At 60.5% G+C, this 56736-nt stretch carries 52 protein-coding genes (2 of these 52 only partly in view); 26 read left to right on the forward strand and 26 right to left on the reverse strand.

Going from position 1 to position 56736, the window contains the following annotated elements:
• From FHT85_RS10515 to FHT85_RS10525, 3 genes are all read left to right on the forward strand, one after another.
• Window positions 1–284: the end of a sensor histidine kinase gene (locus FHT85_RS10515; protein WP_112412344.1), read on the forward strand. The gene continues 1270 nt to the left of window position 1, outside the view; 284 of the gene's 1554 nt are visible here — the last part of the coding sequence; the start codon falls outside the window, past its left edge; it ends in the stop codon at window positions 282–284.
• Entirely contained in the window at window positions 256–1281 is a 1026-nt protein-coding gene (locus FHT85_RS10520) for a peptidoglycan-binding protein (RefSeq protein ID WP_112412343.1), read from the forward strand. Before FHT85_RS10515 ends, FHT85_RS10520 begins: the two co-directional genes overlap by 29 nt.
• 94 nt (window positions 1282–1375) lie before the next feature.
• Window positions 1376–1735, forward strand: coding sequence for a DUF1491 family protein (locus tag FHT85_RS10525; RefSeq protein WP_112335631.1), 360 nt, complete (start codon window positions 1376–1378; stop codon window positions 1733–1735).
• Between the two features lie 7 nt (window positions 1736–1742).
• On the opposite strand, the gene FHT85_RS10530 is transcribed toward FHT85_RS10525, so the two are convergent.
• A complete protein-coding gene (locus FHT85_RS10530; protein WP_312861335.1) occupies window positions 1743–2750 on the reverse strand; it encodes a DUF2336 domain-containing protein in 1008 nt (335 codons plus the stop codon).
• 439 nt (window positions 2751–3189) lie between these two features.
• Complete coding sequence (locus FHT85_RS10535) at window positions 3190–3396, reverse strand: hypothetical protein (RefSeq protein WP_015339216.1); 207 nt, start codon at window positions 3394–3396, stop codon at window positions 3190–3192.
• 522 nt (window positions 3397–3918) lie between these two features.
• On the opposite strand from FHT85_RS10535, the gene FHT85_RS10540 reads away from it, so the two are divergent.
• A complete protein-coding gene (locus FHT85_RS10540) occupies window positions 3919–4086 on the forward strand; it encodes a hypothetical protein (RefSeq protein WP_015339217.1) in 168 nt (55 codons plus the stop codon).
• A gap of 146 nt (window positions 4087–4232) precedes the next feature.
• Here the strand turns inward: FHT85_RS10540 and FHT85_RS10545 are convergent, their stop codons facing one another.
• The 3 genes from FHT85_RS10545 to FHT85_RS10555 form a co-directional block, all read right to left on the reverse strand.
• Window positions 4233–4781: a DUF1254 domain-containing protein gene (locus tag FHT85_RS10545; RefSeq protein WP_112335632.1), complete on the reverse strand. Its 549-nt coding sequence runs from the start codon at window positions 4779–4781 to the stop codon at window positions 4233–4235.
• Entirely contained in the window at window positions 4774–5361 is a 588-nt protein-coding gene (locus FHT85_RS10550; RefSeq protein ID WP_112335633.1) for a DUF1214 domain-containing protein, read from the reverse strand. Before FHT85_RS10550 ends, FHT85_RS10545 begins: the two co-directional genes overlap by 8 nt.
• Before the next feature lie 214 nt (window positions 5362–5575).
• Window positions 5576–7795, reverse strand: coding sequence for a transglycosylase domain-containing protein (locus FHT85_RS10555; RefSeq protein WP_112412342.1), 2220 nt, complete (start codon window positions 7793–7795; stop codon window positions 5576–5578).
• 164 nt (window positions 7796–7959) lie between these two features.
• On the opposite strand from FHT85_RS10555, the gene FHT85_RS10560 reads away from it, so the two are divergent.
• Window positions 7960–8448 (forward strand): YcgN family cysteine cluster protein, encoded by a 489-nt coding sequence (locus FHT85_RS10560; RefSeq protein ID WP_112412474.1) that lies wholly within the window; start codon window positions 7960–7962, stop codon window positions 8446–8448.
• Here FHT85_RS10560 and FHT85_RS10565 read toward each other — a convergent pair.
• On the reverse strand, window positions 8426–8755 hold the full coding sequence (locus FHT85_RS10565) for an MmcQ/YjbR family DNA-binding protein (RefSeq protein ID WP_112412475.1): 330 nt from the start codon (window positions 8753–8755) through the stop codon (window positions 8426–8428). The genes FHT85_RS10560 and FHT85_RS10565 overlap by 23 nt on opposite strands.
• Before the next feature lie 148 nt (window positions 8756–8903).
• Between FHT85_RS10565 and FHT85_RS10570 the strand changes: the two genes are divergently transcribed.
• The 13 genes from FHT85_RS10570 (at window position 8904) to FHT85_RS10630 (ending at window position 24111) form a co-directional block, all read left to right on the forward strand.
• On the forward strand, window positions 8904–9212 hold the full coding sequence (locus tag FHT85_RS10570; protein WP_112412341.1) for a Dabb family protein: 309 nt from the start codon (window positions 8904–8906) through the stop codon (window positions 9210–9212).
• Window positions 9213–9777: 565 nt separating this feature from the next.
• Window positions 9778–10032: a hypothetical protein gene (locus FHT85_RS10575; protein WP_015339224.1), complete on the forward strand. Its 255-nt coding sequence runs from the start codon at window positions 9778–9780 to the stop codon at window positions 10030–10032.
• 122 nt (window positions 10033–10154) lie between these two features.
• Window positions 10155–10826, forward strand: coding sequence for a response regulator transcription factor (locus FHT85_RS10580; protein ID WP_015339225.1), 672 nt, complete (start codon window positions 10155–10157; stop codon window positions 10824–10826).
• Complete coding sequence (locus FHT85_RS10585; RefSeq protein ID WP_112412340.1) at window positions 10816–12213, forward strand: sensor histidine kinase; 1398 nt, start codon at window positions 10816–10818, stop codon at window positions 12211–12213. Before FHT85_RS10580 ends, FHT85_RS10585 begins: the two co-directional genes overlap by 11 nt.
• A 91-nt stretch (window positions 12214–12304) precedes the next feature.
• Window positions 12305–12736, forward strand: coding sequence for a hypothetical protein (locus FHT85_RS10590; protein ID WP_112412339.1), 432 nt, complete (start codon window positions 12305–12307; stop codon window positions 12734–12736).
• Between the two features lie 95 nt (window positions 12737–12831).
• Window positions 12832–13974, forward strand: a complete 1143-nt coding sequence (ccmI, locus tag FHT85_RS10595; RefSeq protein ID WP_112335638.1) for a c-type cytochrome biogenesis protein CcmI — start codon at window positions 12832–12834, stop codon at window positions 13972–13974.
• Window positions 13971–14420, forward strand: a complete 450-nt coding sequence (ccmE, locus tag FHT85_RS10600; RefSeq protein ID WP_112412338.1) for a cytochrome c maturation protein CcmE — start codon at window positions 13971–13973, stop codon at window positions 14418–14420. The genes ccmI and ccmE overlap by 4 nt, the downstream gene beginning before the upstream one ends.
• Entirely contained in the window at window positions 14417–16405 is a 1989-nt protein-coding gene (locus FHT85_RS10605; RefSeq protein WP_112412337.1) for a heme lyase CcmF/NrfE family subunit, read from the forward strand. Before ccmE ends, FHT85_RS10605 begins: the two co-directional genes overlap by 4 nt.
• A gap of 269 nt (window positions 16406–16674) precedes the next feature.
• Entirely contained in the window at window positions 16675–17112 is a 438-nt protein-coding gene (locus FHT85_RS10610) for a cytochrome c-type biogenesis protein CcmH (protein ID WP_112412336.1), read from the forward strand.
• 168 nt (window positions 17113–17280) lie between these two features.
• On the forward strand, window positions 17281–18834 hold the full coding sequence (locus FHT85_RS10615; RefSeq protein ID WP_112412335.1) for a Do family serine endopeptidase: 1554 nt from the start codon (window positions 17281–17283) through the stop codon (window positions 18832–18834).
• A gap of 104 nt (window positions 18835–18938) precedes the next feature.
• Window positions 18939–19697, forward strand: a complete 759-nt coding sequence (locus FHT85_RS10620) for a response regulator transcription factor (RefSeq protein ID WP_041677311.1) — start codon at window positions 18939–18941, stop codon at window positions 19695–19697.
• The gene (locus FHT85_RS10625; RefSeq protein WP_112335643.1) at window positions 19694–21109 is read left to right on the forward strand and encodes a sensor histidine kinase; all 1416 of its coding nucleotides are present in this window, start codon (window positions 19694–19696) and stop codon (window positions 21107–21109) included. The genes FHT85_RS10620 and FHT85_RS10625 overlap by 4 nt, the downstream gene beginning before the upstream one ends.
• Window positions 21110–21150: 41 nt before the next feature.
• Window positions 21151–24111 carry a bifunctional [glutamine synthetase] adenylyltransferase/[glutamine synthetase]-adenylyl-L-tyrosine phosphorylase gene (locus tag FHT85_RS10630; protein ID WP_112412334.1) on the forward strand — a complete coding sequence of 987 codons (2961 nt, stop codon included), beginning with the start codon at window positions 21151–21153 and terminating at the stop codon, window positions 24109–24111.
• Here the strand turns inward: FHT85_RS10630 and FHT85_RS10635 are convergent, their stop codons facing one another.
• Both FHT85_RS10635 and pepN read right to left on the reverse strand, forming a co-directional pair.
• Complete coding sequence (locus FHT85_RS10635; RefSeq protein WP_112412333.1) at window positions 24112–26427, reverse strand: PAS domain-containing sensor histidine kinase; 2316 nt, start codon at window positions 26425–26427, stop codon at window positions 24112–24114.
• Between the two features lie 229 nt (window positions 26428–26656).
• The gene (gene pepN, locus FHT85_RS10640) at window positions 26657–29305 is read right to left on the reverse strand and encodes an aminopeptidase N (RefSeq protein WP_112412332.1); all 2649 of its coding nucleotides are present in this window, start codon (window positions 29303–29305) and stop codon (window positions 26657–26659) included.
• Between the two features lie 470 nt (window positions 29306–29775).
• Here pepN and FHT85_RS10645 point away from each other — a divergent pair, with 470 nt between their 5' ends.
• Entirely contained in the window at window positions 29776–30633 is an 858-nt protein-coding gene (locus FHT85_RS10645; RefSeq protein WP_112412331.1) for a hypothetical protein, read from the forward strand.
• Between the two features lie 9 nt (window positions 30634–30642).
• On the opposite strand, the gene FHT85_RS10650 is transcribed toward FHT85_RS10645, so the two are convergent.
• The 7 genes from FHT85_RS10650 to FHT85_RS10680 all read right to left on the reverse strand — a co-directional run bounded on the left by FHT85_RS10650 (window position 30643) and on the right by FHT85_RS10680 (window position 39204).
• Complete coding sequence (locus tag FHT85_RS10650) at window positions 30643–30798, reverse strand: hypothetical protein (protein WP_183710616.1); 156 nt, start codon at window positions 30796–30798, stop codon at window positions 30643–30645.
• Between the two features lie 60 nt (window positions 30799–30858).
• On the reverse strand, window positions 30859–31050 hold the full coding sequence (locus FHT85_RS10655; protein ID WP_041677312.1) for a hypothetical protein: 192 nt from the start codon (window positions 31048–31050) through the stop codon (window positions 30859–30861).
• A gap of 140 nt (window positions 31051–31190) precedes the next feature.
• Window positions 31191–32078 (reverse strand): uracil-DNA glycosylase family protein, encoded by an 888-nt coding sequence (locus FHT85_RS10660; RefSeq protein ID WP_112412330.1) that lies wholly within the window; start codon window positions 32076–32078, stop codon window positions 31191–31193.
• 54 nt (window positions 32079–32132) lie between these two features.
• Window positions 32133–33422: an Hsp70 family protein gene (locus FHT85_RS10665; RefSeq protein WP_112412329.1), complete on the reverse strand. Its 1290-nt coding sequence runs from the start codon at window positions 33420–33422 to the stop codon at window positions 32133–32135.
• Between the two features lie 217 nt (window positions 33423–33639).
• Window positions 33640–36759 (reverse strand): efflux RND transporter permease subunit, encoded by a 3120-nt coding sequence (locus tag FHT85_RS10670; protein ID WP_112412328.1) that lies wholly within the window; start codon window positions 36757–36759, stop codon window positions 33640–33642.
• Window positions 36756–37991 carry an efflux RND transporter periplasmic adaptor subunit gene (locus FHT85_RS10675; RefSeq protein ID WP_112412327.1) on the reverse strand — a complete coding sequence of 412 codons (1236 nt, stop codon included), beginning with the start codon at window positions 37989–37991 and terminating at the stop codon, window positions 36756–36758. The genes FHT85_RS10670 and FHT85_RS10675 overlap by 4 nt, the downstream gene beginning before the upstream one ends.
• A 424-nt stretch (window positions 37992–38415) precedes the next feature.
• Complete coding sequence (locus FHT85_RS10680; RefSeq protein WP_112412326.1) at window positions 38416–39204, reverse strand: SDR family oxidoreductase; 789 nt, start codon at window positions 39202–39204, stop codon at window positions 38416–38418.
• A gap of 291 nt (window positions 39205–39495) precedes the next feature.
• Here FHT85_RS10680 and FHT85_RS10685 point away from each other — a divergent pair, with 291 nt between their 5' ends.
• Both FHT85_RS10685 and FHT85_RS10690 read left to right on the forward strand, forming a co-directional pair.
• Window positions 39496–41160, forward strand: a complete 1665-nt coding sequence (locus tag FHT85_RS10685; protein ID WP_112412325.1) for an electron transfer flavoprotein-ubiquinone oxidoreductase — start codon at window positions 39496–39498, stop codon at window positions 41158–41160.
• A 6-nt stretch (window positions 41161–41166) separates the two neighbouring features.
• Entirely contained in the window at window positions 41167–41694 is a 528-nt protein-coding gene (locus FHT85_RS10690) for a GNAT family N-acetyltransferase (protein ID WP_112412324.1), read from the forward strand.
• 84 nt (window positions 41695–41778) lie between these two features.
• On the opposite strand, the gene FHT85_RS10695 is transcribed toward FHT85_RS10690, so the two are convergent.
• Window positions 41779–42693: a DMT family transporter gene (locus tag FHT85_RS10695; protein WP_112335726.1), complete on the reverse strand. Its 915-nt coding sequence runs from the start codon at window positions 42691–42693 to the stop codon at window positions 41779–41781.
• 144 nt (window positions 42694–42837) lie between these two features.
• On the opposite strand from FHT85_RS10695, the gene FHT85_RS10700 reads away from it, so the two are divergent.
• A complete protein-coding gene (locus FHT85_RS10700; RefSeq protein ID WP_112335727.1) occupies window positions 42838–43311 on the forward strand; it encodes an Lrp/AsnC family transcriptional regulator in 474 nt (157 codons plus the stop codon).
• Window positions 43312–43377: 66 nt separating this feature from the next.
• Here the strand turns inward: FHT85_RS10700 and mgtE are convergent, their stop codons facing one another.
• Window positions 43378–44751 carry a magnesium transporter gene (mgtE, locus tag FHT85_RS10705; protein ID WP_112412323.1) on the reverse strand — a complete coding sequence of 458 codons (1374 nt, stop codon included), beginning with the start codon at window positions 44749–44751 and terminating at the stop codon, window positions 43378–43380.
• Between the two features lie 353 nt (window positions 44752–45104).
• On the reverse strand, window positions 45105–46118 hold the full coding sequence (locus FHT85_RS10710; RefSeq protein WP_112412322.1) for a zinc-binding alcohol dehydrogenase family protein: 1014 nt from the start codon (window positions 46116–46118) through the stop codon (window positions 45105–45107).
• A gap of 104 nt (window positions 46119–46222) precedes the next feature.
• On the opposite strand from FHT85_RS10710, the gene FHT85_RS10715 reads away from it, so the two are divergent.
• Window positions 46223–46627 (forward strand): winged helix-turn-helix transcriptional regulator, encoded by a 405-nt coding sequence (locus FHT85_RS10715; protein WP_112335657.1) that lies wholly within the window; start codon window positions 46223–46225, stop codon window positions 46625–46627.
• Here the strand turns inward: FHT85_RS10715 and FHT85_RS10720 are convergent.
• Entirely contained in the window at window positions 46592–47809 is a 1218-nt protein-coding gene (locus FHT85_RS10720; protein ID WP_112412321.1) for an MFS transporter, read from the reverse strand. The genes FHT85_RS10715 and FHT85_RS10720 overlap by 36 nt on opposite strands.
• A gap of 318 nt (window positions 47810–48127) precedes the next feature.
• On the opposite strand from FHT85_RS10720, the gene FHT85_RS10725 reads away from it, so the two are divergent.
• Window positions 48128–49075 (forward strand): diacylglycerol/lipid kinase family protein, encoded by a 948-nt coding sequence (locus FHT85_RS10725; protein ID WP_112335659.1) that lies wholly within the window; start codon window positions 48128–48130, stop codon window positions 49073–49075.
• A 5-nt stretch (window positions 49076–49080) separates the two neighbouring features.
• Here the strand turns inward: FHT85_RS10725 and FHT85_RS10730 are convergent, their stop codons facing one another.
• A complete protein-coding gene (locus tag FHT85_RS10730; protein WP_112412320.1) occupies window positions 49081–50421 on the reverse strand; it encodes a glutamine synthetase family protein in 1341 nt (446 codons plus the stop codon).
• Window positions 50422–50549: 128 nt separating this feature from the next.
• Between FHT85_RS10730 and FHT85_RS10735 the strand changes: the two genes are divergently transcribed.
• On the forward strand, window positions 50550–51917 hold the full coding sequence (locus tag FHT85_RS10735; protein ID WP_112412319.1) for an aspartate aminotransferase family protein: 1368 nt from the start codon (window positions 50550–50552) through the stop codon (window positions 51915–51917).
• Here the strand turns inward: FHT85_RS10735 and FHT85_RS10740 are convergent, their stop codons facing one another.
• Together FHT85_RS10740 and FHT85_RS10745 are read right to left on the reverse strand one after the other, a co-directional pair.
• On the reverse strand, window positions 51918–52532 hold the full coding sequence (locus tag FHT85_RS10740) for an NUDIX hydrolase (RefSeq protein ID WP_112335662.1): 615 nt from the start codon (window positions 52530–52532) through the stop codon (window positions 51918–51920).
• Window positions 52533–52582: 50 nt separating this feature from the next.
• Entirely contained in the window at window positions 52583–53602 is a 1020-nt protein-coding gene (locus tag FHT85_RS10745; RefSeq protein WP_183774094.1) for a glycosyltransferase family 2 protein, read from the reverse strand.
• A 96-nt stretch (window positions 53603–53698) separates the two neighbouring features.
• On the opposite strand from FHT85_RS10745, the gene FHT85_RS10750 reads away from it, so the two are divergent.
• Window positions 53699–54667, forward strand: a complete 969-nt coding sequence (locus tag FHT85_RS10750) for a lysylphosphatidylglycerol synthase domain-containing protein (protein ID WP_112412473.1) — start codon at window positions 53699–53701, stop codon at window positions 54665–54667.
• Between the two features lie 14 nt (window positions 54668–54681).
• Here FHT85_RS10750 and FHT85_RS10755 read toward each other — a convergent pair whose 3' ends face one another.
• The 4 genes in view from FHT85_RS10755 to FHT85_RS10770 are tightly spaced (at most 17 nt apart) and all read right to left on the reverse strand, a layout consistent with a single transcriptional unit that may run on beyond the window.
• Window positions 54682–55923, reverse strand: coding sequence for an RNA polymerase sigma factor (locus FHT85_RS10755; RefSeq protein WP_162709770.1), 1242 nt, complete (start codon window positions 55921–55923; stop codon window positions 54682–54684).
• Between the two features lie 10 nt (window positions 55924–55933).
• Window positions 55934–56314: a YciI family protein gene (locus FHT85_RS10760; RefSeq protein WP_112412316.1), complete on the reverse strand. Its 381-nt coding sequence runs from the start codon at window positions 56312–56314 to the stop codon at window positions 55934–55936.
• 17 nt (window positions 56315–56331) lie between these two features.
• On the reverse strand, window positions 56332–56694 hold the full coding sequence (locus FHT85_RS10765) for a YciI family protein (RefSeq protein WP_112335667.1): 363 nt from the start codon (window positions 56692–56694) through the stop codon (window positions 56332–56334).
• A gap of 10 nt (window positions 56695–56704) precedes the next feature.
• Window positions 56705–56736 carry the 3' portion of a YciI family protein gene (locus FHT85_RS10770; RefSeq protein WP_112335668.1) on the reverse strand. The gene runs 328 nt beyond the window's last position, so 32 of the gene's 360 nt are visible here — the last part of the coding sequence; its start codon lies off the right edge, out of view; it ends in the stop codon at window positions 56705–56707.

Below are 56736 nucleotides of genomic sequence, written 5' to 3' on the forward strand. Positions count from 1 at the left end.
ACGATTACACCCGTCGTTACGCCGGCACCGGCCTCGGTCTGTCGCTGGTCAAGGGCCTCGTCGGCCTGCACGGCGGAAACTTCTCGATCGCCAGCGCGCCGGGCGAGGGCACAGTCATTACCATCCTCATTCCGTTCGACGGCTCTGGTGCCGTGACGATGCAGCAGCCTGTGGATGTCAATCGCCCTGTCGATTTTCCGCCGCGCCTGAAACATATTGTGGAGATAGATGAAGGGCGAAATAAGGAACTGATGAATGGCCCCGCAAAAGCGAAAATCGCCTAAGGGAAGGGGGAAGGGCAGGCGCAAGCAGCCCGGCCTGGCTTCCCGTGGTGCGGTTGCCCTTGGCAGCCTGAGCCTGCGCGGCAGCACCGCGCTGGGCGGCCTTGGCCTTCGCGGTGCGGGTGCGCTCGCCGCTCTGATCGGCAGTGCAGTCGGCCGTCATCCCGCCATTGCTGGCGGCGTCGCGCTCTTCTTCGGGGTTTTCGGTTTCGTCACCGCCAACGCGCTCTGGTATCAGACGGGCGCGCATCCATCGCCCATATTGCGGACCCGTGATCCGGCGTCGCCCTATCAGATCCCCGGCCGCAAATCCTTTTTGCATGCACAGCAGGCCGACGCAGGCAATGTCACCACCTTCCGGATCGAGCGGCAGGATTCGGCGTCCGATCTCGCCCCGCCGTCGTCAACCGGCCAGGTCGCAGCACAATCGTCCAGCGCGCCGTCGAAACTCATTGCCGATATCCAGGGCGAACTTATCCGACACGGCCTTTATGACGGCGCCGTCGATGGAAAGCCGGGATCGCGCACGACATCGGCCATCCTTTTCTTCCAGGAGGCGTCGGGCCTCTCACAGACCGGCACGCCGACGCCGGAACTTCTCGCCGCCCTTAAGGCCAGCAATGCCGCCAACGCCCAGGCTGCAAGCTACAAAATGAATACGACAGCTGTTGTTCCCGCCGCACGCCCCGTCAATATTTCCGCTACGGCGGATGCGATCGACCCGGTCGCCGCCGCCATCCAGAATGCCGAGAAGAACATTAAGACCGGCGCCGTCGCGGCCAAGGCGACGCCCAGCGATGCGGTTAACACGGTCAACATGGTCATGCAGATACAGAAGGGCCTGAGCAACATCGCCTACAGCAACGTCAGCATCGACGGTGTTGCCGGAGAGCAGACGAAGGCAGCTATCCGGCGTTTCCAGAAGCACTATCGCTTGCCGGAGACCGGGGAGCCGAACATGGCGGTCCTTAAGAAGCTGCAGGATATCGGCGCGCTTTGAGCGTGTCGTCCGAACGCTTATCCCTCGAGTTGGCACAATCGGGTAGCGGATGGCTTCGATTGCCTTGGCGGCCCCTCGTCGTTATAGCTCCCCTATGAGATTGCGCAGCGACATCTTTGTTTCCGCTCTTGTCCGCCGCCTGTTCGCCAGGGGCGATTTTGCTGCCGTGGAACGCAAGGGCGAGGAGCAGGCAGGCGCGATCTTCATCCGCCAGCGTTTCCGCGACGGATTAGAGACCCTCTACGCGCCGGCACCGCAGAGCCTCTTCGATGAGGAGGAGAGCGGCACGCGGCTTTTCGAAATCCGCGTCGACCGCAGGGAGCCGCAGGAAATCCGCGAAACCCTTGATCGCGAGCTGAAGTTCGATCCCGATTTGTGGATCGTCGAGCTTGAGACGGACGATATCGGCGATATCGTCCCCTTGGCCGGTTTCCGCGCCAATCCGTTGGATTGAGCCGTCCTTATCGACGGTTCGCCACGCGAAACGCGCGTGTGGACGCCGAATTCGGCCCGAACAGCGGTGTTGCAGGACGCTGGGAAGGTTTTTCCTGTGGCAGGTAGGTGTAGCTGTCGGCGCGGCGCCAAGCCTCGACGCGCGCCTGACTTTCTTCCGCATCGATATCATCGAGCACCAGCCATGCCCGGCTGACGCTGCCGTGCCGTTCGGCCAGGTGCGGATAGAAGCGCTCGAGCGAATAGACGGCATCGGCAATGCCCATGCCGAGGCTGACGAGCGTGACGGCGAGTTGTTGCCCCGAAGTGTCGAGCAGGATGCGTTCGGCGAGCCAATAGCTGGAGGAAAGGGCATCGGCGAGCGTCGTTGCGAACTGCACCGCATCGCGCTCGCGCGCAAAGCGGACGAGGAGTGCCTCCTGCGTCTCGCTGAGGCTGCGCAGACCGAGCCGGTCGCTGTCGTCGCGGGTCAGATGGCGCGCAGCCTGTTTGATCTGCTGGCGCAGGATTTCCTCACGCGATTGCCGTTCGGTTTCCGACGTCTGGGCCTGCGATGAAACCATATCAACTGGTCGCTCCGCCACTGTCATACCACGTTCCGGCTCGGCCTGATGCAGACCGACGAGCGCGTCTATGACTTTCGGGGACAGGGACGAGCGGCGGACGATCGCGCGCGCATGGGCGGCCCCTTGCGTGCGGGCAATGGTGATGAGCGTTTCGTCATCGATCGCTTGCGAGCTTGTCAGGAAGGGAGCGGCGATCGCGATCGGCTGACAGCCGATGAACAGGGCAACGGCCTGCGGCACCGTTTCGCATTGGGAAAGGGCGGCAACTGCCTGTCGCTTCGCTTCGTCGGAGGATGCCTGGAAAACGGGGGTGAAAAGCTCCGCGAACTGTCGAAGCTCCGATTTGGACGGATGGCCCATGCCCTCGAAGCTGGTGATCGTCGCCATCAGAACCACGTCCTTCTTGCGGACAGTCGCAGGCTCTTCAAGGTCTCGAAACCGATCACGCACGCCAACACCCATACTGATACGCCGAACAAAAAAGCAGGGAGCCCCAAGATCGACCATGGCTTCCGCTTCAGTTCACTCCAGTCGAACCGGACGACTCTTTCGATAAAGAGGGCGTTCTCGGCGATGACTGTCGAAACGGGTATGGACACGGTCGTCCTTATCTGGCTTTCGCGAAAGATTAAGGCCGGCAGGGTTAATGGTTCGTGAAAACTTTATTAAAATCCGAATAAAAATTGCGCGTTAAGCTTGCGCGAGGAGTGCAGCGGCATTTTGTCCGCATGGACGGCAGTTTGGGCGCAAGCGGGCCTGTGGAAAACCTTTCTCAGTATAGGCGCCCATAGCGAAATTCAACCTATGAGTGCTTCCGTTGCCGAGATAGTCAAAAGCATGTCACTCGCTGCAAAAGCGGAGATCCGGCCTCTTGATGCTGATGGATTCTTTAGATGCCCTTATGCTCGCGCAAGGCCGCGAGCAGCTTTTCCGAGGTGTTGTAGCCGGATTGAAAAAGGCCGATTGCCGCCGTGGCCGCGAACTGGGCTTCCGTACTTTTAATATCGATCCGCTTTTCCAGGCACCACCCGTCCAGCGCATTACGCAGGACCGTGACATCCTCCGGTGAAAAGACGGAACTGCCCGTCGCAAACATTGATTGCCCTCGAATTTCAATTCTTACATTACGTTAATTTTTCGTGAGCGCAAATAATATTTGTGTGACGCTTTTCTGCAACGCGATGCCTCTCGTTCTATTGCGTGGAAGCGCAGCGTCACAGTTAAGTATGTAATATTATTAAACTTTATTGGGAAGTTGGCTGTTGGAATTTTTCCGCTGGTGATGAAACCAAAACTGTCGCCGGAGCGTTAATAGGGCATGACGAACGATACCGGAAATGACACGCGACGAGAATTAGCATTCTGTTAACTGCGATATGTATGAATTCCGATTGACAGCAGCCATTGGCAGAATGTGATCGAGTGTAAGACAGCATGGGAGCCAAAAATCGGTGCTCATGCCACGGTGTAAGGGAAATGCCGTGAGAAGGCGTAGATGCCTCCATCGAAGCCCTAGCAGAGAGGCTGGATGGGAGGGTAGCGCTAGCCCGCTTCAGCAGCGGGCAGGGTGAAATCCAGTCGCAGGTTCATCCGTCTCGAGACGTTAATGGAGACGAGAATGGCAAAGATCATATCTCTTTCGGATTGGCGTTTGCGTCTGCCGCCGCGCGCCCAGAAGGAACCGGTGGAGGCGAGAATACTCTTGTTCACCGGCGTGCGTTACGAACATCTTGATACGCCAACGCATCGGCCCGGCGCGGGACCGAAGCGGGCAAAAGGGAAATAATCACTTCAAACGAGTAAGTGCGCAGTGCATTCGCGCGCACTTGCCGGCTGCGGCCGCAATCAGCTGTTCCGCGCTCATACCGGCAGTTATCCCGGATCAACCTAGCTCCAGCCGCTTAATTGATGGCCTTCGGTTCCAGGAATATCTCAGCCATTATCGAATTCATCGCACCCGGCTTGGGAGAGAAATTCTCTGGCCGCATCGTCGAAGCTTGCCTGCGGCGCCATCGTGCGTAGGACCGCATAGCCTTGAGACCGCGGCACTTCCACTAGGATCGATTGGGCAAGGGCGGGCGGTAGTGCCTTGCGTATGCCCGTCAGCTGAACGGGGGATGCAAGCAGCAGGTCGAGCGCTCCGCCGACCGAGGTGCGGTCGCTCATGCTGAACACTTCATTGGATGCCGCGTCATAGATGGCAAGCGACCAGAACGGCACTTTGCCCTTCGCGGTCAGGTGAACGGGCGTATCCTCGATGTCGAAGGCGCAGACGGCCGTGCGGATGTAGGGATCAGTGTTGGAAAGTCCCGCGTCATCGTCCTTGTTGTCGAGCATATAGAAATGGTTCTCGTCACCTTCGTCCGACACACGTGTATAGGCGTCACGATCGGAGAAGTGCGGCAGCGACAGAATGATGATGATATGCAGCAGTACCGCACCGAATAGGCCGGTCAGAATCGCAAAGACGAATCTAAACATTGCCGCATCCGATCTTCTCGAGTTTCGGCATACCGAGATCGATCAGGCCGGAATTGCTGGCCGCCGGCGAATCCAGGAGTGTCCATACCAGACGGAAATTCCCGGCCGTCGGCAAGGCAAGCCAGTTGCCCGCCTGCGCAGAGGATGAAACGGTGATGTTAAAAGTTGAATCCGGCTTGCGCAGCACCACCCAGGAATTGATTGTGGAGGGACGGCCGGCAGCATCCTCGATCGGCCGGCCGTCATTGCCGGCGATGAAGAGGGTCCATAGTCTCGCCGGCGGCGTCTGGCCGCTGATGCGGTAGGTGCAATTTGCGGTCAGCCGCGCTTTGCCGTCATCGTCGGAGGCAGTAAACACCAGCCCCTCGGCAGTACCGTAAAGCAGCCTTCCCGCACGTGCTCGATGCGATTTCGCATAAGGGTCCGCATCCGCCGTCTGCATTTCGGGGAAAGCCTGCCAGGCGCCAAGCTTAATCGCGCCAAAGCCGGAGGTGGCATCCAGCGCCAGAAGCGTGAACACGATCCCGCCGCCAAAGGCGATGACAAGCGAAAGCGCAACAAGAAGGGGAACTCGGAACACCTGGGATCGTCCTCGTGACAAATCAGTGCCGATTTATTCCTGATTCTGGCGGTAGGGGGAAGGGCAAGCCACTATTTACGGCTGTCTTGAGAACAATGGCGAAGATCGGGAATAGCAGCGGACATGCAAAACACCGGCCTCCATCCTTCAGTTCGACCGCGGGTTTGCCACTGTCATCTGCGTCGCGCCGCGGCGCATTTTCTGGGGGAACTGGTCATTCAGGCGCTGTCGTGTTGCGATGCTCCGCCGTCGCCACCTTCTGCGCCCCGAGTGGTGTTGCGGCCTTCAGCCTTTCGCCGATATCGCGCAGGATGCTCGTGGAGTCGACCGAAAGCGAGCGCGGACGCACCAATGGCGGCAGGCCGCCACTGGCGGGGTCGGCGGGCTTCTTGGCGGCAACGGTTTGCGGCTTCTGTACCGGGAACGGCGTGGCGATGCCCGGGATGGGCTTCAGCACGATGCCCTGATTGGCGTAATCCATGATCTTCTTGAAGGTCATGGCCGGCAGGGTGCCGCCCGTCATGTTGTTGGTGGAGGTATAGTCGTCGTTGCCGAACCAGACCGCGCAGGTGTAATTGCCCGTAAAGCCGATGAACCAGGCGTCGCGATAGGCCTGAGTGGTGCCGGTCTTGCCGCCGACCACGATGCCGTTGTCGAGGGCTGCCTTGCGGCCGGTGCCGATCACCGGAACCTGCGTCAGCATCTGGTTCATGTAGGACGTGGCTTTTTCGCTGAGAACCCGTTTTGCAGGGAACTCGTCGTGACTGAAATCGTAGAGCACCCTGCCGTCATAGCCGGTGATCTGCTCGATGCCGTGACGCCGCGACTGCATGCCGTTGGCCGGGAAGACGGCATAGGCGGTCGCCTGGTCGAGAACGGTCACTTCCGATGTGCCGATCGGAATGGTCTTGTCGTTGCGGATCGGCGTCTCGACGCCCATGGCCTTGGCCATGTTGCGGATCGGCTGAATGCCGAATTTCTCCTTGGCGAGCCGTACGGGGATGGTGTTGATCGACTGCGTCAGCGCCTGGGTGAGCGTCACCTTGCCTTCGTAGCGGTTCTCGTAATTGTGCGGGCTCCAGTTGCCCCAGCTGATCGGCGCATCGACGATGGTGGATGTCGGCGTCATGCCGTTCTCCATCGCAACCGAATAGGTATAGATCTTGAAGGATGAACCGGGCTGGCGCAGCGCCTTGGTCGCGCGGTTAAACTGGCTTTCGCCGTAATCGCTGCCGCCGACCATGGCGCGCACGGCGCCGCCGTTTTCGATGACGACGGAGGCACCCTGTTTGGCCTTATAGCGCTCGCCGAATTCCATCAGACTGGATTGGACCGAATCCTCCGCCGCCTTCTGCAGCCCCATATCGATGGTGGTGCGCACGATCAGCGAGCGCTCGGGGAACCGGTTTGAAAGCCGCTGTACCTCGTCAAAGGCCCAGTCGAGGAAATAATCCGGGGATTCGATCTGGGCGCGGTCGACCACTGAAGCCGGGTTGCGCCGCGCGGCGACGACCTGTCCCTCGGTCATAAGCCCGCTCTGCACGAGATTGGACAGCACGTCGTTGGCGCGGGCACGCGCTGCCGGCAGGTTGACATGCGGCGCATATTTCGCCGGCGCCTTGAAGAGGCCGGCGAGCATTGCAGCTTCGGCCAGATTGACGTCGGTGATGCTCTTGCCGAAATAGAATTGCGCCGCCGCCGCTGCGCCGAAGGTGCCGCCGCCCATATAGGTGCGGTCGAGATAGAGGCTCAGGATCTCCTTCTTGGAGAGATTGGCCTCGAGCCAGATCGCCAGGAAGGCTTCCTTGACCTTGCGTTCGATGGAGCGCTCGTTGCTGAGGAAGATGTTCTTGGCAAGCTGCTGCGTCAGCGTCGAACCGCCTTGGACGACACCGCCGGCTTGCGCATTGACGGTCACCGCGCGGAACAGGCCGATCACATCGATGCCGAAATGGTCGAAGAAGCGCCGGTCCTCGGTCGCAAGCACCGCCTTGATGAAATAATCCGGCAGCTGGTCGACCGGCACGGAATTCTCGTGAATAATACCGCGATGGCCGATGACATTGCCGTAGCGGTCGAGGAAGGTGACGGCGAAATTGCCGCGGTTGCGCCAGTCGCCCTGTGTGGCCTCGAAGGCCGGCATGGCGAGCATCAGCATGACGACGGAACCGGCTGTTCCCAGCGTCAGGCCTTCACCGAGCAATTCGAAAAAGATACGTTTCCAGCCGCGAACGCGGAAGCGGCGGAAGAAGATGGTGATCTCTTCCCACGCCTCGGCGAGACCGAAGCCGGCATTCCATAAAGTGGAATCGATCCATGAATCGAGGCGCAAAAAGAAATAGCGCTTCCGACGCCGTGGCTTTTCGGCCCCGTTATCCCTTGGCGTCTCGGGCGCCATCTTCGGCCCGTTTTCTGGATTGGATGGGTCTTCCACGCTCTACTTCCCGACCACATTACTGCCGCGTGTCTCCTTGTGGCACACGCAAAGCCCATTATCTCATAGAACGGCTAATTGAATAATTGGTTGATTTAGAGAAAAGAACAAGAGACATGCATGCCGCAGCCCGAATTCCCCTTGGCCGGGCGAGGACGATGATGATGACAGACGAGATACCCTTCTGGAAAAGCAAGACCCTGACGGAGATGAGCCCGTCGGAATGGGAGAGCCTTTGCGACGGCTGTGGCCTCTGTTGTCTCAACAAGCTCGAGGAGTGGGATAGCGGCGACGTCTATTTCACCTCGATCCGCTGCAAGCTGATGGATGACGAGAGCTGTCGTTGCACCAGCTATCCAAATCGTTGGGATTTCGTGCCGGATTGCGTGCAACTGACGCCCGAGAAAGTGCCGGAGCTGGAATGGCTGCCGCCCACATGCGCCTACCGCCTCGTCAACGAGGGCCGCGATCTCTATTGGTGGCATCCGTTGATCTCGGGCGATCCGGAAACGGTGCATATAGCGGGTGTCTCCGCCCAAGGGCGCACCATCAGCGAAAACGATGTCGCTCTCGATGACTTCGAGGATTATGTCGTCGACTGGCCGCTGACCGTCGAGGACGACATGATGCCTAATCCTCCGGCAAAGCCATAGATTTCGGCGCTGTATTCCGCCAGGCCTGACGCACCAGCATTCTGACCTCCTCGTTTCCGGCATCGCGATGGAAAAGTCGCGTCCACCCTCTTCGGCCCCAGCTGCCGGGCACGGCGGCGACATGTTCAGGCATGATGGTCGAAGCCATCTGCTGCTGGTCCGGCGTCAACTTGACGACGCAGAAATCCGGTCCCCGAAGTGTCATGAAGATCTTGCCCCGCACGCGAAAGTCACGGGTTCCGAAGTGTGAGCTCTCTGCTGCCTCCGGCAGGCCAAGGGCAAGGGATATAAGGTCCTCGTCGGTCATGCCGCGATGATAACACGCCGCGCCGCCACGCCGTAAATGGGCGTCTGCGTCGACGAAACGCTTCGGGAAGTGAAGGGCCCCGTTTATTGAATTGCACCCATACGCATGGTATCGCGCGATGCCCCGCATATGCACAAGGAGCCGCCGCGTGATCCGTCATATCGTCTTCTTCACCGTTCCCGATCGCGCCAGGCTTGAGGAGGTCCGTTCCGGCCTCTCGATCCTCACGGCCATTCCGCATGCGCGGCTTTTGGAGATCGGCACGAACGTCAAGACAGATCAGCTCGGAACAGAAGTCGATCTGGTGGTCTACGGCGAATTCGACGACGAGGCGGCATTGGCGGCTTACAAGGCCCATCCGAATTACCAGCGCTCCATCAAGCGCGTTCGTCCGCTGCGCGAAATGCGCATTGCGGCTGACTATGAGACGGTGACGGCCGTCCGTGAACCTTTCTGAACGTCTGGCCCCGCAGAACCATTTCCCGCCAGCCCTTTCAACGGATTGAGCACGCGAGCGGAATCGGATTGTCGGCAACCGGATTCTCGGCTTGAGGTTCTTGAATCAACTTTTGAAGCTCCGGATTCAACTTGAGAAGAGATCGCGGCAAGCGATTCAAAGGACTCAAGGAAATCGCCACGCCTTATGTCGATAAGACGCTTGCAGGCCGGTTGCATTGGCCACGAAAGGCGACGTTTCATCCCGCCTCTATGAACCGATGATAAGCAAGAATGATTAAAAATGGCTAAGCCTGCGGCTCCGGGCGTGTGGTGCCCGCGAACGCGGATACGCATCGATTCACGCATATCGCCGATAGATTGTATGGATGCGGCGCTCCGGAACGACAGCCGGTTGCCGTTGTCACGCTATGGCAGATTCGCATTCAATAATTTCAAATGGTTAGATCATCAGTCAGATGACCCCGACGCATAGTCGGCCGAAAATTACAGCCCATTCATTTGCCATTCAGACGTGTTTGGGTAAATAATCGGCCAAGTTCATATCCCTGTGGGAAGCCCGAAGCATGGCCTCATTTTCAAGCATAGCAGCAGCGGCTCTCGTTCTGGCCGGCTCGTCTGTTCTGCCGGCGCCAGCGCCGACGTCGACCCTGGTCGCGCGTGCCAACAGCGATTGTAGTGAGGCCGCTGACGAGGTGGTCGCCAAGACCGGCGGTCAGCTTCTCTCGGTACAACCATCCGGCGACAGCTGCATCATCACTGTCCTTGTGCAGGGCAACGGCCAGCGTCCGCGCAAGGTGACGATGAAGGTGCCGATGTGATTCCCGCGCATTTTGATGCCACCTAAAGCCTTGAATCTTACACGAAATCTTATTGTTTCCGTGATTCCACTGCGCCACGATTTGCGGTACTGTTTATCGAACCGGGGAAATTGGATTTAGAGATGCGCATTCTCATAGTCGAAGACGATATCAACTTGAACCGTCAGCTTGCCGAGGCCTTGAAGGAGGCAGGCTATGTGGTCGATACGGCCTTTGATGGCGAGGAAGGGCATTTCCTCGGCGATACCGAGCCTTACGATGCGATCATCCTCGATATCGGCTTGCCTGAAATGGATGGCATCACAGTGCTTGAGAAATGGCGCGGCGCCGGACGCACAGTGCCGGTGCTGCTTCTGACGGCGCGTGACCGCTGGAGCGACAAGGTGGCAGGCATCGACGCCGGCGCCGACGACTACGTCGCCAAGCCCTTCCATGTCGAGGAAGTGCTCGCTCGCATCCGCGCTCTCATCCGCCGCGCCGCCGGCCATGCCTCTTCGGAAATCGTCTGCGGCCCGGTGCGGCTCGACACCAAGAGCTCGAAGGCAACTGTCGACGGCAAGCCGCTAAAGCTCACCTCGCACGAATATCGCCTGCTTGCCTATCTCATGCATCACAAGGGGGAGGTCGTCTCACGCACCGAGCTGGTCGAGCATATGTACGATCAGGATTTCGATCGGGATTCCAATACGATCGAGGTATTTGTCGGTCGTCTGCGCAAGAAGATGGGTGTCGACCTGATCGAAACGGTTCGCGGCCTTGGTTACAGAATCCAAGCTCCGACCAATGCGAATTAAGTCGCTCACCGCTCGCGTCCTGCTGCTGACCACGCTTTGGTCCGCCGTGGCGCTGGTGGTGATCGGCCTCGTCATCTCGAATATCTATCGCAAGAGCGCCGAGCGCGGTTTCCAGGACCTGTTGCGCGCGCAGCTCTATAACGTCATCAACTCGGTGACGATCGGCGACCAGGGCACATTGTCAGGCAGCCCGCAGCTCGGTGATTTGCGTTTTGCCCAGCCGAAGACCGGCTGGTACTGGATGGTCGAGCCGCTTGGTACCTATACGGCGACGCCGCTGGTCTCGCCGTCGCTCGGCGCATCGAACCTGCCTGTTCTCTCCGTGCTGGAAGCGCCCTTCGACAAGAATTACGAACGCTATTACATCGTCACCGATGCCTTCGGAAACCGCGTCCAGGTAGCCGAAACGGAAGTCGTGCTCGACACGGACGGCCGCGCCGCACGCTTTCGCGTAACAGGCAATGTCGCCGTGGTCGAGGACGACGTCCGCAATTTCTCCCACAGCCTCTACTTCGCACTCGTCGGCTTCGGCGTCGGAAGCTTGATCGTCAATGCGCTCGCCATTCTCTACGGCCTGAAACCGCTCGACAAGGCGCGCGCCGCGCTGGAGCGCATCCGCGCCGGTGAAAGCGAACGCTTGCAGGGCGATTTCCCGCGTGAGATCCTGCCGCTTGCCAATGAGATCAACGCGCTCATCGAGAGCAACCGGCGTATCGTCGAGCGTGCCCGCATGCAGGTCGGCAATCTCGCGCACTCGCTGAAAACGCCGATTGCGGTGCTGCTCAACGAATCCCGCGTCTTGGAGCGCTCACATGGCGATCTGGTGAAGAACCAGGCCGAGGCGATGCAGGGGCAGGTGCAATCCTATCTCAATCGTGCCCGTATCGCCGCTCAGCGCGAATCCGTGCTGGCACGCACCGAGGCCGAGCCGGCGCTGGAGCGACTGGTCCGTGTCATGCGGCGGCTGAACGCCGACAAGGAATTCGAACTCTCCGTCTCGCCCAATCTGGCGCTCGCCATGGAGCAACAGGATCTCGAGGAGACGGTCGGCAATCTCCTCGAAAATGCCGCCCGCTTTGCCGAACACAAGGTGCGTCTGGTTGCAAACGAGGCGCCGGCCGAGGTCAAGGGCATCGATCCGGCGCGGCGCCACTGGGTGGAACTGGTGGTTGAGGACGACGGTCCCGGGCTGGAGCCGGATCAGATCCGCGAAGCCCTGAAGCGCGGGCGCAGACTGGACGAGAGCAAGCCCGGCACGGGGCTTGGGCTTTCGATCGTCAGCGAGATCACCAACGAATATCAAGGCCGTTTCGAGCTCTCCCGGGGTAGCTGGGGCGGGCTTCGGGCAAGCCTAATTTTGCCGGGCCTTATGAAGGATGTTGCGTGAGGAACGGCATGATGCCAAAAGACGTTGTGGGTCATGATGATGCCGCAGCGCAGTACCTATTGGTTTTGCTTTTTGATACTGGTTCGGTTGTATGAAGCTTCGTACCTTTTTCCTGGTCGTCCCCTCTCTTTTCGCCGCCCTTGCGCTTTCTGGTTGCTCGACCACGAGCAGCTTGGGAGGCGGCAAGAGCCTGTTTTCGTCTGCGAAGCCTCCGGCCTCCGCGACCTTCATCAATGCTCTTGATGGTGGCATCGTCGAGCGCACCGGCATCAAGCTCAGCGACAGCGACAAGCAGCGCGCGCTGGAGGCAGAATATAGGGCGCTTGAGACCTCGCCGCTTGGCCAACCCGTGGCATGGAAGGGCAGGAATGCAAGCGGCGAGGTTGTCCCCGCTGCGCCATATCAGGTCGGCTCGCAGAATTGCCGGCAATATACGCATACCCTCACGGTCGACGGCAAGCCGACGACGGCAAGGGGCGCGGCCTGCCGCAATGACGACGGCACCTGGACGCCGCTTGAATAGGCGTCTGCAATGAAAGGCGCGGCCAAACGCCTCAAATCTTCGTCAGATGGCATTTCCCGGTTGGAATAAGCGCCCCGTTAAAGTATTGGGCGTCTATGCTGTTCTGGATTCTCGTGGCCGTTCTTACGGCGGTTGTCGGCGCTGTGCTGCTCTACCCTCTTCTGCGTGGTGCGAAGGAGGCGGAGGGTGGTCGTTCCGGCGAGGCTGAGGTCTATCGCGATCAGCTTCGTGAACTGGAGCGCGATCTTGCCGGCGGCCTCATCTCCGCGCAGGAGGCAGGCTATGCCCGCGCCGAAATAGGACGGCGCCTCATTGCTGCCGCCAAAGACGAGAAGACGGCGGCAAAATCGCCGGCACGTGGCAGCTATCGTCTTGCTCAGGCCTTCATCATCGTCCTTCTTCCGGCCGTTGGTCTCTGTCTTTATCTTGTCAACGGCGATCCCGGCCTGCCGGCGCAGCCGCTGGAAGCGCGGCTGGAGAAGCCAGGAAACGATCTCGCCATCTCGATCGTCAAGATCGAGCAGCATCTGGCCAAGAACCCGGATGACGCCAAGGGCTGGGAAGTCCTGGCACCCATTTATTTCAAGACCAACCGTGTCGGCGATGCGGAGCTTGCCTATCGCAATGTCATCCGTCTGTTGGGGCCGAATGCGGCCCGGCTTGGCGATCTGGGCGAGGTGCTGGTCGTCAAGGCCAATGGCATAGTAACGGCGGAGGCGCGGGACGTGCTGCAGCAATCGCTTGCGCTCGATGCCGCCAATCCGCGCACGCTTTTCTATCTGGCGCTCGCGCTGGAGCAGGAGGGCAAGGCTGCCGATGCGAAGACCGCCTTCGAGGCTCTCGCCAAGCAATCGCCGCCTGACGCGCCCTGGCTTGCTGTCGTCGATCAACACATCGTCAAGAATGGCGGCCAGCCGATGGCGTCGGCAAATGACAAGGCGCCCGGCAATCCGACCGCGGAGGACGTCGCTGCGGCCAATGCGCTGAGCAGCGGCGACCGCCAGCAGATGATCCGCGGCATGGTCGACAGCCTCGATGCCAAGCTCAAGGAAGATCCCAAGAATTTCGAGGGCTGGATGCGGCTAATCCGCTCCTATGCGGTGTTGAATGATCGGGAGCGCGCAGCGGATGCATTGAAGCGCGGTCTCGCGGCCTTTCCGGCCGATGGAGGGGAGGGCCAGCAGCTTCTGGCGCTGGCGAAAGAATTGGGATTGCCGACGGAGGTGACGCAGCAATGACCCGCAAGCAGAAACGTCTGGCTGTGATCGCCGGCGGTATGGGTTTCATCGCCGTTGCCGTGCTGCTCGTGCTGTTCGCCTTCAGCCAGTCGGTCGCCTACTTCTATATGCCGGCGGATCTCGCCAAGACGCCGGTCAATGCCGGGACGCTGATCCGCCTCGGCGGGCTTGTCGGCGAGGGATCGATCGTGCGCGGTCAGGGTACGCAAGTGCAGTTCTCCGTCACGGACGGCACCGACACGATCAAGGTCAAGTATGACGGCATTCTGCCAGACCTGTTCCGCGAAGGGCAGGGTGTGGTGACCGAAGGCAGGTTCGAGCCGGGCAGCGACGTTTTTGTTGCCGACAGCGTGCTCGCCAAGCATGATGAGCGCTATATGCCGAAGCAGGTCGCCGATAAGCTGAAGGCCGATGGCGTCTGGAAGGGCGAGGAGGCCACCCGATGATCATCGAGCTCGGACACTATGCGCTGGTGCTGGCGCTCGCCACCGCACTCATCGTCTCCATCCTTCCGGTGATCGGCGCCAGGCGCGGCGACGCGTCGATGATGGATATCGCCCCCGTCGGCGCGATCGTCATGTTCCTGCTGGTCGCCTTCTCTTTCGGAGTGCTGACCTATGCCTATGTCGCCTCCGATTTCTCCGTCCTCAATGTCTGGGCCAATTCCCATTCGCTGATGCCGCTGGTCTTCAAGATCTCCGGCGTCTGGGGCAATCACGAGGGATCGATGATGCTCTGGCTGTTGATCCTGGCGCTCTTCAGCGCGCTCGTCGCGCTCTTCGGGCGCAATCTGCCCGATGTGCTGCGTGCCAACGTTCTGGCCGTGCAGTCGTGGATCTCCTCGGCCTTCCTGGTCTTCATTCTGCTCACCTCCAATCCGTTCATTCGGCTCAACCCGGCGCCGGCGGAGGGCAAGGATCTCAATCCCGTCCTCCAGGATATCGGTCTGGCGATCCATCCACCCTTGCTCTATCTCGGCTATGTCGGCTTCTCCGTCTGCTTCTCCTTTGCTGTCGCCGCACTTTTGGAAGGTCGCATCGATGCCGCCTGGGCACGTTGGGTCCGCCCCTGGACGCTGGCCGCCTGGAGCTTCCTGACGCTTGGCATCGCCATGGGTTCCTATTGGGCCTATTACGAGCTCGGCTGGGGCGGCTGGTGGTTCTGGGATCCGGTGGAAAATGCCTCCTTCATGCCCTGGCTCGCCGGCACGGCCCTGCTGCATTCGGCGGTTGTCATGGAAAAGCGCGATGCCCTGAAGATCTGGACGGTGTTGCTGGCAATCCTGACGTTTTCGCTGTCGCTGCTCGGTACCTTCCTCGTCCGCTCGGGCGTGCTGACCTCCGTCCATTCCTTCGCCAGCGATCCGACGCGCGGTATCTTCATCCTCTGCATTCTCCTGATCTTCATCGGCGGGGCTTTGTCGCTGTTTGCCCTGCGCGCACCGAAGCTTGCCGCCGGCGGATTGTTCGCGCCGATCTCGCGTGAGGGCGCGCTGGTGTTGAACAACCTGATCCTCACGGTCGCCTGCGGAACGGTGTTGACCGGTACGCTCTATCCGTTGGCCCTCGAAACACTGACCGGTGACAAGATTTCCGTCGGGCCGCCCTTCTTCAACATGACCTTCGGATTGCTGATGACCCCGATCCTCATTGCTGTGCCGTTCGGCCCGCTGCTCGCCTGGAAGCGCGGCGATCTGCTCGGTGCGCTGCAGAGGCTTTATGTCATTGCGGGCCTGGCCTTCCTGGCCGGCCTTGTCCTGTTCTATGTCGAGCATGGTGGGCCGGTGCTTGCCGCTCTCGGCCTCGCCGCCGGCTTCTTCCTGGTCTTCGGCGCCTTGGCCGACCTCTGGTATCGCGCCGGCGTCGGCAAGGTGGCGGCTGGTGTCGCGTGGCGCCGCCTGAGCGGGCTGCCGCGCTCTGCCTTTGGCACGGCGCTTGCCCATGCCGGCCTCGGCATCACTGTCCTCGGCATCGTCGCGGTGACGACCTTCGAGGCGGAACACATCACCAGCATGAAGCCGGGCGAGACAGCCGAGCTCGGCGGCTACAGCCTGCGCTTTGACGGCGTGCAGCCCGGCGTCGGCCCCAATTTCACCGAGGATCGCGCCCACTTCACGGTCAGCCGTGGCGGGGTTGTCTTTGCAGAAATGTCGTCCGCCAAGCGCGTCTTCACTGCAAGCCGCACGGCGACGACAGAATCCGGCATTCTCACCCCAGGTCTCAACCAACTCTATGTATCGGTCGGCGACGTCAGTAAGGACGGCGGCATGGTCGTGCGAATCTGGTGGAAGCCGTTCATTCTCTGCATCTGGCTGGGTGCGCTCATCATGGCGATCGGCGGTTTCGTATCACTTAGCGATCGTCGCCTGCGCGTCGGCGCCCCGAGCCGGAAGGCAAAACCAGCTCGTCCGGCGATGGAGCCGGCCGAATGATGCGTTTGACCGTCTCCCCCTCATCCGCCCCTCCGGGGCACCTTCTCCCCGAGGGGAGAAGGGGAGATTGTCGCTGTCGTACCGGTATCAAAGCAAAACCGGTCAATGAAGGCCGCAGCGGTTTTCCCTTCTCCCCTCGGGGAGAAGGTGCCCAAAGGGCGGTTAAGGGGGTATTTCACCGCAGTAAGGGCAGTGCTCCTTCTTCCTCGGCTGCTGCTGCCGGCGACTTCCTCCCTAAAGGGGGGAAAGTATGGGTGATCCGCTTACTTATGCTGCTGGCATTGCTCTTTGCCGCGGCACCCGCCTTCGCGGTCAACCCGGACGAAGTTTTGCCCGATCCGGCCTTGGAGGCGCGGGCGCGGACGATCTCGGCCGAACTGCGCTGCATGGTCTGCCAGAATCAATCCATCGATGATTCCAATGCCGATCTCGCGCGGGACCTGCGCTTGCTGGTCCGCAAACGCCTGACCGATGGCGACACTGATCAGCAGGTGCTCGATTACATCGTCTCCCGCTATGGCGAGTTCGTGCTGCTCAAGCCGCGCCTAAGCGAAAAGACATACATCCTCTGGGGAGCACCGATCGCGCTCTTCGTAGCGGGCGCATTGGCCCTTGCCGTCTATGCGCGCCGCCGCGCGGGCAAGCCCACCGGTAGCTCTCTGAACGCCGATGAAGAGGCGCAGTTGAAAGATATCCTCGGGAAGTGACGCGGCCGTCGTCTTTCGTCATAACGTTGCATCGATACCTTACATTACGAATTTTTCATGGGGCGGACAGTTCGTTGTAAGGTGCCGTGCCCTATATCTTCCTTATGACGCATCATAGCCGGTTCCGCCCGGCGCAAATCTGACGAGAAACAAAAAGGTAATTCGCATATGTTCAGGAATATCAAGGACACTTTGTCCCGCAGCACTGCTATGAAGGCTTCCGTCGTCGCAGGCCTCGCTGTTGCTGCCTTGGCAACGGGTGTTCCGGCCGTCGTCACCGGTGCCTATGCCGATGCCGTCAATGTCCAGGCGCCGCAGGTTCCGAGCTTCGCCAATGTGGTGGATGCCGTTTCGCCGGCCGTCGTGTCGGTTCGCGTCGAATCCCGTGTCAACTCGGTTGCCGACGAGGATGATTCTTTCGGTCTCGGCCGCGGCTTCGATGACCTTCCGGACGATCACCCGCTGAAGAAGTTCTTCCGCCAGTTCGAGCAGCAGCAGGGCCGCGGCCAGCAGCGCGGCCAGAACCAGCAGAAGAATTCTGACGACAAGGGCCACCTGCGCCCGGTCGCTCAAGGGTCCGGTTTCTTCGTTTCGGAAGATGGCTACATCGTCACCAACAACCACGTCGTTTCCGATGGTGCAGCTTTCGTCGTCGTCCTCAACGACGGCACTGAACTCGACGCCAAGCTCGTCGGCAAGGATAGCCGTACCGATCTCGCTGTCCTGAAAGTCGACCCCAAGGGCAAGAAGTTCACCTATGTCGGTTGGGCCGATGACTCCAAGGTTCGCGTCGGCGACTGGGTCGTTGCCGTCGGTAACCCGTTTGGCCTCGGTGGCACCGTGACCGCAGGTATCGTTTCGGCCCGAGGCCGCGATATCCATTCCGGCCCCTATGACGATTACATCCAGATTGACGCACCGGTGAACAAGGGCAATTCCGGTGGCCCGACCTTCAACCTCAACGGCCAGGTGGTCGGCATCAATACCGCCATCTTCTCGCAGTCCGGCGGCAGCGTCGGCATCGCCTTCGCGATCCCGGCAACCACGGCCAAGGATGTCGTCGCCGACCTGATCAAGACCGGCACGGTTTCGCGCGGCTGGCTCGGCGTTCAGATCCAGCCCGTCACCAAGGATATCGCCGAATCTCTCGGCCTTTCCGAGGCGAGCGGCGCTTTGGTCGTCTCCCCGCAGGACGGCTCGCCGGGCCAGAAGGCCGGCATCAAGAACGGCGACGTCGTCACCGCAGTGAATGGCGACCCCGTCAAGGATCCGCGTGATTTGGCTCGTCGCATCGGCGCGATGCAGCCGGGTTCCAAGGTCGAGGTTTCTATCTGGCGCGCTGGCAAGTCGCAGTCGGTCACGGTTGAGCTCGGCACGCTTCCGGCCGATCAGAACCAGGCCTCGAATGACGACTCGCAGCCGAGCCAGCCGCAGCAGCCGTCCTCCGAGAAGGCCCTGGCTGACCTTGGCCTGACCGTCGGCCCTTCCGATGATGGCAAGGGTGTAGCGATCACGGCCGTCGATCCCGACTCCGATGCCGCTGATAAGGGCGTGAAGGAAGGCGAAAAGATCACGTCGGTCAACAACCAGCAGGTCTCCAACGCCGGCGATATTGCCAAGATCATCGAGCAGGCGAAGAAGGACGGTCGCACCCGCGCCCTGTTCCAGATTCAGTCCGGTGACGGCAGCCGCTTCGTTGCTTTGCCGATCAACGCCGGTTGATCCTTCAGACGGATGAAATGCATTGGGAAAGCCGCGCAGGCCACGGCTTGTGCGGCTTTCCCTTTTAGAACGTGTCAAATGACTGGTTCCAAGGCAGGTGAAAGATGACAACCGCTAGCCAACATGCCGTGAGTTCTCCCGATTCTGGTTGTGCCGAGGCAGCGTCGGCAGGTAATGTCGCTCACATGAAGATTCTGATCATCGAAGACGATCTTGAAGCGGCGGCTTACCTTACCAAGGCGTTTCGCGAGGCCGGCATTGTCGCCGATCACGCGAGCGACGGCGAGAGCGGTCTCTTCATGGCCACCGAGAACACCTACGATGTCGCCATCATCGATCGCATGCTTCCGCGTCGGGACGGGCTGTCTGTTATCAGCGAATTGCGCCGCAAGGGCGTGCATACGCCGGTTCTGATCCTTTCTGCGCTCGGCCAGGTTGACGATCGTGTCACCGGCCTGCGTGCTGGAGGTGACGACTACCTGCCGAAACCCTATGCCTTCAGCGAGCTTCTTGCCCGTGTCGAAGTACTCGGCCGCCGCAAGGGAACGCCGGAGCAGGACGTCCTCTATCGTGTTGGCGATCTGGAACTGGACCGCCTCTCGCACGAGGTGCGCCGTGGCGGCAAGGAAATCCTGCTGCAGCCGCGCGAGTTCCGTCTCCTGGAATATCTGATGAAGAATGCCGGCCAGGTCGTCACCCGCACCATGCTGCTCGAGAATGTCTGGGATTATCATTTCGACCCCCAGACGAACGTCATCGACGTCCACGTTTCGCGCCTGCGCTCCAAGATCGAGAAGGATTTCAGCCAGCCGCTGCTGAAGACCATTCGTGGCGCCGGCTACATGATCAAGGACGAGGGATGAGTCGCTTCCGCGTCCTCTTCAAGTCCACAGCCGTCCGCCTTTCCGCCCTCTACATCCTTCTTTTCTCGCTTTGCGCCGCGACGCTGGTCTTCTACGTCACGGCCATGTCCGAACGGCTGCTGACGGGGCAGATCCGCGATGCCGTTCAGCAGGAGGTCAGCCAGGTCAAGCGTGCCTATGACATCGGCGGGCTGAACCTGCTTCTGCGCACCATGGAGCGTCGCGCCCGCCAGCCGGGTGCCAATCTCTATGTCATTGCGGGTCCTTCCGGTGACATCCTGGCCGGCAACGTCGCTTCCGTACAGCCAGGCGTGCTCGGGCAGGCCGGCTGGACGGAGCTTCCCTTCTCCTACGAGCGCTACACCGACGCCTCCAACGATCCGGAGCGCCGTCATCTGGCAATTGCCAATATCTTCATTCTCGACAATGGCTTGCGTATCCTCATCGGCCGCGACCTCGGCGAGCCGGAGCGCTTCCGCGTGCTTGTGCGCCAGGCGCTGATGCTGGCACTGGCGATTATGGGGCTCGGCGCATTGGTCATCTGGTTCGGTATCGGCCGGAACGCGCTGAAACGCATCGACCGGATGACGGATGCGGGCCGCAAGATCATGGCGGGCGATCTCTCTCAGCGCCTGCCGGTCGGCGGTTCCGGCGACGAGTTCGACCGGATGTCGGCGTCGCTGAATGCCATGCTCGAGCGCATCGAGAAGCTGAACGAAGGGCTGCGGCAGGTCTCCGACAATATCGCCCACGACCTCAAGACCCCGTTGACGCGCCTGCGCAACAAGGCGGCCGATGCGCTCGACAATGCCGATAGCGAAGGCCGCCGCACAGCGCTTGAGGGCATCATCGGCGAATCCGATCAGCTGATCCGCACCTTCAATGCGCTTTTGATGATTTCCCGCGTCGAGGCGGGTTCCGTGGCCGCAGAAATGACTGCGGTCGATCTTTCCTCCATCGTTGCCGATACGGCGGAACTTTACGAGCCGGTGGCGGAAGAGGCGGGTCTGGCGCTCACCGCCGAGATAGAGCCGGAAGTCGAGGTGCAAGGAAACCGCGAGCTGATCGGCCAGGCGCTGTTCAATCTCATCGACAATGCCCTTAAATATGCGTCGGGCTGCAACGGAAAACCGGCGATTACTTTCAAGCTGGCGCGCACGAGCGACGCGGTGACGCTCGCCGTTGCCGATCATGGGCCGGGCATTCCTGCCCATCAGCGTGCCGATGTGGTCAAGCGTTTCTTTCGGCTGGACGAAAGCCGCTCCAAGCCGGGAACAGGCCTTGGCCTTGCGCTGGTGGAAGCCGTGATGGAATTGCATGGCGGCCGGCTGGAGCTTTCCGATACCGATTCCGAAAATCCAGCCGCCAAGGGATTAACGGTCACCATGATCTTCCCCATGCAGAAACAATAGGTTAATCCTGCAGTATCCGCTTGCTGTTTGGGGAGAACTGCATGACGACGACGCAAAGCGATTTGCTGCGGGAGGTCTCGGCCGGGCGGCCGCGGGCGTTGAACCAGACGGAAACGAAGTCTGTACTGGCGGATCTCAAGCAGATCGCCGGAGGCGAGCCCGTCATTGCCGATCTGCTAGCGGGCGAAAGCGCATTGCGGGATTTTGTCGTCGCTGCCCTCACTCTCTCTCCTCATCTGCGGGAAACCGCCAATCTCGAACCGTCTCTTCTGGTCGCCGCCATCGAGAAGCCGCTGTCGCCGCAGATCGAAGCATTGGTCCAAGAAGCTCGGCAAGCCTGGCTGCCGGGGGAGGACGGGGGAGTTTCGCCTTCCGAATCCGAGGTGATGAGCCGCTTGCGCATCGCCAAGCGCCGCGCTGCCTTCCTTGTCGCACTCGCCGATCTCGCTCGCATTTATGATGGCAAGCAGACCACCGGTTGGCTGAGCCGACTCGCCGAGGCCTCTATTTCAGCTGCCATCGACCATCTGCTGCTGTCGTCGCATGAGGCCGGTAAGATCACAGTTCCCCATCCCGCCACTCCGAGCGAAAATTCCGGCCTAATCGTGCTCGGCATGGGCAAGCTCGGAGCGGAAGAACTGAACTATTCCTCCGATATCGATCTGGTCGTCTTCTTCGATGAGACCGCGGGCATCGTTCCCGATCCCGACGACGCCATCGACATCTTCCCGCGGCTGATGCGGCGGCTGGTGCGGATTCTGCAGGAGCGTACGGCAGATGGCTATGTCTTCCGCACCGATCTTCGTCTGCGCCCCGATCCCGGCTCGACGCCGCTCGCGATCCCTGTGGACGCGGCGATGATCTATTACGAGGGTAGGGGGCAGAACTGGGAACGCGCCGCCTTCATCAAGGCGCGGCCCGTCGGTGGCGATATCGCCGCCGGTCAGGCTTTCATCCGCGATCTCGTTCCCTTCGTCTTCCGCAAATATCTGGATTATGCCGCGATATCGGACATCCACTCCATCAAGCGGCAGATTCACGCGCATAAGGGACATGGTGCGATCGCGGTCAAAGGTCACAACGTCAAGCTCGGCCGTGGCGGCATTCGCGAGATCGAGTTCTTCGTGCAGACACAGCAGCTGATCGCCGGCGGTCGCATGCCGGCCTTGCGCAGCCGATCGACGGAGCAGACGCTTGCCGAATTGACCGAGGCAAAGTGGATCGATGCGGAAACCCGCGACGAGCTGACCTCGGCCTACTGGTTCCTGCGCGATGTCGAGCATCGTATCCAGATGGTGCGGGACGAGCAGACGCATCTGCTGCCGGAAACCGATGCCGAGCTGAGGCGCATCGCCTATATGATGGGCTTTGCCGATGTGTCGGCTTTCTCCGAAGCACTGGTGACGACATTGAAGACGGTTGAGCGCCGCTATGCGCGCCTCTTCGAACAGGAAACAAAGCTGTCGAGCGAAACCGGCAACCTCGTTTTCACCGGCCAGGGCGACGATCCGGATACGCTGGAGACGCTGCGGCGCCTCGGCTTCGAGCGACCGTCTGATATCGCCAATGTCATCCGCACCTGGCACTACGGCCGGTATCGCGCCACGCAATCCGTCGAAGCGCGCGAGCGGCTGACGGAACTGACGCCGGAGCTGTTGCGCGTCTTCGGCGAAAGCAAGCGGGCCGACAAGGCTTTGTTGCGCTTTGACAGCTTCATCTCCGGCCTGCCGGCCGGTATCCAGCTCTTCTCGTTGCTCGGAACCAATCCGGCGCTTCTCTCGCTCATCGTCAACATCATGTCGTCGGCACCTAGGCTTGCCGAAATCATCGCGGCTAAGCCGCATGTCTTCGACGGCATGCTTGACCCAAGGCTCATGGCCGAGCTGCCGACGCGCGATTATCTCGCCGAACGCCTGAAAAGCTTCCTGGCCCCGGCGAGGCATTATGAAGAGACGCTCGATTTGCTGCGCATCTTCGCATCTGAACAGCGCTTCCTGATCGGCATTCGCCTGCTGACGGGCGCGATCGGCGGGGCCATGGCGGCCCGCGCCTTCACCTATCTCGCCGATCTGATTGTCGAGGCGGCGCTGGATGCCGTCATGAAGGAAATACGCGCAGCGCACGGTGAATATCCCGGCGGCCGGGTAGCCATTGTCGGCATGGGCAAGCTCGGCAGTTTCGAGCTCTCGGCCGGGTCCGATATCGATATCATCCTGCTTTATGATTACGACGACACGGCAGGCGAATCCGATGGCCCGAAGCCGCTCGATGCGACGCGCTATTTCACCCGCATCACGCAGCGCCTGATCGCAGCCCTTTCGGCGCCGACGGCCGAGGGCGTGCTCTATGAGGTGGACATGCGTTTGCGTCCCTCCGGCAACAAGGGGCCGGTCGCTACGCGCATCAATTCCTTCGAGAAGTACCAGCGCGAGGAAGCCTGGACCTGGGAGCATATGGCGCTTTCGCGGGCACGGCTGATCTGCGGCGACGAGGAGCTGGTGAACGATGCGGAGCGCGTCATCGGCGAGGTTCTTTCGACAAAGAGAGATGTCGCCAAGATCGCTAGGGATGTTCGCGAGATGCGCGGCATGATCGAACAGGAAAAGCCGCCGGAGAGCATTTGGGATCTGAAGCTTATCCCTGGCGGGCTGATCGATATCGAATTCATCGCGCAATATCTGCGGCTGATCGCGTCGGTCCGCGGCGTTGGCATCGATGCAAACGGTCTCAGCACGGCCGAAGCGCTGAAACTGCTCGGCGGCAGCCTGATGGATCGCAACGATCTGGACGTCTGCCTGGAGGCTCTGCAGCTCTATACGGAAGTGTCGCAGCTTATCCGCCTTTGCATCGACGGTACGTTCGATCCGAAAAACACGCCTTCCGGCCTGATCGAGCTGATTTGCCGCGCCGGCGATTGCCCGGATATCCGCACGCTGGAGGCGGAGCTGAAGCGCCTGTCAAAAGCGGTACGAAAAGTATTCCAGGCGACGGTCGGCAGCTGATCAGCTCTGATCCGGTATGCGGATCGCGATCACTGTGCCGATGCCCTCGCGGGAGCGGATGCGCATGCGGCCGTGATGTAAGGCGGTGAGCGATCTGGAAATGGCGAGTCCGAGGCCGGAGCCTCCCTTGCTCTTCGCATATTGGCTCTGCACCTGCTCGAAGGGCTGGCCGATCTTGCTCATGGCCGATTTCGGAATGCCGATGCCTGTATCGGCGATAACGAGCATGACGGCATCCCCGATCCTGCGCGTGCGAACCGAGATACGGCCACCGTCATTGGTGAATTTTACAGCATTGGACAGCAGGTTGAGCACGATCTGCTTCATCGCCCGACGGTCGGCGCTCAGCTTGATGTCGGAAGAGATGCGCTGCTCGACGAGAATGTTCTTCTGCGCTGCCGGAATGCGGGTGAACCGTAGGCATTCCTCGATAAGCGGCGCGAGATTGATCCGCTCGCAGCTGAGTTTCATATGCCCCGCTTCGATCTTCGACATGTCGAGAATGTCGTTGATGACGTTAAGCAGATGCTTGCCGCTGTCGTGAATGTCCTTGGCATATTCATTGTAGCGGGCCGAGCCGAGCGGACCAAACATCTGGTCCTGCAGGATTTCCGAGAAGCCGAGAATGGCGTTGAGCGGCGTGCGCAGCTCATGCGACATGTTGGCCAGGAATTCCGATTTCGCCTTGTTGGCGGCTTCGGCGCGTTCCTTCTCCGCAAGATAATTGGTGTTGGCAGTCGAAAGCTCCGCCTTCTGCTTTTCCAGAATGCGCCGTGATGCCGAGAGGTCGTTGATGGTCGCCATCAGCCGGCGCTCCGATTCGCGAAGCCGCTCCTGATTGCGCTTGAGTTGTGTAATATCGGTGCCGACCGAGACGAGGCCGCCGTCGCGGGTGCGGCGCTCGTTGATCTGCAGCCAGCGCTCGTCGGCAAGCTGCACTTCCGTCGTCTGCGAGTGATTGGAGCGGCCGGGGTCGACGATACGGCGCTCGATGACCGGCCGTGCGGCAGCGGCATTGACGACGGCGCGCTCGGTGCCCGGCACGAGCACATTGTCCGGCAGGCCGTATGCCTGCTGGAAATGAGCGTTGCACATGACCAGGCGATCGTTCTTGTCCCACAGCACGAAGGCTTCGGAAGTGCATTCGATGGCGTCGGCCAGGCGCTGATCGGCCTCTGCATAGCGCTGGGCTAGCCTGTGCTGCTCAGTCACGTCCATGGCGATGCCGATCATGTGGACACGGCCGGAATTGGTCCGGATCACCTGGGCGCGGGCGCGCATCCAGACATAATGTCCCTTGGCATGGCGGATGCGCAGGATTTGATCCACCTGGCCGGCATTGCCGCGGGTGACGGTGCGGGCGAGCATATGCAGGCTGTTGTCGTCCGGGTGCATCAGCCGCGCCGCGTCCGTGAAGGCGAGCGGCCGGTCGGCGACCGGCAACCCGAGCATGTCGTACATCGACCGCGACCAGAAGAACTGGCGGCTGGTGAAATCGAAATCCCAGAGGCCGCAGCGCCCGCGCGACAGTGCCGTTTCGACTCGCAGGTTGGATTCGAGAAAGATTTCGTCCGCATCCCGGGCGCGCTTTACCTGGGTGTAGTAGGCATAGAGAATGACGAGCAGGATGGAGGAGATGCCGGCAAAGAGCGTGACGTTCAGGGTCAGCTCGTCGCGCCAGAGCTTTTCGATCTCATCCATCGATGCGGCCGACAGAATGAAATCGCCTTTGTCGCCGATCAGGGAAATCGCGGCATAATAGGGCTCGCCGCCGATCATGGTTTCGATCACGCCGGCATGATCGCCGAAACTGCGGATGGCCGTTACTTCCGGAAAGAAATCGGAGACCAGCATGCCGATATAGCCGGAGCCGGCGGCCGACGAGCCGAATACACGGCCGCTCGACTGCACCAGCAGGACGAAGGCACCGCTGTCCAGCCGATCCTGCGGCAGGTAGGAGGCGAGCTTCCGCTCCGCGCCGTTGCGGTCGCCGGCCTGGAACAGGCTGGCATCGTTCGAAAAGGCGGCGGCTGCTGCGGCGATGGAAAGCGAGGTCATTCGGCGGGCGGAAGCCGCCATGCGGCTGTGTTCCGTGATCATGCCGAAGAAATGCGAGGCGGCAACGACCATCAGGAAGGAAACGATGAGGACGGGGATGATGCGCTTGAGAATATGTTCCGTCTGCGGAAAACGACGCGAAATCGTCTCCATCCGCACTCCGGTTCGATCAGTAACGCCGCTATGCCAGGATTTCAGACCGTCGAAATTAACACGCAGCCGTCCATCGGCCGCGGTTGCCCGCCGCACGTCCACCATCGCTTTAGCCTTGTCCCTCGTGTGATTCGCTGCGCCGCTCGCCCGAATCTGCCTTAATGAATCATTCGTGATTCGGCTTGTCCAGAGGGTGCGGTAAAACTTTCTTAACCATCTGCGATTTCAGCATATTTTACACACGCAGCGGTAAGTTGCACGCGTTCTGGACTCGTTGAAGCTGAAAAGGCCGATGCAAATCAGCCTTTGAAATCGGTGCGGCGGGTGATCGAAATCACTCCTTGAGGATGCGTTCGACGATATCACGCACGTCGGTCGAAAGACCGGCGGCGCGCTCGATCCGCAACAGCGCCGAGCGAGCATGATCGGCGCGGACGGGTTCGAGCAACCGCCACGAGCGCATCGAGGTCAGGATGCGGGCGGCAAGCTGCGGATTGCGCTGATCGATCTCGAGGATTTCGTCAGCGAGGAAATGGTATCCGGCGCCGTCCGCCCGGCCGAAACCCGTGGGATTTGCAAAGACAAAAGTGCCGATAAGCGAGCGGACGCGATTGGGATTGGTGCGCTTGAAGAGCGGCGTTTCCATGAGCAGCTGGATGCGCTCCAGCGCCCCATCACCCGGGATTGCGGCCTGAATGGCGAACCATTTGTCGATGACGAGCGCATTGTCCGCGAAGCGGTCACGGAAATGCGCAAGCGCTGCCGCCGTCTCCACTGTGTCGGGGAACCGCTGAGCGAGAATGGTCAGCGCGGCGCTGAGATCGGTCATGTTGTTTGCCGCATCATAGGCGGCCTTAGTCCTTGCCGGCGTTTCATCCAGTTGCGACAGATAGCCGAGTGCCGCATTGCGCAGGGCGCGGCGGCCGGCGCTTGCCGCGTCGGGGCTGAACGGTCCCGGCGTCTGCATGCCATCATAAAGCACGGTGAAGACGTCCTCTCCGGCCTCGGCGATGCGCTTGATGATCGTCTGGCGCGCTGCATGGATGGCATCGGGATCATTGTTGCCGCCAAGCTCGCGAGCAATGTCGGATTCACTCGGCAAGGCGAGCGCCTGAGCGCGGAAGGCCGGTTCCAGACTTTCATGGGCTGCGGCAGCCAGCAAGGCGTCGGTGAAGGCCGAGCCGCATGTTATGTCGGCACCCTGGCGGGCATCTCGCGCCGCCTGCAAGAGGTTGGGCAGGCCGAGATCGATCAGCGCCTGCCAGCGGGCGAAATGATCGGTCTCATAGCGGGCGATCAATGCGAGATCCTCAGTGCTCTGGCTGAATTGCAGATTGATCGGCGTCGAGAAGCTGCGATTGAGCGAGAGGACTGGCCGCTGGGGAATACCGTGGAACGTCACCGTTTGCGCCTTCTTTGTCAGGTGCAGCACGTCGTCGGTCAGCTCTGCTCCGGTCACGGATGCCGGCGTGATGAGACCGCCGTCTTCGGCGAGCAAGCCCAGGCGGAGCGGAATGTGCATCGGCTTTTTGACGGTCTGGCCCGGCGTTGCCGGCACCATCTGTTCGAGCGACAGGGTGAATGTCTTGGCATTGGCATCATAAGAGCCCGATGCGGTGACGAGCGGCGTACCGGCCTGATGGTACCAGAGCGAAAACTGCGTAAGATCGCGGCCGCTGACATCCTCGAAACACCTGACGAAATCTTCGATCGTCACCGCCTGTCCGTCGTGCCGATCGAAATAGAGATCCATGCCCTTCTTGAACAGATCGCGGCCAAGCAGCGTCGCGATCATGCGGGTGACCTCGCTGCCCTTCTCGTAGACGGTCGTCGTATAGAAGTTATTGATTTCACGGTATGTCGTCGGCCGCACCGGGTGGGCAAGCGGGCCGCTGTCCTCCGGAAACTGTTCCGACTTCAGGTGACGGACTTCGGCAATCCGCTTGACGGGACGCGAGCGCTGGTCGGCGGAAAATTCGTGATCGCGATAGACTGTCAGGCCTTCCTTGAGGCAGAGCTGGAACCAGTCGCGGCAGGTGATGCGGTTGCCCGTCCAGTTGTGGAAGTATTCATGCGCGATGATGGCTTCGATATTGGCGTAGTCGGCGTCAGTTGCCGTCTCGGGATCGGCCAGAACATACTTGTCGTTGAAGACGTTGAGGCCTTTGTTTTCCATCGCTCCCATGTTGAAGTCCGACACGGCGACGATCATGAAGATGTCAAGATCGTATTCGCGGCCGAACCGCTCTTCGTCCCACTTCATCGAACGCTTCAGCGCGTCCATGGCATAAGTCGCGCGCGGTTCCTTGCCGTGTTCGACATAGATCTTCAGCGCCACCTCACGGCCGGATAACGTCGTGAACGTGTCCTCGACGACACCAAGATCGCCGGCAACGAGCGCGAAGAGATAGCTTGGCTTCGGATGCGGATCGAACCAGGCAGCAAAATGCTTGCCTTCGCCATAGCCGGCGCCACCGAGGAAATTGCCGTTCGACAGCAGCAGCGGGTTTGCTTCCTTGTCGGCGATGATATTGACCGTATAAGGGGCGAGCACATCCGGCCTATCGGGGAAATAGGTGATGCGGCGAAAGCCCTCGGCTTCGCACTGCGTGCAATAGATGCCGCCGGTGCGGTAGAGGCCCATCAACTGAGTGTTGGCTTCCGGATTGATGACGGTCGTGATCGTCAGTTCGAAAGGTGCGCTTTCCGGCAGCTTGCGAACGGTCAGGCTTTCTGGCGTTGCATCATATTGTCCGGCCGGAAGCTCGCTCTGATCGAGCAGTAGGCCGGAGAGAACCAACTCGTCGCCATCAAGCACGAGCGGCGCATTCGCATCGACACCCTCGCGCCGATGGAATATCAGCCGCGTCTCTACCTTAGTTTCTGTCGGATGGAGATCGAAGGTGAGATCCACGCGCTCCAGAACGAAGTCGGTGGGGCGATAGTCTGCCAGATTGATGATCTGGCCGGTGTCTGTGCGCATGGTCTATCCTGATCAGGCTATGCTTTGGCGGGCACGGTCCGAAGCTTTCCTTCGAACCGAAAGTGGCCGCATCATTACATCGAAATCTGAACCAAAGTTAAAGTCATATCGCAACATCAATTTGTTTTGTTATGGCACGGTAAGTATTTGCTCAATGTGCCGCTCCCGTTTCAGCTATTCGAATGAAAAACAGAAAATCTGAAGCTGCATTTGCAGGTCAACAGTAGAATTGCTAACATAATGTTTAGGTTAAACATCATGGTTCCATTACCGTTAAATGTTGACCGTTACGGTAAGGAAACGATAATTTAAAGTAAATTATCGTTTAACCTCTTGCGATATCGGCAAGCTTGCATAACTATAGCATGCTATTAGATATCGGAATTATGATCGATTCCGGCAAGTTTGTTCATAAAAATGAAACATCAACTTTCTGCTGCTTTTTAAGAAGGGCGCCCAGGGAGGCCCGATTGAGTTTTCCCATCGAGCAACTTGCTCGCCATCCCAAGTTCGTAGCGTCCTTGCGCTTTCTCTCCGAGACATTGCGTAACCGTTACGACAACGGTCCGAGGATTGCGCGTATGCTCGCCTCACATCAGCGCTGGCTGCTAAGCCAATCCGCCTATGCGCTCCATCTTGAACATGATCCGGAGCATCCCCGCTCCGGGCTGACTGTCGTCGCGCTGCGTGACCTCATCACTCATTATCGCATTGCCAGCCGCAATACGGTCTTGAGTTTTATCGAGGAGTTGTTGACCTATCGCTTTCTGGAGTTGGCACCTGGGCCGGCTCGCCGCCCGCGGCGTTACGTGCCGACTGAAACCGCCTATTCGGGAATGTTCGGTTGGTATCTCGCCAATTTGGCGGCGCTCGATCTGATTGACGACGGCAGCCGCGCAGCCGCGCTAGTTGCCTCACCCATGCTCCTGGACCTAGCGCAGCCGCGTATGGCGCGCACCTGCCTGGCAGCCGATCTTTGGCGCGAACCGCCGGAGAGTGTCGGTCTGTTTCTTTGGACGGAATCCGGAGGTCTGGTCATCGATTACATCATGTCGAGGCTCGAACTCGACGGGAAGGCGGGCGATCGGATCGATATCGGTCACGTCGATGCGCGCGCTTTGGCGACCCATTTCATGATATCGCGAACGCATCTGCAACGTATTTTGCGCAAGTCGGCTGATCGCGGCGATGTCGGCTGGTATGAATCCAAGAAGACCCAGATGTGGATCTCGCGCAATTTTCTCGATCAATATTGCGGTTGGCAGGCCATAAAATTGGCGGCGGTCGATGAGGCCTTTGCCTGGGCGCAATCACCCTCCCGAGGCTGATCCCGATCCTTAAAGTGGGATGCTGGCTGCCGCACTTCGTGCGTGGAAGGTGCCGTCTTTGCTGACGTTGCGCGCACGCTCGAATTCTTCGGCGGCGCGAACCGCCGCGCCGATATGGCCGACGGAATCGAACAGGGCGATGAATGGACGCAAACCCGAAGACATGGTGTCGTTCCTGATACTCAAACTTTTTTGCTGGATTGCTGGCCTAGTCGCGCCTGTCGGTTAGCAGGCGCGGAAATCGGCGAAGATCGTCGTCGGGCGGCTCACACGAGCCGACAGCCCGGTGCCTCGCGCGGTCATCTGCTCATTGGCAGCGATGCCGAGGTTGCGATGTCCATTTGACGCGCGCACAGGCTCCAGCGCGCGGCGCAGGGTATCAAACCCGCAGTGGATAGGACGAAAACGTGCAGTCATGGCCTTGGTTCCTTTCGAGATTCCTCCCAAGACACCAGCATATATTGCAATGCAACATTGATTCCGCAATGCACAACAGAGGAGGACTGCCATGCGAAAAATGCATGACCATGATCATGTTTCGTTAGTAATTGGGAGAATCAGCCTAATATTTCAGCGGTGATATAATTCTTGAAGGTAAGAAGATCGCTCCAGGCTAGCCGCTTGTTGACCGGCGCGGTCAGTAATTCCTGGGGATGAAGGCTGGCGATGGCCGGTATTGTTCGACCGGAAACGCTTATTTCCCGCCACTCTCCACGCAATCCATGGATGGTTTCAGTACTTCCGAAAAAGTGCCGGGCGGTGAAATTGCCAAGCAGAAGTACCGCCTTGGGCTCGGCCAGAGCAATCTGCCTTTCTATGAACGGACGGCATATCTCGATTTCGGGTGGGGAAGGGGCTCGGTTGCCCGGCGGCCGCCACGGAATGACGTTGGTCAGCAGGATCTCATCGCGCTTCAGGCCGATGGCGGCAAGCATTCTGTCGAGCAACTGTCCCGCACGGCCGGCAAAGGGCGCCCCCTCACGATCGTCATCGGCGCTCGGCATCGGCCCGATTACCATGATGCGGCCCTCTGGTGTACCACTGGCAAAGATCGTCGAGCGTGCGCTGTTCTTGAGATTGCAGCCGTTGAAAGCTTCGAGTGCAGTTTTCAACTCGCCGAGTGACCGCGCGCTTTCGGCGGCGAATCGGGCCTGCTCTACAGCTTGCTCGTCAGGAATGGCGGGCGTCGCACGCGGCGGCGCTGCTGCGGGAGATGCCGCTGGCTTAGCTGCCGGGCGGCGCTCGGTTTGGGGCCGCGCCGCAGGTGCTGTAGCTTCAGGCCGAGGCTGCGCTGCCCGCGCGCCCTGTCTTGCCGCGCGCATGGCCTCGAATTCGGCAAACCGATCCACCGGCTGATCTTCCAGCAGCCAGTCGACTCCGGCATCCGCATGGAAATGCAGGAGGGCGGCAAGTTCGGTCGGTGTGAGGTCGCTGGCAGAAATCATGCGCGAACTCTATCCAAAGCGGTGCACGAACGAAAGGGCAGGGTGGGCGCTATGTCAGGCCGTCCACTGGGTGATATCGTCGCGCTCGCCGATCAAGGCCAAACCATGGGCGATGGACAGCAGTTCGCCGCCCGTCTCGATCCGCTCCTGGCCGAAGCGTTCCGTGAAGATGCGCCGAACGGCCGGCACGAAGGAGGTGCCTCCCGTCAGAAACACTTTGTCGATCGCATCGGGTGATGTGTTCGTCGTTGTCAGCACGTCGTCCAGTGCCCCTTCGATGCGGGCGAGATCGTCGGCGATCCAGCTTTCGAAGTCGGCGCGGCGAACGTGCTTGCGGCCGGCCTTGCCGAGCGGCGGGAAGTTAAATTCGGCCTCTTCCTCGCTCGAAAGCGCCATTTTCGTCGTCGATACGGCCTGATAGAGCGGATAGCCTTCGTCATGCTCGACGAGTTCGATGAAGGTCTCCAGCTTCTCCGGCTCCAGGCTGCTGCGCACCAGCGTCTTCAGGTCGGCATATTCGCGCGAGGTCTTGAAGATCGAGAGCTGGTTCCAGCGGCCGAAATTGGCGTAGTATGAGGTCGGCACTTCCAAAAGCTTGTCGAAGCTCTTGAAGAAGCTGCCCTTGCCGATGGCCGGTGAGACGACGTTGTCGATCATCCGGAAATCGAAATGATCGCCGGCGATGCCGACGCCTGAATGGCCGATCGGCGTCGCCGTCAGCTTTCCGCCGTGGGTTTCGAAGCGGATCAGCGAATAGTCGGTCGTGCCGCCGCCGAAGTCGGCCACCAGCACGGTCGCATCCTTCTTCAGGTGTTGGGCGAAGTAGAAGGCTGCCGCTACCGGTTCGTAGACGTAGTGGATTTCCGGAAAGCCGAACCGGGCGAGCGCGGCATTGTAGCGCTCCGTCGCAAGGGCAGGGTTCGGATTGGCGCCGGCAAAATGCACCGGCCGACCGGTAACGATGCGCGAAACATTCTCCGGCCATCCCTCTCCGGCATAGGCGCGCAGACGGCGCACGAAGATCTCCATCAGGTCTTCGAAGCTGTGGCGCTTGGCGAAGATCAGCGTGCCCTGGAAGAGGGCGCTCGCCGCAAAGGTCTTAATCGACTGCAGGAAGCGACAGTCACCGGGATTGTCGATGAACTGTTGGATGGCCGCGTGCCCGGCTTCGACCTTGAGTGCGGCCGCGCCCAATCCCGGATCCTTCATGAAAGAGAGCGCCGTACGCATGCTGTCCGCCGTGCCGGCAGCGCTGTTGAAGGCGACCGATTGTGTCGCGGGTCCATCGGCCATCGCCAGAACCGTATTCGTCGTGCCGAAGTCGAAACCAAGCGCCCGAGCCATGCCCGCACTCCCTTCCGTCCAAATTGTCTGGATTGGGGCCAAGCCCCTATGAGACGCTGACGCGCCCTGTCGCAAAGAGGGCGCGTCATGACATGGCTAAGCTTCAACTTCAAGCCGGGGTGATGCTTTTATTTTTGCCCGCAGCGACGTCAGCCGGCAGCCCTTCCGCACCCGGTTAACTGGCAAAAGAACGGGCGCCTTTTGGCGCCCGCTGACCTTATTCGGCGGCGATGGCCGCTGGCGGATCCTTGTGATGCGGGTCCGCCTCCTTGCGCTTGGTGAGACGGGCAAGGAAGTCGTTGAGGCGATTCATCTCCAGGAAGATGACGGGTGTGATGAACAGCGTGAGAAGCTGCGAGACCACCAGGCCGCCGACCACGGCGATACCGAGCGGCTGCCGGAGTTCGGAGCTCGCACCGCCGCCGACCGCGATCGGCAGGGCGCCGAGCAGCGCGCAGAAGGTCGTCATCATGATCGGGCGGAAGCGGCGCACGCAGGCCTCATGGATGGCCTCAGCGGGCGATATGCCTGTTGTCGAACGCAGCGTTTCCAGCGCGACGTCGATCATCATGATCGCATTCTTCTTCACGATGCCGATCAGCATCAGCAAGCCGATAAGCGCGATGATCGAGAGATCGAAGCCGAACACCTTCAAGGCGAGAAGGGCGCCGAGAGCAGCAGCCGGCAGGCCGGAAAGAATGGTCAGCGGATGGATGAAACTTTCATAAAGAACGCCAAGGACCACGTAGATCGTCAGCACGGCAGCCAGGATCAGGTAGGGCGTGCTGCCCTGCGACTGCTGGAAGATCTGTGCTGTACCGCCGTAGGACGTGAAGATGTCCGCCGGCATGTTGATGTCCTTCTTGATCTGATCGATCTTCGCCGTGGCATCGCCAAGCGCTTCGCCGGCCGGCAGGTTGAAGGAAACCGTCGTCGACACGAGCTGGCCCGTCTGGTTGATGGTGACCGGACCGGTGGTGCGCTGGACATGAGCGAAAGCGGACAGGGGAACCAGCGCGCCTTTTGATGAAGCAACGTGGATATCCTGGAGCCTTTGGTCGTCCCAGGGCTTGCTGGTGTCGAATTCGACCATAACGTCATAGCTGTCGCCCGTCGTCTGGATCTGTGCGGCGTCATAGCCGCCGAACGCTTCTTCCAGCGTGGTGCGCAGCTGATTGTTGTTGATTCCGTATTGTGCTGCCTTTTCGGTGTCGATGACGATGTTGGCCTGCAAAGCGTTGTTCTGCTCGTCCGAGGCGACGTCGGTAAAGCTCGGATCGCGGCGCATTGCATCCAGCATCTTGTTGGCCCAGAGGTTGGTCTGGTCGGCACTCAGCGCCTGGATAATGAGCTGATATTGGCTGGCGGTCTGCCGGCCGCCGAAGCGCAGGCTTTGCTGGGGCGTAATATAGGCCTTCAGGCCGGCGATGGTGCCGATGCTGGACCGCAATTCACGCAGCGTCTGATCGAGCGGTGCCCGCTGCTCTTTCGGCTTCAGCTGGACAAACATGGTGCCGTTGTTCAGCGGCTGGCGCACACTGCCGCCGACGATGGACATGACATGGTCGACGGCTGGGTTCTGCCTGACGAGTGCTGCGGCCTGGTTCTGTAGGTCGCGCATCGCCGGATAGGAGATGTCCTGACGCGCTTGGGTGGAAATCTGCAGGCGGCCGATATCCTCGGTCGGAAAGAAGCTGGCCGGCAGCACCATGAAGAGATAGACCGAAAGCGCGACCGAACCGAGGAAACTCAGGAGAACGAAACCGCGATTGCGCAGACACCAGGCGACGCCCTTGTCATAGCCGCGCTGCGTCCAGTCGAAGCCGCGGTTGAACAGGCGTACCGGATAGGGGGGCTGGTTATGGCCCGCCGAAAGACGCGAGCTGAGCATCGGCGTGACCGTGAGCGACACGACCGCTGAAGACACGATAGCGATGGCAACCACCATACCGAACTCGTTGAAGATACGGCCGACTACGCCGCCCATCAGCAGGATCGGGATGAACACCGCGATCAGCGAGATGGACATGGAAATGATGGTGTAGCTGACTTCGGCCGATCCCTTGATCGCCGCCTGCAGCACCGGCATCCCGTCTTCGACATGCCGCAATATGTTTTCCAGCATGACGATCGCGTCGTCCACCACAAGGCCGACGGCGAGCGTCAATCCCAGCAGTGATATGTTGTCGATGCTATAGCCGAGCACATACATCATGCCGAAGGTCGAAATCAGCGACAACGGCACGGCAAGGCCGGGGATGATCGTGGCCGTGACGTGACCGGTGAACAGATAGATTACCAGCACGACGAGGCCGATGGTCAGCATTAAGGTAAACTTGACGTCCTTGATCGCGTCGCGGATCGGCTGAGCCGAGTCGTTCATGATATGCGTCTGCACCGAAGCCGGAATTTCCGCATGGAGCTGCGGCAGCTTGGCGTTGATCGCATCGACCACATCGACCGTATTGGCGTCCGGCTGGCGCTGGATGGCGAGAATGATCGCCTGCTTGCCGTCATACCAGGAGCCGGCATTGATGTTCTGCACGCTGTCCTGAACGTTGGCGACATCGCTCAGATGGATCGGCGCGCCATTGGGATTGGCGATGACCAGCGACTTGAACTGCGCGGCATTGGTATTCTGCGTGTTGGCATTGAGCGTCATGCTCTGCTTGTTGTTCTGCAGAGTGCCGACCGGAACCTGGCTGTTGGCATTGACGATGGCGGTGTTGACGGTATCGATCCCGATACCGCGCGCCAAGAGCTTGTCCGGATCGACTTCGACACGCACGGCATAGGTCTGGGCACCATAGACGGTCACTTCGGCAACGCCCGGAAGCGTCGACAGCGACGGTGAAATGATATCTTCAGCAATTTCGTCCAGCTTGCTGCGCGGCATGGTATCGCTCTGCACAGCAAGCAGCATGATCGGTGCGTCGGCCGGATTCGTCTTCCTGTAGCCCGGCGGGGTCGTCAGATTGTTGGGCAATTGACGCGTCGCATTCGAGATCGCGGCCTGAACGTCGGCCGCGGCGGCATCGATACTGCGGTTGAGATCGAACTGCAGCACGATGCTCGTATTGCCGAGCGAGTTCGTGGCCGAGATTTCACTGATGCCGGGGATGGTCTCGAACTGCTTGATCAGCGGCGTGGAGACTGAAGTCGCCATTGTCTGCGGCGAAGCGCCGGTCAGCTGTGCCGAAACGTTGATGGTGGGAAAATCCACCTGGGGCAGGGCGGCAACGGGCAGCAGCTGATAGCCGGCGAGGCCGGCCATGACTACACCCAACGCCAGAAGTGTGGTCGCGACCGGCCGCTGGATACAGAATTGCGGGATCATTGCTGTGCTCCAACGGAAATCGTTTCGCTCTTCTGGCTCGATTGATCGTTGGCGGCGGCCACCTTTTCAGGCTTTTCGTCATTGAATTGCTCGACGACCGTCTGTCCGTCGATCAGCTGCACCTGTCCTTCAGTGACGACATGATCGCCTTCCAAAAGTCCCTTGGCGACTGCGGTGAAGCTGCCGTTCTGCCGTTCCACGGTGACGGGCGTCAAATGAACCTTGTTGTCCTTGACGACATAGGCATAGAAGCCATCCGGGCCGGGGCTGATCGCAACGGTCGGAGCGACGATCACGGGCTCGTTATCGGTCAGATGAACGACGACGTTGACCGATCTGCCAGGCCAGATCGCGCCATTGGCATTGTCGAACTTTGCCTTGACGAGGATGGTGCCGGAGGCGGTATCCACGGAATTGTCGAAGAAGCTGACTGCGCCCTGGCGGGATTTGCCCTTGCTCGAATTCGGAACGGTGCTGACCGGCACGGTACCGGCCTTCATCGCTTCCTCCAATTCCCGCAGCTGATTCTCCTGCATGTGGAATTGCACGTAGATCGGATTGTATTGCGTAATGGTCACGATGGCAGTACCCGGCGTCACATAGGCACCGGGGCTCGGAACGACATTGCCGAGACGTCCGTCATAAGGGGCGCGGATCTCAGTGTTTTCCAGGAGAACCTGATCGGACGCGAGCTGGGCCTTGTCGGCATTGACGTCGGCCGCCGCGGTATCGCGGGCCGCCACGGCCTGATCGACGGTCTGCTGCGTTCCGGCATTGTTGAGCAGGCTCTTGGCTCGGGTGAGCGCGGCTTCCGCCGCCACGAGTGTCGCCTGATCCTTGACTATGGTCGCCTGATCCTTGTCGACGGCGGCCTGCGCGGTTCGAGCATCGAGCTTGGCGATCAGGTCGCCGGCCTTCACCATCACGCCGTCCTGCGCTTCGATCGATGTAATGATGCCGGATTCCTGCGCGGCGATGGTCGTCGTATTCTGCGCAACAGCCGAGCCTGTTGCTGTAATATCGTTCGGCAGAGTTCTCTTCTCAACCGCGGCCGTCTTGACGACGGAAGACAGCGCCTTGTGCTTTTGATTGCCTGCCGCCTTTCCGGCATCTTTGGTTTCTGCGGAGGCTTGATCGACAAAGGCGGAAAGGAAAGGAATACGGTCGCGATAGCTCCATGCTGCAAGGGCTGCGACGACAAGAAGGCCGAGGGGAAGCCAAAGTTTTTTCATATTTAAAGAACCGGTCGGGGCTTGTTGCAGGAAGCGCGGTGACGGTGAAGTGTATCTGCTGCGCCGCACAACAAAGGCGCGCCTCGCTGCAGTTCATCACATAGCCGTCGCCGCTAACGTTCGGTAATTCTGTCCCTTTTTACGCGAATTCATGAACGCTGATGCCGTGCAATTTATCACAGTTCCGGAAGGCGAAAAATTAAAGCTTGGAAAGCTTTGGAATAGGTTCTGTTTGTGCAGTGCAGCAAACAGTCAAATGACTATTTTTTGATTGCCATTGCGTAATATTCGGCAGGAAAAACAGCCTGAGGCAGCATTTATACTCCGGAGACGTGCTGCAGCGTGTAAAGAAACGTCGCGCCGCTCACGGAATTGTGTTGTCAGGCCCTATTGCAAGGGCCTGCACTGTTCGCCGGTGGCGACCTCAAAGTGAGCGAGCAGCTCCCCCATCGCAGCGAACCATGGTGCCAGTGACGTAGCTTGCCGGTTGGCTGCAGAGGAATGCTGCCGTAGCGGCGAACTCCTCGACGCGTCCGTAGCGGCCGGCCGGGATGCGCTGCTGGCGTTCGGTGCTGACATCTTCCAGGCTCCTGCCTCCGCGCTTGGCCGTCGCGGTATCGAGCTCCGCCAGCCGGTCGGTCGCAATGCTGCCCGGCAGCAGCATGTTGACCGTGACGCCATGCGCGGCCACTTCGCTGGCCAGCGTCTTGCTCCAGCCGGCAAGCGCCGGGCGTAGCGTGTTGGAAAGCGCGAGATTGGGAATGGGCTCGATGACACCGGATGAGGCGACGGTGAGAATACGTCCCCAGCCTTGTGTTTTCATGCCTGGTAAGAGCGCATTGGTCAGGGTGATGATCCGTGACACCATCGAGATGAAATACGTCTCCAGCCGTTCGGCGGTCATATCTTCCGTCATCCCCGGAGTGGGGCCGCCGCTATTGTTGACGAGGATATCGATGCCGCCCAGCTTCTCTATGGCTGCCTTGGTGACGACATCCACGAAGTTCTCGTCATTGAGGTCGGCCCAGATCCAGTCTGCCCGACCCTTGCTTTCGGCATTGATGGCCTTGCAATTGTTCTCGAGCCTGTCGCCGCTTCGGCCACAGAGCAAGACATTCGCGCCCTCGCGGGCGAGCGCCACTGCAATGCCATGGCCCAGCCCCTTCGACGACGCGAGCACCAGTGCGCGCTTTCCGCCAATACCAAGATCCATCCTGATCACCCTTCATGCCATTCGGATTGTCTGATCGGCATTTATAGAGCCATCGGAGGACTATGGAAGGCGCACTTCGCAGGTGGTCGCAAATACTAGCGGAATATTGACGTTAACGTAAGAGTAATTTAACTTGTTTTACGTGTTGGGCGAATTGGGGGATTGCCTGTCGCTTCCCGGCTCGACAATCCCCTCCCATTTTGACAAGAGATAACCGAAACGGGGAAGACGCCCAAAGGGGATGAGGCCGTGGTCCGAGATCATCGGACGCCGGCCAAGCGGAGAAGATGAATGACAGACGCCAGCGAGCTGCCGGAACGCGAGAGCATGGAATTCGACGTTGTGATTGTCGGCGCAGGTCCCGCGGGCCTGTCGGCTGCGATCCGGCTGAAGCAGATCAATCCGGATCTGACCGTCGTCGTGCTCGAGAAGGGAGCCGAGGTCGGCGCGCATATCCTGTCGGGCGCCGTCGTCGATCCGATCGGCATCGACCGGCTGCTGCCGGGTTGGCGCGAGGAGGAGGGGCATCCCTTCAAGACCGAGGTGACATCGGACCACTTCCTGTTCTTAGGCCCCGCCGGCTCCGTCCGCCTGCCGAATTTTCTGATGCCGCCGCTGATGAACAATCACGGCAATTATATCGTATCGCTCGGTAACGTCTGTCGCTGGCTGGCCGAAAAGGCTGAAGCCCTCGGCGTCGAGATCTATCCCGGCTTTGCCGCGACCGAAGTGCTCTATAATGACGAGGGTACCGTCATCGGTGTCGCGACCGGCGACATGGGCATCGAGAAGAATGGCGAGCCCGGCCCGAATTATACGCGCGGCATGGCGCTCTTAGGCAAATATGTGCTGATCGGCGAAGGCGTGCGCGGCTCGCTCGCCAAGCAGCTCATTGCCAAGTTCGATCTGGCGCGGGATAGCGACGTGCCAAAGTTCGGCATCGGCATCAAGGAACTCTGGCAGGTCAAGCCGGAGAACCACAGACAAGGCCTCGTGCAGCACTCCTTCGGCTGGCCGCTCGGCATGAAGACCGGCGGCGGTTCGTTCCTCTATCATCTGGAGGACAATCTCGTCGCCGTCGGCTTCGTCGTGCACCTCAACTACAAGAACCCTTATCTCTATCCCTTTGAGGAGTTCCAGCGCTTCAAGACGCATCCGGCGATCCGCGGCACTTTCGAAGGCGGCAAGCGCATCTCCTATGGCGCCCGCGCCATCACGGAGGGCGGATACCAGTCGGTGCCGAAGCTCACCTTCCCCGGCGGCGCGCTGATCGGCTGCTCGGCCGGCTTCGTCAACGTGCCTCGCATCAAGGGCAGCCACAATGCGGTGCTATCGGGCATGCTGGCGGCCGACAAGATCGCCGAAGCGATCGCGGCCGGTCGCGGCAATGACGAAGTGATCGAGATCGAGAACGAATGGCGCCAGTCAGATATCGGCAAGGACCTGAAGCGCGTCCGGAACGTCAAGCCGCTCTGGTCGAAGTTCGGCACGGCGGTCGGCGTGGCGCTCGGCGGCCTCGACATGTGGACGAACCAGCTGTTCGGCTTCTCCTTCTTCGGCACGCTGAAGCATGGCAAGACGGATGCCGCCTCGCTGGAGCCTGCCGCCCAGCACCAGAAGATTGACTATCCGAAGCCGGATGGCGTCCTGACCTTCGACCGTCTCTCCTCGGTGTTCCTGTCGAACACCAACCACGAGGAAGATCAACCGGTGCATCTGCAGGTCAGGGACATGGCGTTGCAGGTGTCGTCGGAGCACGATGTCTTCGCCGGTCCGTCGACGCGCTACTGTCCGGCCGGCGTCTATGAATGGGTCGAAAAAGACGGCAAGGAAACCTTTGTCATCAACGCCCAGAACTGCGTCCACTGCAAGACCTGCGACATCAAGGACCCGAACCAGAACATCAACTGGGTTCCCCCGCAGGGCGGCGAGGGACCGGTCTATCCGAATATGTGAGATGCGATGACGGAGATCGAACAAGGCGCCTGGACGATCCGTTCGGCCAGGGACGACGAACTGCATCTGCTCGCTGCCATCGAGATCGATGCCTTCTGGGCTCTGCATGAGGCCGGCGCGGTCGCCTGCGAGCCGACGTCGCTGCCTCTCGACGTGTTGGAGCAATCCCTTGCGGAAGGCTTGCTGTTGGTTGCCGTCGACGATGAAGATCAGCCATTCGGCTTTCTGGCCGGCGTTATGAAAGATGGCTCGGTTCACATCGCCGAAGTCGATGTCGTCAGGCGTTGGCAGAAGCGAGGTGTGGGACGCCGGCTGATGGAGGCTGCGATTGAAGCGGCCAGGGCTCAAAATGCCGCAGGCGTCACTCTGACGACAGATCGGCAAGCGGCCTTCAACGCGCCGTTCTATGCCTCGATGGGGTTTCGCATACTGAATGACGATGACAGGCCGGCCGTTCTCACGCAGATCCTTGAGAATGAGATTGCCCACGGTGCCGATCCGGCGAGGCGTGTGGCCATGGCGCTTCGATTTTGACTCTTGTTTCGTAAATTGCAGGGGCAAATAGAAAGAGCGGCGCAGCACTTCGCTGAACCGCTCCATATCTCCGCAAGATGCGATTCAGTGCTGAATGGCCTTCCGAGCGAGCAGGCCTGTGGAAAGGGCAACGCCGATGCCGGTCACGATTGCGGCTGCAATGCCGGCCATTCCGATTTCCTCACCGAGCAGAAAGCCGCCGCCGATCGTGGCAAGAACGGGGGTGATGGCGGTGAAGGCTGCGGCCTGCGTGCCGCCGAGAGCCTGGACGGCAAGACCATAGGCAAGCGTGGCGGCAAGGCCGGAGAGCAGTCCCTGGCTGACGATCTGCAGGCCGATTTCCGGCAGAGGCACCGAGGCAAGCGAGCTGCCGAAGATGGCGGCCAGTGCGACGTGGATCAGGAACGACCAGACGGCGATTATGGCGCTCGACTGCACGGCGCTCAACCCGGAGCGGCGGAAGGCGTGGGTATAGGTTGCCCAGAGCAGGGCAGCAAGCGGCAGTAGCGTAAAGCCCTCCCAGGAAATCTGCACGCCATAGAGGCTGCGGGCAAGCAGGATGACGACGCCGGCGACGATGCCGCCAAGACCGAGCCAGCGCGTGATGTCGAGCCGTTCGCGGAACAAAGCCATACCGATCAGGGCTGCTGCCAGCGGCATGGAACCGCCGAGCAGAATGCCGGCCGACGATGCCGGCGTGAACTGGATGGCGAAGGTGGTGAGCTGGAAGAAGAGGGCGCCGGAGCCGCAGACCATCAGCGCCAGCAGCTTCAAAGGTACGCCCTTCGGCAGCAGGCCTGTCCGCCACCAGACGGGAGCCAGCACCAAGGCCGGCACGCCGTAGCGGATCAGGCCGAGATCGATGGTGCCCATCTGCGTTTCGGCTGTATGACGGGTGGCAAGAATCCAGTTTGCCCAGATCAGGACGGTCACGATGGCACCTGCATAGCCGACCATGGTGGGGGTTGCCTTGCGGGTGGAGAGAGACAAAGCGGTCATCGACATATCCTTTCCAACGATCCGGTTATCTTTCGAATGAAGAGAAGATAGCTCCGAAGGCCGAGGCATGTCCTTGCTAGTTATGGCTCCAAAACCGTGCTATGAGCAATGATCTGCCAAAATTCAAGATTGAGTTTCCCGGAAATGCCAAAACTGGATAAATTCGATATTGCGATCCTCAACTGCCTTCAGGAGGATGCGCGCGCCACCAATGTCGAGATTGCCGAGCGCGTAAATCTCTCGCCGTCTCCCTGCCTCAGGCGCATCCGCAATCTGGAAAAATCCGGGCTCTTGCGCGGCTACCGCGCGGATATCGACCGCAAGCAGGCCGGCCTCGGCCTCACGGTCTTCGTGGAACTCAAGGTCGGTCATCATTCAAAGGAGAATTCCGAGACGCAGCAGGCAGCATTGCTCGCCATTCCGGAAGTCGTCGCCTGTCATCTAATTTCGGGCACGGCCGATTTCCTGGCGGAAGTCGTGGTGGAGGATCTTGCGGCTTATGAAAAGGTGATGTCGGAAAAGCTGCTTGTTCTTCCCGGCGTGGTCGACCTGCGTTCGAACTTTGCAATCCGCACCATCAAAACCAATGGTGCGTTGAAGCTGCCGCAGCCTGAATGAAGCAGCCGGAGTGAAAATATAGAAGGGGCCATCGCTGGCCCCTTTTCGATGAGAATCTGATTGTTCTCAGAGCATCGTGCCGCTGAGGATCAGCAGCGCGACCGAGAAATAGATCACCAGGCCGGTGACATCGACCAGCGTCGCGACAAAGGGCGCCGATGCGCTGGCCGGATCGAGCCGCAGCTTCTGCAAGACGAATGGCAGCATCGAGCCGGCGAGCGAGCCGAAGGTGACGATGCCGATGAGGGCAGCGAAAACCGTAAGGGCGACCAGCTGCCAATGCGGGCCGTAGTCGAAGAGGCCGATATTTTGCCAGAGCACGATGCGGGCAAAGCCGACAAGGCCTAGGATCGCTCCGAGCACGATGCCCGTCGGCAGCTCGCGGAAGGCCACGCGCCACCAGTCCGAGAGCTTGAGTTCGCCGAGCGCCAGCGCCCGGATGATGAGCGATGTCGCCTGCGAGCCGGAATTGCCGCCCGAGCTCATGATGAGCGGGATGAAGAGCGTCAGCACGACAGCCTTCTCCAGCTCTCCTTCGAAATGCTGCATGGCGCTTGCGGTCAGCATTTCGCCCAGGAAGAGGGCTGCAAGCCAGCCGGCGCGCTTGCGGATCATGCCGGCGAAGCTGATCTTCATATAGGGCTGGCCGAGGGCTTCCATACCGCCGAACTTCTGGGCGTCCTCGGTGGTATCGGCGATCATCGTGTCGATGACGTCGTCGACCGTGACGATGCCGAGCATATGGCCCTTGTCGTCGACAACAGGAAGCGCCAGCAGATCGTGGCGGCGGATCAGGCGGGCGACGTCCTCCTGCTTCATCAGCGGCGGTGCCGTGACCGGCACACCCTTCTGGGCCACGGTCAGGATGCAGGCATCCGGCTCGCCTGTGATGAGACGGCGCAGCGTCACGACATGCAGCAGCACGTGCGTTTCGTCATCGAGCACATAGATGGCATAGACCGTTTCGCGGGAACGCTCGACCTGGCGAACGTGGTCGAGCGTCTGGGCCACGGTCCAGCTCGCGAAAACGCTGACAAATTCCGTCGTCATGATGCCGCCGGCCGTGCGCGGCGGATAGCCCATCAGGCTCTGAATCGCCTGCCTTGCATGCTCGTCGAACGTTGCGAAGAGACGGGCGCGCGTGTCGACATCCATTTCGAGCAGCACGTCGGCGACGCGGTCGTTTGACATGCCATGCAGCAGGCGTGCGGCATCCGCATTGCCCATGACTTCGAGAATGGCGGGTGCGTTGCGCAGTTCCGGCCGGTCGAGAATGCGCACGGCGCGCTCTTCCGGCATTTTGGCGAGAATGCGGGCAGCCTCTGCCACGTCTGTTGCGTTCAGAGCCTCGACACGTTCCGCGATGGTGACGGCGCGATTGTTATTGATGAATGCGCGAGCGGCATTGCTGGCCCGCATGGGAAAGCTGTTGATGTTCATTATAGCTCGCCTTTCCGGTCGATCCGCCGTCGTAGCGGATCGTGGCGAGCCGACAGGAGTCGGTTAGTGCACGAATGCTACTGACGGCAAAGGCAATCGACTACTACTGTCGCTAGGCATCGAAAGATGGCTCCGGTTAATCGGTATGGAAAACGCTGTTCCCCATGTGCGGAGAAGTCGCGCCGAAGGCATAAAAAGTCAAGAGGCGGACGTGCCTAAACGCTCGATCCTGCGATAAAAATTTGTTTAGGCGGCTGCAAATTTTTGCGATGCAACAAAACCTGGTGCCAATGCGTTAAAACAATGCGGCCGGACGACATTCGCCCGGCCTGATCTGTCGTGAATATTGGTACTCAGAAACCGGCCAGAACGACCTTTCCCTTCATCTTGCCGGTCTCGACGAGGGCATGCGCCTTCTTGAGATTGGCGGCATTGATCGTGCCGGCGGTCTCGGTCAGCGTCGACCTGATCTTGCCGGCATCCACCAGTTCGGCGATCTTCGTCAACAGCTTGTGCTGCTCGATGATGTCGGCAGTGTTGTAGAGGGGGCGAGTGAACATCATCTCCCAATGGATCGATACCGCCTTCCACTTGAAGGGCACGACATCGAGCGTTTTCGGATCGTCGATGAGGGCGAACCGGCCCTGGGGCGCGATGGCCTCCACGATCGAGGCGATATGATCCAAGGTGTTGGTCGTCGAGAAGACGAAGGCGGGGGCGCCGATGCCGAGCGCCTCGATCTGCGGTGCAAGCGGCTTCGAATGATCGATGACGTAATGGGCGCCCAATTCCTTCACCCAGGCCTGCGTTTCCGGGCGGGATGCTGTCGCGATGATGGGGAGATCGGTCAGCGCGCGGGCGATTTGGATGGCGATCGATCCGACGCCGCCGGCCCCGCCGATGATGAGAATGGCATTGGCTGCGCCGGGAACCGGATCCTGCACCTTCAGCCGGTCGAACAGCGTTTCATAGGCCGTGATCGAGGTCAGCGGTAAAGCGGCAGCGGCCGGAAAATTCAGGCTTTTCGGCTTGGCGCCGACGATGCGCTCGTCGACCAGATGGAATTCAGCGTTAGAGCCGCCGCGATTGATGGCGCCCGCATAGAAGACTTCGTCTCCAGGCTTGAACATGGTGACCTCGGACCCGACCGCCCTGACGATGCCCGCGGCGTCCCAGCCAATGATCTTGTACTCCCCCTCGGGCGGGGCAACGTTGGCACGGACCTTGATATCGACCGGATTGACCGAAACCGCCTTCACTTCGACCAGCAGGTCACGGCCTTTTGCCTCGGGTGTCGGCAGCTCGATGTCGATCAGCGATGTCTCTGCGGAAATGGGCTGTGGTTGTTTATAGGCGACTGCGCGCATGGAAGAAGCTCCTGGGTTGGTTGCACAGAGGCTAGATGCGCATTATCCTTAAGAGGCGCAAGAATGCACAATTTCTGTACGTAGGTACAAAAAGGATACTGTCGATGTCGGTTCCCCGCTCCAAGCTCGTCGGAAATTTTCCAGGTTGCCCGGTCGAGGCGACGCTGAGCGTGCTCGACGGCAAATGGAAAGGCGTGATTCTGTTTCACCTCATGGAGGGAACGCTGCGCTTCAACGAAATCCGCCGCAAACTGCCGTCGGTGACGCAGCGCATGCTGACCAAGCAATTGCGGGAACTGGAAGAATCCGGGCTGCTGTCACGCACCGTCTTTCCGGTGGTGCCGCCTCGCGTCGAGTATGCGCTGACGCCGCTTGGCGCCAGCTTGGGGCCGATCATCAAGGCGATGGCCGTGTGGGGTGAGGAGAATGTATTTTGCCATGACGGGCGCCAGCAGCTGGGCGCCCCAGGCATGTCATGCGCGCCCGGTGCGGCGCTCCAGGCCAACTGAAACGGCAAAGACGGCAAGACCGGCAACGGAAAGTACTGCGCCGACATAGCCGGTGGCCGCAGCCGTGAAGCCCCAGGAGATCACCAGCCCGCCCAGCCAGGCGCCGAGCGCATTGGCGATGTTGAAGGCGGAGTGATTGGAGGCGGCGGCCAGCGTCTGCGCATCCGCGGCAACATCCATCAGGCGGGTCTGCACTGCCGGGCAGGCGGCAAAGCCGCAGCCGATCAGGAAGACGCAGATGCAGAGCATGACGGGATTGGCTGCCGTCAGCGAGAAGAGCGTCATGATGACGATATTGAAGATCATCATGCCGCCGATCGTGCCCTTGATCGAGATGTCGCCGAGGCGCGAACCGACGATGTTACCGACATTCATGCCGATGCCGAAGAGAGCCAGCACGACCGGCACCATGGCGGTGCCGAGGCCGGCGACCTCGGTCGTCGTCGTCGCGACATAGCTGAAGATCGAGAACATGCCACCGAAGCCGACGGCAGCGACGCCGAGCGAAAGCCAGACCTGGATGCGCTTCAGCGCACCGAGTTCACGGGCGATGCTGGCGCCTTCCTCGACCCTATCCTTGGGAAGGAAGAGGGCGATCAGCAGCATGGTGGCGAGGCCGATGGCGCCGACCATCATGAAGGCTGCGCGCCAATTCAGAAGCTGTCCGAGGAAGGTGGCGATCGGCGTGCCGATCAGCGTCGCGATCGTTAGGCCAAGCATGACCTGACCGACGGCGCGCACGCGGCGATGCACCGGCACCATCGAGGCGGCAACGAGTGCCGCGACGCCGAAATAGGCGCCATGCGGCAGGCCGGTGATGAAGCGAAGCGCCGTGAAGCTTTCGAAGGTCGGCGCAAAGGCGCTGGAAATATTGCCGGCGGCAAAGATCGCCATCATCAAGAGGAGCAGCGTGCGGCGCGCCATCTTGGCGGCAAGCACGGCAATGATGGGCGCACCGACGACGACGCCGAGCGCATAGGCGCTGATGACATGGCCCGCTTCTGGGGTTGTAACGGCAAAGGTGTCGGCCACATTCGGAAGGAGTCCCATGATGACGAATTCACCCGTGCCGATACCGAAGCTGCCGACGGCCAACGCCAAAGTCACCAGCGCGATCGCGGTGCGCGACGGCGCTTCCAGGGCGGTTTGGGTGTCGAGGGCCTCGACGGCAATATCGCTCACGAAAACTCCTTGGGCGACATACGAAGATCACATGCCGCGAATCAGACGGTAAACTCCGGTTATGCGGCGTTCAGTGCATCAAACTGGAATATGGGACTGGCGAGGCACGGACATGCCTCGTTGATACTATCAATGACCGGGGCGCATCTGTCGCGTGCGTTTTTTGCAGTGCAGCATGTCGGATCGCGCATAAGTATGCTGCAGTCGATATCGGCGAAACGGCTATAACGCTTGAAATCGTTCCATCCAAAACCATCTGAGAAGAAGCGCACGGGCCTCAGCCCCTGATACAATTTGCGGAAAGACCGAGAGCCCCCAATGAAGTTGATCGGCTTTTTCAATCGCGATGGCGGAACGTTCCGCACGACTGACATGGCTGCCTATGAAAAGAAAGCGGAACAGGTTTTCCGCGACGCCGGTCATGATTTCGAGGCTGTGGTCGTGGAGGGACGCAACATCGTCTCGGCAATGGAGCGTGCTGCACGCCGCGACGACATTGACGGGATTGTCGCAGGCGGCGGCGATGGCACCATTTCGGCGGCCGCCGCCATTGCCTGGAAAAACGGCGTCGCTCTCGGCGTCATTCCGGCCGGTACCATGAACCTCTTCGCCCGTTCTCTGCGCCTGCCGCTCGACATCTGGCAGACGCTGAACGTTCTTGCGACGGGTGAGGTCGACAATGTCGATATCGGTAGCGCCAACGGTCGCGCTTTCATTCATCAGTTTTCAGCGGGCTTGCATGCGCGCATGGTCCGCTATCGCAACGGCTATACTTATCGCTCGCGTATCGGAAAGATGTCGGCCAGCACGCGCGCGGCCTTCGGCGTCATCGCCAATCCGCCGGAATTCGACGTCGACTTCGAGGCCGGCGGCATTCGCGAGCGCAGGCATGTTTCGGCAATCTCCGTCTCCAACAATCCCTTCGGCGCAAATGCGCTGCTGTATGCCGATAGCCTGCGCAGCGGTGAGCTGGGCTTCTACATGGCTAAGCCGCTGCGCCCGCTCGGCGTCGCACGACTTGCCATCGATATGCTGCGCGGCCGGGTTCGCGAAAATGCCGATGTCATGGTCATGCACGCGCCGGAGGTGCATTTGCACTTCCCGAAGCTACGCCAGCTTGCCAATTGCGTCATGGATGGCGAGTTGCTGCCCCTCGAGCGTGATGTGACGCTCAAGGTGCATCCGGGCGAGCTCAAGGTGATGGTGCGGGAAGGGACGGCCGCCAGCGTTGCGCGCGAAGGCGCAGTCGACAGCGTCGCCATCTGATGGATTCAGAGGCGGGGTAGGTAGGTCCTGTAATCGAAATCGGAAACCGTGCGCAGGTGGCTGAGCGCTTCCTTATGCTTCGTCTCGCCATAGAGCTTCTGATACCCCTCGCCGAAAATGTCGGCGATGAAGGCTGAGGCTCGGAAGCGTTCAACGGCCGTCAGGAAGTCATGCGTCAGCTTGGACGCATCGGTCGGCACGTGAGCCGGCGTCGTCTCCTCACCGGGATCGAGGTCGTTCTCAACGCCCAGCAACATACCGCCCAGAATCGCCGCCAGCATCAGATACGGATTGGCATCGGCGCCGGCGACGCGGTGCTCGATGCGCGCGCCCGGTCCGTCCTTTTCAGGGATGCGCACGGCCGTTCCGCGGTGGCCGAAGCCCCAGGTGAGATCGACGGGGGCAAACGAGCCCGGCTGGAAGCGGCGGTAGGAATTGGCATGGGGTGCAAAGATCAGCTGCGCATCCTGCAAGGTCTGTAGCAGCCCCGCGCAGATCGACTTCAGTCTCTTCGGCTCACAGCCCGCAGCATCAAGGACATTGCGCCCTTGAGCGTCGATGATGCTGGCATGCACATGCAGCCCTGAGCCGGCATGATCGGTATAGGGCTTGGCCATGCAGGTCGATTTCAGGCCATGCTTGCGGGCGGCTTGCTCGGCCACACGTTTCAGCATGATGCAGTCATCCGCGGCCGCCAGCGCGTCCGGGCGATGCAGCAGGTTGACTTCGAACTGGCCAGGGCCGAATTCCGCCGTCGTTGCGTCTGCCGGCAGGCCCTGCGCCCGCGCGTAGGCGCGCAGCGTTTCGAGATAATCGTCAAGGAGATCGACGGCATCCATGTCGTAGAGCTGGAAGCCGTTCGGTTCACCCCGGTAGGTCAAGGCAGCTGGTGGCGAGGGGATGCCTCTGTCGCGCCAGTCTCCGGCAAGCAGATAGAATTCCAGCTCGGTCGCGATGACGGGTGTCAGGCCGAGCGTCTTGTAGCGATCGACCACGGACGAAAGAATGGCACGCGGGTCCTGGAAGCTCGGGCTGCCGTCGAGCTCGTGCATGGTGGCGAGCACCTGCTTCGATCCCGCTGGCGCCCAGGGCATGTCGGCGAGCGTGCGCTGATCGGCGACACAGGTCCCGTCCGGATCTCCAATCGTCAGCGACAGGCCGGTGATATCGTCATTATCGTCACCCCAGATATCGAGCGATTGCGTCGAGGTCGGCAGCCGCACGGCGTCGGACCAAACCTTCTTTTCGGCTGAAATCGGGATCTGCTTGCCGCGCAGCCGGCCGTTCATGTCCGAGATCAGCACCTCGATGCGCGCATTACCTTCGGTTGCGTTGTCGGCCGTCATGCTCTTGTAAATCCCCGATGCTCACGGCATGGTCGTAAACCAAGATGGCTTGCAGTCAAGTCCGGCTGCGTCGCGGCGTCGGTGGACTTGCCTGACAAATGCCAATTCAAAGAGGGTTCGAATAAGCCATGCCCGATACGTCCAGCCGCTCCAATCTCGCCGCCCTCGATGCCGCGCATCACCTCCATCCCTTTGCCGATATGCGCAAGCTCAACGCTGATGGCGCGCGCATCATCCAGCGCGGCGAGGGTGTCTATATCTTCGATGCAGAAGGACGGAAGTATCTCGACGGTTTTGCTGGCCTCTGGTGCGTGAATATCGGCTACGGCCGCACCGAAATCGCCGACGCTGTCGCCAGGCAGATGAACGAGCTGCCCTACTACAACACCTTCTTCGGTACCACGACCACGCCGGCGACACTTCTTGCCGAGAAGGTCTGCGCCCATGCCGGACCGCAGTTCAACCATGTCTTCTTCACCAATTCCGGCTCCGAGGCCAACGATACCTGGTTTCGCATGGCGAGGGTTTATTGGGCTGCAGTCGGCAAGCCGACGAAGAAGACCATCATCGCCCGCAAGAACGGCTATCACGGCTCGACGGTCGCCGGCGCCAGCATGGGCGGCATGAAATACATGCACGAGCAGGGCGATCTGCCGATCCCTGGCGTCGTCCATATCGGCCAACCCTATTGGTATGCCGAGGGTGGCGATCTCTCGCCGGGGGAATTTGGTCTCAAGGTCGCTCGCGAACTCGAAGCCAAGATCGACGAGCTGGGTGAAGACAATGTCGCAGCCTTTGTCGCCGAGCCGGTGCAGGGTGCCGGTGGCGTCATCATTCCGCCGTCGACCTATTGGCCCGAGATCGCGCGCATCTGCAAGGCGAGGAACATCCTGCTCGTCTGCGACGAGGTGATCTGCGGCTTCGGCCGCCTCGGCGCATGGTTCGGCCATCAGCATTTCGGAGTCGAGCCGGATCTGGCCCCGATCGCCAAGGGACTGTCGTCAGGCTATCTGCCGATCGGTGGCGTACTCGTCAGCGATCGTATCGCCGATGTGCTGATCAATGAAGTCGGCGAATTCAATCACGGCTTCACCTATTCAGGCCACCCGGTCTGCGCGGCCGCCGCCCTTGAAAACCTCCGGATCATCGAGGAGGAAGGGCTGGTCGAGCGCGTGCGCGACGATATCGGCCCTTACTTCGCCAAGGCTTGGGGCAGCCTTGCCGATCATGACATGGTCGGCGAAGCCGTCAGCATCGGCTTGATGGGCGGCCTGCAGCTCGCCGCCGATAAATCCACGCGTCGGCGCTTCGAGAAGCCGGATGCAATCGGATCAGCCGTGCGCAATCATGCGCTCGCCAACAGCCTGGTCCTGCGCGCCACCGGCGACCGCATGCTGGCCTCGCCGCCGCTCGTCATCAGCCATGAGGAAGTAGATACCATGGTACGGATCGCGCGTGACGCGCTCGATGCCGTCTGGGCGGAAAGGAAATCGTAGTCAGGGCTTGGGTTTCGGCACGTCCCACTTGCCCGCCTTGTGAAGGGCAAGCGTCAGTGCCGCAACGTGGATGACCTGGATCATCTTGCCTTCCAGCACCAGTTCTATCGCCTGGCGGATCGGCATGCGGATCAGGCGGATGCGCTCGGTCGGGTCGTCCGCCGGCCTGCTTGCAAGCTCGACATTGCGGGCAATGACGATATGCGAGTGGTTGTTATGCGTGGCCGGATTGGGCGCGAGCTTGCCGACATAATCCCATTCGGTGGATGAAAGGCCGGTTTCCTCGCGCAGCTCGCGCGCGGCCGCTTCGACCGGACTTGCATCATTCGCATCCACGGCTCCGCCAGGGAGCTCGAGCGCTACGACGCCAAGACCGTGACGATACTGCTGAACGAGATAGATATGATCCTCGGCATCGAGCGCGATGATCCCGACCCAATCGGGATATTCCAGCACGTAGTAGGGCGCGATCTCCACACCCTCCGCCGTCACGCAGTTATCCGCACGAACCTTCAGCCAGCGATCATGAACAAGGCGTGTCGAGCTTGTTGTCCGCCATGGTGGCAGGTCTGCCGTGTCCGATAGCTGGCTGTTGATGTCGTCTTTCGAGCTCATGCGCGGCTCAGCTCCTGTTGCCGATAGGCGCGGGCCTAAGCACGATAGGCCTAGGCGTCCTGATGATCTCGATCGAAGATCTTGCGCACGATATAGTTCGGCGAGAGATCGTCGCGATAATAGATACGGGCGATCATTTCGGCGAGAATGCCTGTCGTGATCATCTGTACCGACGACAGGAGCAGCACGACGCCGACCATCAGCAGCGGACGGCTGCCGATATCGTCGCCGAAGATGAACTTGTCGATGAAGAGCCACAGCAGGATCACGCCGGCAAGCGCGCCGAGGCCGAGGCCGAGTGAGCCGAAGAAGTGCCCCGGCCGCGCCTTGTAGCGCATGAAGAACATCACCGACAGCAGATCGAGGATGACGCGGAAGGTGCGCGAAATCCCGTATTTCGATGTGCCGTGCTGGCGGGCATGGTGGGTGACCGGCACTTCGCCGATGCGCGAGCTCGGCACGACGCCGGCAACCCAGGCGGGGATGAAGCGGTGCATTTCGCCCATCAGCTTGACCTGCTTGATGATGGAGGCGCGGTAGATCTTCAGGCTACAGCCATAATCGTGCAGCTTGACGCCGGTGATGCGGCCGATCAGGTAATTGGCGCACCAGGAGGGGATCTTGCGCAGCAGCAGGCCGTCCTGACGGTTCTTGCGCCAGCCGACGAGCAGGTCGAGCTGCCGCCGCTCCAGTTCGTCGACCATCGAAGGGATATCCTTCGGGTCATTCTGCAGGTCTCCGTCCATGGTGGCGATCAAGCGGCCGTTGGCCGCATCGATACCGGCCTGCATGGCCGCGGTTTGCCCGAAATTGCGCTGAAGCTCGACGATGCGCAGCGTCAGTCCCTCTTGCGAAAGTGACCGGCGGGCATTGACGAGTGTCGCGTCCGTGCTGCCGTCATCGACCAGGATCAGTTCCCAGGATTTGGCAAATCCGCTCATGGCGGCGCAAATACGCTCGATGAGCGGTCCAACACTTTCTTCCTCGTTGAAGACGGGCACGACCAGCGAAAGCTCGAGAGGGCTTTCCGGATCGGCCTGGGGGAGGGTCGACTCTGCCGTTGTCTGCAACACTTCTTTCTCCTAAAAGACCGGCAGTACTTGCCGGACGAAACGAGCGAAAAGTCCGGTTTCAGCCTTCCGCTCGCATTTGGGTGCCCTAACTACATGAAGACTCCGACGGTTGCCAGCCGACAGAATTGGTTTATTCGCAACCGAATGACGCTGCTGACGCTCGCAGTCGTCCTTGCCTATGCCGCCTTCATCGAATGGTTTTGGGGCTGGACCTCGATCCTGGCGCAATGGGGCAAGGTCGGCGCCTGGCCTATCCTTCTCGCTCTCGCGCTCCTGACGAGCACCTATTTCCTGCGCACCTGGCGCATCTACGATTACTTCCCGAAGGAAACCTCGGGCCATTTTGCGGCGCTGTTCCGTGTGACGCAGGTCCATAATCTGCTGAATATCATGATGCCCTTCCGAACGGGGGAAACCAGCTTCCCGGTGCTGATGCGCTCCGAATTCGGCATTCCTCTGGCGCGGGGAACTTCGGCGCTGTTCGTCATGCGGCTGCTCGACCTGCATGCGCTGCTGGCCGCAGCCGGCTTCGGCCTTGCGCTTGCTTCGCCCTATCATGTCTTGGCCTGGATCGTATGGGCGCTTTTCCTTCTGCTGCCGGTCGTAGGCTTTGCCTCCCGCCGGCCGCTGATCCGCCTTGCCGCCCGCGCCCTGCCAAAGAAGGCGCAAGGGCTGGTGCATGAGCTGGAGCGCGGCCTGCCGATTGATGCCAGTGCCTTTGCGCGCGCCTGGCTGACGACTATCGTCAACTGGCTCGTCAAGGTCGTGGTGCTCGCTTGGGCGCTTGGCCTCATGAACGTCACGCCGCTTTCCGCAAGCTTCGGCGGCGCTCTCGGCGGCGAATTATCATCAGTCCTGCCCGTGCATGCGCCCGGAGGCGTCGGCACCTATCCGGCCGGGATCACCGCCGGCGCCATGGCTTTTGGTGCTTCGAGCGCCAAGGAGGCAATCGAAAATCTCGCACAGGCGAGCATCAACGCTCACCTGCTGATCGTGGTTTCTGCGTTGACGGGGACTGCGATCGGATTGCTGATCTCGCGCAAACGCGTACCCGTGGCTTAAAAATCGCAGCATCTTTAGTGCCGGATCTGATCGCCGAGCTCGGCCAATCGCTTGCGCAGGAATGCCTGCTCCGGCGCCTGCTGGCATAGCGAAAGCGCTGTTTGATAGGATTGTCGCGCCTCATCCGTCCGGCCAAGCTGGCGCAGAAAATCGGCCTTTGCGGCGTGGGTGAGGTGATATCGCGCCATCCGTTCCTCTTGCAGCAGCCCATCGACGAAGGAAAGCGCTGCCACCGGACCATCGCACATGGAGACTGCCACCGCCCGATTAAGCTCGATCACAGGGGAGGGGCTCGCCGTCAGCAGCAGATCATAGAGCATCACCAGCTTTCGCCAGTCGGTATCCTCTGCGGTCTTGGCGCGAGCATGTTCCGCGGCGATCGCCGCCTGCAGTGCATAGCTGCCGACGCTATCTGCCGCCATCGCTCTTGCTGACAGCGCCAAACCTTCGCGGATCTGACCATGATCCCACAGCGCACGATCCTGATCGACGAGCAGAACGAGATCGCCGGAGGTATCGGTGCGGGCATGCCGCCGCGAATCCTGCAGCAGCATGATGGCCAGCAGCCCCTCGACTTCCGAATCCGGCAATAGCTGCAGCAACAGCCTGCCGAGTCGTATGGCCTCCGCGGCCAGATCGGCGCGCACGATCGCAGAGCCGGAGGATGCCGAATAGCCCTCGTTGAAGACGAGGTAGATGACATGCAGCACCTGCGCCAGACGCTCCGGCAGTTCGGCCTTGCCGGGTACCTCATAGGGAATATGTTCGGTGCGGATGCGGTTCTTGGCGCGGACGATGCGTTGGGCAACGGTTGGAGCCGGAATCAGAAAGGCATGGGCAATCTCTTCCGTCGTCAGGCCGCAGACCTCCCGCAAGGCCATCGCCATCCGCGCCTCGGCAGGAATAAGTGGGTGACAGCAGGTGAAGATCAGTCGCAGCATGTCGTCCTCGATCTCCTCGCTTCGCGATGTCTCCATTATCTCGCCCTCCGGATAGAGGCTGTCGGCGATATCGAGCTGGGCCGCATCGAAACGCGAGCGCCGCCTTATATTGTCGATGGCGCGAAAACGTCCGGCGGAGACGAGCCAGGCATAGGGATTGGCCGGGATGGTCTCCTCCGTCCATTGCTGCGACGCTGCTGCAAAGGCATCATGAAGGGCTTCCTCCGCTCGGTCGAAATCGCCAAGCAGACGGATCAGCGTTGCCAGCACGCGCCGCGAGTGGCTGCGATAGATGCCTTCAATGATTCGGTTCAGCGACACGGCGTCAGCCTTCCTCCGCCAGGTCTCCCCGAAGGGTCAAGATACGAACCGGACGGATTTCGACGGCGCCATAGCGCGCCGAGGGAATGCGTTTGGCGATATCGACAGCGCCATCGAGGTCAGCGGCTTCGATGAGATAGAAGCCGGCCAGGTGCTCCTTGGTCTCAGCGAAGGGGCCGTCCGTGACTGAAAATCCGTCGCCGCCGTTCGGCCGGATGATGATCGATTTGTCTCGGAGCGCCAGTGCATCGGAAACGATCATGGTGCCGTCCCGCCGCAAGCCCTCGTCGAAGACGAAGTGCTCGCCGATCAAATGGTTCATCTCGTTCGGCGTCAATCTTCCGTCGACATCCACGGATGTGTAGATCAGGCATAGAAACCGCATGTCTTCTCCTCTCGCTGCTATTCGTTCGGAAAGCGGATGTCGAAGGCGGCGCGAACTTCGATCATGCCGTAGCGGGCAACGGGGAAGGTGGCGGCGATCGCGGTCGCTTCCTCCATATCCCGGGCCTCGATCAGCACGAAGCCGCCGAGGTGTTCCTTGATCTCCGCGAACGGGCCGTCGGTAACGGCGGTTTCGCCCTGGCGCACGCGAACTGTTTTCGCGGTCTCCGGTTCGCGCAGGGCATTGGCGACGATGAGGTGGCCGCTCTCGCGCAGCCGGTTGTCGTTATCGACCGAATCCTGGGTCAGCTTTCGCCCCTCCTGTTCGGAAATCTTGGCGATCTCGGATGTCTCGAACCAGACCTGGCAAAGATATTTCATCGTAACCTCCTCAAGCATCCGGGCCGAAGTTATGGATTGGCC

The sequence above is a fragment of the Rhizobium sp. BK312 genome, from assembly GCF_014193605.1.
Classification (GTDB): domain Bacteria; phylum Pseudomonadota; class Alphaproteobacteria; order Rhizobiales; family Rhizobiaceae; genus Rhizobium.

What these genes read in the sequence shown, in the direction of transcription:
- ccmE (WP_112412338.1), top strand. Translation starts at nt 13,971, where the DNA reads ATGACCCGCAAGCAGAAACGTCTGGCTGTGATCGCCGGCGGTATGGGT.
- FHT85_RS10605 (WP_112412337.1), top strand. Translation starts at nt 14,417, where the DNA reads ATGATCATCGAGCTCGGACACTATGCGCTGGTGCTGGCGCTCGCCACC.
- FHT85_RS10765 (WP_112335667.1), bottom strand. Translation starts at nt 56,694, where the DNA reads ATGAAATATCTTTGCCAGGTCTGGTTCGAGACATCCGAGATCGCCAAG.
- FHT85_RS10675 (WP_112412327.1), bottom strand. Translation starts at nt 37,991, where the DNA reads ATGAAAAAACTTTGGCTTCCCCTCGGCCTTCTTGTCGTCGCAGCCCTT.
- FHT85_RS10660 (WP_112412330.1), bottom strand. Translation starts at nt 32,078, where the DNA reads ATGATTTCTGCCAGCGACCTCACACCGACCGAACTTGCCGCCCTCCTG.
- FHT85_RS10750 (WP_112412473.1), top strand. Translation starts at nt 53,699, where the DNA reads ATGAAGACTCCGACGGTTGCCAGCCGACAGAATTGGTTTATTCGCAAC.
- FHT85_RS10525 (WP_112335631.1), top strand. Translation starts at nt 1,376, where the DNA reads ATGAGATTGCGCAGCGACATCTTTGTTTCCGCTCTTGTCCGCCGCCTG.
- FHT85_RS10590 (WP_112412339.1), top strand. Translation starts at nt 12,305, where the DNA reads ATGAAGCTTCGTACCTTTTTCCTGGTCGTCCCCTCTCTTTTCGCCGCC.
- FHT85_RS10625 (WP_112335643.1), top strand. Translation starts at nt 19,694, where the DNA reads ATGAGTCGCTTCCGCGTCCTCTTCAAGTCCACAGCCGTCCGCCTTTCC.
- FHT85_RS10710 (WP_112412322.1), bottom strand. Translation starts at nt 46,118, where the DNA reads ATGCGCGCAGTCGCCTATAAACAACCACAGCCCATTTCCGCAGAGACA.
- FHT85_RS10535 (WP_015339216.1), bottom strand. Translation starts at nt 3,396, where the DNA reads ATGTTTGCGACGGGCAGTTCCGTCTTTTCACCGGAGGATGTCACGGTC.
- FHT85_RS10560 (WP_112412474.1), top strand. Translation starts at nt 7,960, where the DNA reads ATGACAGACGAGATACCCTTCTGGAAAAGCAAGACCCTGACGGAGATG.
- FHT85_RS10670 (WP_112412328.1), bottom strand. Translation starts at nt 36,759, where the DNA reads ATGATCCCGCAATTCTGTATCCAGCGGCCGGTCGCGACCACACTTCTG.
- FHT85_RS10650 (WP_183710616.1), bottom strand. Translation starts at nt 30,798, where the DNA reads ATGTCTTCGGGTTTGCGTCCATTCATCGCCCTGTTCGATTCCGTCGGC.
- FHT85_RS10615 (WP_112412335.1), top strand. Translation starts at nt 17,281, where the DNA reads ATGTTCAGGAATATCAAGGACACTTTGTCCCGCAGCACTGCTATGAAG.
- FHT85_RS10700 (WP_112335727.1), top strand. Translation starts at nt 42,838, where the DNA reads ATGCCAAAACTGGATAAATTCGATATTGCGATCCTCAACTGCCTTCAG.
- FHT85_RS10725 (WP_112335659.1), top strand. Translation starts at nt 48,128, where the DNA reads ATGAAGTTGATCGGCTTTTTCAATCGCGATGGCGGAACGTTCCGCACG.
- FHT85_RS10760 (WP_112412316.1), bottom strand. Translation starts at nt 56,314, where the DNA reads ATGCGGTTTCTATGCCTGATCTACACATCCGTGGATGTCGACGGAAGA.
- FHT85_RS10740 (WP_112335662.1), bottom strand. Translation starts at nt 52,532, where the DNA reads ATGAGCTCGAAAGACGACATCAACAGCCAGCTATCGGACACGGCAGAC.
- pepN (WP_112412332.1), bottom strand. Translation starts at nt 29,305, where the DNA reads ATGCGCACAGACACCGGCCAGATCATCAATCTGGCAGACTATCGCCCC.
- ccmI (WP_112335638.1), top strand. Translation starts at nt 12,832, where the DNA reads ATGCTGTTCTGGATTCTCGTGGCCGTTCTTACGGCGGTTGTCGGCGCT.
- FHT85_RS10575 (WP_015339224.1), top strand. Translation starts at nt 9,778, where the DNA reads ATGGCCTCATTTTCAAGCATAGCAGCAGCGGCTCTCGTTCTGGCCGGC.
- FHT85_RS10580 (WP_015339225.1), top strand. Translation starts at nt 10,155, where the DNA reads ATGCGCATTCTCATAGTCGAAGACGATATCAACTTGAACCGTCAGCTT.
- FHT85_RS10735 (WP_112412319.1), top strand. Translation starts at nt 50,550, where the DNA reads ATGCCCGATACGTCCAGCCGCTCCAATCTCGCCGCCCTCGATGCCGCG.
- FHT85_RS10685 (WP_112412325.1), top strand. Translation starts at nt 39,496, where the DNA reads ATGACAGACGCCAGCGAGCTGCCGGAACGCGAGAGCATGGAATTCGAC.
- FHT85_RS10665 (WP_112412329.1), bottom strand. Translation starts at nt 33,422, where the DNA reads ATGGCTCGGGCGCTTGGTTTCGACTTCGGCACGACGAATACGGTTCTG.
- FHT85_RS10655 (WP_041677312.1), bottom strand. Translation starts at nt 31,050, where the DNA reads ATGACTGCACGTTTTCGTCCTATCCACTGCGGGTTTGATACCCTGCGC.
- FHT85_RS10565 (WP_112412475.1), bottom strand. Translation starts at nt 8,755, where the DNA reads ATGACCGACGAGGACCTTATATCCCTTGCCCTTGGCCTGCCGGAGGCA.
- FHT85_RS10730 (WP_112412320.1), bottom strand. Translation starts at nt 50,421, where the DNA reads ATGACGGCCGACAACGCAACCGAAGGTAATGCGCGCATCGAGGTGCTG.
- FHT85_RS10585 (WP_112412340.1), top strand. Translation starts at nt 10,816, where the DNA reads ATGCGAATTAAGTCGCTCACCGCTCGCGTCCTGCTGCTGACCACGCTT.
- mgtE (WP_112412323.1), bottom strand. Translation starts at nt 44,751, where the DNA reads ATGAACATCAACAGCTTTCCCATGCGGGCCAGCAATGCCGCTCGCGCA.
- FHT85_RS10680 (WP_112412326.1), bottom strand. Translation starts at nt 39,204, where the DNA reads ATGGATCTTGGTATTGGCGGAAAGCGCGCACTGGTGCTCGCGTCGTCG.
- FHT85_RS10610 (WP_112412336.1), top strand. Translation starts at nt 16,675, where the DNA reads ATGCTGCTGGCATTGCTCTTTGCCGCGGCACCCGCCTTCGCGGTCAAC.
- FHT85_RS10540 (WP_015339217.1), top strand. Translation starts at nt 3,919, where the DNA reads ATGGCAAAGATCATATCTCTTTCGGATTGGCGTTTGCGTCTGCCGCCG.
- FHT85_RS10715 (WP_112335657.1), top strand. Translation starts at nt 46,223, where the DNA reads ATGTCGGTTCCCCGCTCCAAGCTCGTCGGAAATTTTCCAGGTTGCCCG.
- FHT85_RS10545 (WP_112335632.1), bottom strand. Translation starts at nt 4,781, where the DNA reads ATGTTTAGATTCGTCTTTGCGATTCTGACCGGCCTATTCGGTGCGGTA.
- FHT85_RS10695 (WP_112335726.1), bottom strand. Translation starts at nt 42,693, where the DNA reads ATGACCGCTTTGTCTCTCTCCACCCGCAAGGCAACCCCCACCATGGTC.
- FHT85_RS10630 (WP_112412334.1), top strand. Translation starts at nt 21,151, where the DNA reads ATGACGACGACGCAAAGCGATTTGCTGCGGGAGGTCTCGGCCGGGCGG.
- FHT85_RS10635 (WP_112412333.1), bottom strand. Translation starts at nt 26,427, where the DNA reads ATGGTGGACGTGCGGCGGGCAACCGCGGCCGATGGACGGCTGCGTGTT.
- FHT85_RS10620 (WP_041677311.1), top strand. Translation starts at nt 18,939, where the DNA reads ATGACAACCGCTAGCCAACATGCCGTGAGTTCTCCCGATTCTGGTTGT.
- FHT85_RS10690 (WP_112412324.1), top strand. Translation starts at nt 41,167, where the DNA reads ATGACGGAGATCGAACAAGGCGCCTGGACGATCCGTTCGGCCAGGGAC.
- FHT85_RS10520 (WP_112412343.1), top strand. Translation starts at nt 256, where the DNA reads ATGGCCCCGCAAAAGCGAAAATCGCCTAAGGGAAGGGGGAAGGGCAGG.